52 protein-coding genes, 1 rRNA gene and 1 pseudogene are annotated in these 51,858 nt (G+C 68.9%); 20 read left to right on the plus strand and 34 right to left on the minus strand.

Features of this window, described 5'->3' with window-relative positions; genetic code table 11:
• Nucleotides 1-101 (plus strand): 5S ribosomal RNA (gene rrf / locus G7043_RS46870); the annotation flags it as partial.
• A gap of 140 nt (nucleotides 102-241) precedes the next feature.
• Nucleotides 242-406, plus strand: coding sequence for a hypothetical protein (locus tag G7043_RS46875; protein ID WP_166056174.1), 165 nt, complete (start codon nucleotides 242-244; stop codon nucleotides 404-406).
• On the opposite strand, the gene G7043_RS46880 is transcribed toward G7043_RS46875, so the two are convergent.
• Both G7043_RS46880 and G7043_RS46885 read right to left on the minus strand, forming a co-directional pair.
• Nucleotides 403-570 carry a hypothetical protein gene (locus G7043_RS46880; RefSeq protein ID WP_166056176.1) on the minus strand — a complete coding sequence of 56 codons (168 nt, stop codon included), beginning with the start codon at nucleotides 568-570 and terminating at the stop codon, nucleotides 403-405. The two genes, G7043_RS46875 and G7043_RS46880, sit on opposite strands and share 4 nt — an antisense overlap.
• 29 nt (nucleotides 571-599) lie before the next feature.
• Nucleotides 600-959 carry a nucleotide pyrophosphohydrolase gene (locus G7043_RS46885; RefSeq protein WP_166056178.1) on the minus strand — a complete coding sequence of 120 codons (360 nt, stop codon included), beginning with the start codon at nucleotides 957-959 and terminating at the stop codon, nucleotides 600-602.
• 88 nt (nucleotides 960-1,047) lie between these two features.
• Between G7043_RS46885 and G7043_RS46890 the strand changes: the two genes are divergently transcribed.
• Nucleotides 1,048-1,848 carry an SDR family NAD(P)-dependent oxidoreductase gene (locus G7043_RS46890; RefSeq protein WP_166056180.1) on the plus strand — a complete coding sequence of 267 codons (801 nt, stop codon included), beginning with the start codon at nucleotides 1,048-1,050 and terminating at the stop codon, nucleotides 1,846-1,848.
• Here the strand turns inward: G7043_RS46890 and G7043_RS46895 are convergent.
• From G7043_RS46895 to G7043_RS46905, 3 genes are all read right to left on the minus strand, one after another.
• Nucleotides 1,821-2,741: a hypothetical protein gene (locus tag G7043_RS46895; RefSeq protein ID WP_166056182.1), complete on the minus strand. Its 921-nt coding sequence runs from the start codon at nucleotides 2,739-2,741 to the stop codon at nucleotides 1,821-1,823. The two genes, G7043_RS46890 and G7043_RS46895, sit on opposite strands and share 28 nt — an antisense overlap.
• A 150-nt stretch (nucleotides 2,742-2,891) precedes the next feature.
• Nucleotides 2,892-3,731, minus strand: coding sequence for a helix-turn-helix domain-containing protein (locus tag G7043_RS46900; protein WP_166056184.1), 840 nt, complete (start codon nucleotides 3,729-3,731; stop codon nucleotides 2,892-2,894).
• A gap of 104 nt (nucleotides 3,732-3,835) precedes the next feature.
• Nucleotides 3,836-4,468: a hypothetical protein gene (locus G7043_RS46905; RefSeq protein ID WP_166056186.1), complete on the minus strand. Its 633-nt coding sequence runs from the start codon at nucleotides 4,466-4,468 to the stop codon at nucleotides 3,836-3,838.
• Here G7043_RS46905 and G7043_RS49715 point away from each other — a divergent pair.
• Nucleotides 4,467-4,748, plus strand: a pseudogene (locus tag G7043_RS49715) (hypothetical protein); the annotation flags it as partial. The gene G7043_RS46905 and the pseudogene G7043_RS49715 sit on opposite strands and share 2 nt — an antisense overlap.
• 162 nt (nucleotides 4,749-4,910) lie before the next feature.
• Here the strand turns inward: G7043_RS49715 and G7043_RS49175 are convergent.
• The 6 genes from G7043_RS49175 to G7043_RS46940 form a co-directional block, all read right to left on the minus strand.
• Nucleotides 4,911-7,541 (minus strand): ATP-binding protein, encoded by a 2,631-nt coding sequence (locus tag G7043_RS49175; protein WP_166056188.1) that lies wholly within the window; start codon nucleotides 7,539-7,541, stop codon nucleotides 4,911-4,913.
• Complete coding sequence (locus G7043_RS46920) at nucleotides 7,538-8,377, minus strand: metallophosphoesterase family protein (RefSeq protein ID WP_166056191.1); 840 nt, start codon at nucleotides 8,375-8,377, stop codon at nucleotides 7,538-7,540. Before G7043_RS46920 ends, G7043_RS49175 begins: the two co-directional genes overlap by 4 nt.
• Nucleotides 8,378-8,385: 8 nt before the next feature.
• Complete coding sequence (locus G7043_RS46925) at nucleotides 8,386-8,772, minus strand: hypothetical protein (RefSeq protein WP_166056193.1); 387 nt, start codon at nucleotides 8,770-8,772, stop codon at nucleotides 8,386-8,388.
• Nucleotides 8,769-11,135: an AAA family ATPase gene (locus G7043_RS46930; RefSeq protein ID WP_166056195.1), complete on the minus strand. Its 2,367-nt coding sequence runs from the start codon at nucleotides 11,133-11,135 to the stop codon at nucleotides 8,769-8,771. The genes G7043_RS46925 and G7043_RS46930 overlap by 4 nt, the downstream gene beginning before the upstream one ends.
• Nucleotides 11,136-11,290: 155 nt before the next feature.
• Nucleotides 11,291-11,647, minus strand: coding sequence for a peptidase inhibitor family I36 protein (locus G7043_RS46935; RefSeq protein WP_166056197.1), 357 nt, complete (start codon nucleotides 11,645-11,647; stop codon nucleotides 11,291-11,293).
• Nucleotides 11,648-11,689: 42 nt separating this feature from the next.
• On the minus strand, nucleotides 11,690-12,499 hold the full coding sequence (locus G7043_RS46940; protein ID WP_166056199.1) for a DUF72 domain-containing protein: 810 nt from the start codon (nucleotides 12,497-12,499) through the stop codon (nucleotides 11,690-11,692).
• Nucleotides 12,500-12,516: 17 nt separating this feature from the next.
• Between G7043_RS46940 and G7043_RS46945 the strand changes: the two genes are divergently transcribed.
• The gene (locus tag G7043_RS46945) at nucleotides 12,517-13,263 is read left to right on the plus strand and encodes an arylamine N-acetyltransferase family protein (protein WP_166056201.1); all 747 of its coding nucleotides are present in this window, start codon (nucleotides 12,517-12,519) and stop codon (nucleotides 13,261-13,263) included.
• Here G7043_RS46945 and G7043_RS46950 read toward each other — a convergent pair.
• Complete coding sequence (locus G7043_RS46950) at nucleotides 13,218-14,912, minus strand: glycoside hydrolase family 5 protein (RefSeq protein ID WP_313888441.1); 1,695 nt, start codon at nucleotides 14,910-14,912, stop codon at nucleotides 13,218-13,220. The two genes, G7043_RS46945 and G7043_RS46950, sit on opposite strands and share 46 nt — an antisense overlap.
• A 14-nt stretch (nucleotides 14,913-14,926) precedes the next feature.
• On the minus strand, nucleotides 14,927-15,646 hold the full coding sequence (locus G7043_RS46955) for a DUF72 domain-containing protein (RefSeq protein ID WP_390829856.1): 720 nt from the start codon (nucleotides 15,644-15,646) through the stop codon (nucleotides 14,927-14,929).
• Nucleotides 15,647-15,718: 72 nt separating this feature from the next.
• Between G7043_RS46955 and G7043_RS46960 the strand changes: the two genes are divergently transcribed.
• From G7043_RS46960 to G7043_RS46970, 3 genes are read left to right on the plus strand one after another with little or no spacing between them, the layout of a single operon-like run.
• Nucleotides 15,719-16,006, plus strand: a complete 288-nt coding sequence (locus G7043_RS46960) for a type II toxin-antitoxin system Phd/YefM family antitoxin (RefSeq protein WP_166056203.1) — start codon at nucleotides 15,719-15,721, stop codon at nucleotides 16,004-16,006.
• Entirely contained in the window at nucleotides 15,994-16,404 is a 411-nt protein-coding gene (locus G7043_RS46965) for a type II toxin-antitoxin system VapC family toxin (RefSeq protein ID WP_166056205.1), read from the plus strand. The genes G7043_RS46960 and G7043_RS46965 overlap by 13 nt, the downstream gene beginning before the upstream one ends.
• A 47-nt stretch (nucleotides 16,405-16,451) precedes the next feature.
• Nucleotides 16,452-16,955, plus strand: a complete 504-nt coding sequence (locus G7043_RS46970) for a DUF2199 domain-containing protein (RefSeq protein ID WP_166056207.1) — start codon at nucleotides 16,452-16,454, stop codon at nucleotides 16,953-16,955.
• Between the two features lie 142 nt (nucleotides 16,956-17,097).
• Here G7043_RS46970 and G7043_RS46975 read toward each other — a convergent pair whose 3' ends face one another.
• The gene (locus G7043_RS46975) at nucleotides 17,098-17,616 is read right to left on the minus strand and encodes an HAD domain-containing protein (RefSeq protein WP_166056209.1); all 519 of its coding nucleotides are present in this window, start codon (nucleotides 17,614-17,616) and stop codon (nucleotides 17,098-17,100) included.
• A 59-nt stretch (nucleotides 17,617-17,675) separates the two neighbouring features.
• Between G7043_RS46975 and G7043_RS46980 the strand changes: the two genes are divergently transcribed.
• Nucleotides 17,676-17,996, plus strand: a complete 321-nt coding sequence (locus G7043_RS46980) for a hypothetical protein (RefSeq protein ID WP_166056211.1) — start codon at nucleotides 17,676-17,678, stop codon at nucleotides 17,994-17,996.
• Nucleotide 17,997: 1 nt separating this feature from the next.
• On the opposite strand, the gene G7043_RS46985 is transcribed toward G7043_RS46980, so the two are convergent.
• From G7043_RS46985 to G7043_RS47005, 5 genes are all read right to left on the minus strand, one after another.
• The gene (locus G7043_RS46985; RefSeq protein WP_166056213.1) at nucleotides 17,998-19,158 is read right to left on the minus strand and encodes a cytochrome P450; all 1,161 of its coding nucleotides are present in this window, start codon (nucleotides 19,156-19,158) and stop codon (nucleotides 17,998-18,000) included.
• 99 nt (nucleotides 19,159-19,257) lie between these two features.
• Complete coding sequence (locus tag G7043_RS46990; RefSeq protein WP_166056215.1) at nucleotides 19,258-21,366, minus strand: 3-hydroxyacyl-CoA dehydrogenase NAD-binding domain-containing protein; 2,109 nt, start codon at nucleotides 21,364-21,366, stop codon at nucleotides 19,258-19,260.
• A complete protein-coding gene (locus tag G7043_RS46995; protein ID WP_166056217.1) occupies nucleotides 21,363-22,577 on the minus strand; it encodes a thiolase family protein in 1,215 nt (404 codons plus the stop codon). Before G7043_RS46995 ends, G7043_RS46990 begins: the two co-directional genes overlap by 4 nt.
• A 92-nt stretch (nucleotides 22,578-22,669) precedes the next feature.
• A complete protein-coding gene (locus G7043_RS47000; protein WP_166056219.1) occupies nucleotides 22,670-23,119 on the minus strand; it encodes an ABA4-like family protein in 450 nt (149 codons plus the stop codon).
• Complete coding sequence (locus G7043_RS47005; RefSeq protein ID WP_207312670.1) at nucleotides 23,116-24,024, minus strand: hypothetical protein; 909 nt, start codon at nucleotides 24,022-24,024, stop codon at nucleotides 23,116-23,118. Before G7043_RS47005 ends, G7043_RS47000 begins: the two co-directional genes overlap by 4 nt.
• Nucleotides 24,025-24,086: 62 nt before the next feature.
• Here G7043_RS47005 and G7043_RS47010 point away from each other — a divergent pair, with 62 nt between their 5' ends.
• Complete coding sequence (locus tag G7043_RS47010) at nucleotides 24,087-24,725, plus strand: MerR family transcriptional regulator (protein ID WP_166056222.1); 639 nt, start codon at nucleotides 24,087-24,089, stop codon at nucleotides 24,723-24,725.
• Between the two features lie 49 nt (nucleotides 24,726-24,774).
• Nucleotides 24,775-25,605 carry a phosphotransferase family protein gene (locus tag G7043_RS47015; protein WP_166056224.1) on the plus strand — a complete coding sequence of 277 codons (831 nt, stop codon included), beginning with the start codon at nucleotides 24,775-24,777 and terminating at the stop codon, nucleotides 25,603-25,605.
• A gap of 273 nt (nucleotides 25,606-25,878) precedes the next feature.
• On the opposite strand, the gene G7043_RS47020 is transcribed toward G7043_RS47015, so the two are convergent.
• A complete protein-coding gene (locus tag G7043_RS47020; RefSeq protein WP_166056226.1) occupies nucleotides 25,879-26,358 on the minus strand; it encodes a GNAT family N-acetyltransferase in 480 nt (159 codons plus the stop codon).
• Nucleotides 26,359-26,423: 65 nt separating this feature from the next.
• Complete coding sequence (locus G7043_RS47025; RefSeq protein WP_166056228.1) at nucleotides 26,424-27,110, minus strand: TetR/AcrR family transcriptional regulator; 687 nt, start codon at nucleotides 27,108-27,110, stop codon at nucleotides 26,424-26,426.
• 77 nt (nucleotides 27,111-27,187) lie between these two features.
• Between G7043_RS47025 and G7043_RS47030 the strand changes: the two genes are divergently transcribed.
• Nucleotides 27,188-28,123: an SDR family NAD(P)-dependent oxidoreductase gene (locus tag G7043_RS47030; protein WP_166056230.1), complete on the plus strand. Its 936-nt coding sequence runs from the start codon at nucleotides 27,188-27,190 to the stop codon at nucleotides 28,121-28,123.
• A gap of 49 nt (nucleotides 28,124-28,172) precedes the next feature.
• Here G7043_RS47030 and G7043_RS47035 read toward each other — a convergent pair whose 3' ends face one another.
• Both G7043_RS47035 and G7043_RS47040 read right to left on the minus strand, forming a co-directional pair.
• On the minus strand, nucleotides 28,173-29,429 hold the full coding sequence (locus G7043_RS47035) for a ribonuclease D (RefSeq protein ID WP_166056233.1): 1,257 nt from the start codon (nucleotides 29,427-29,429) through the stop codon (nucleotides 28,173-28,175).
• Nucleotides 29,430-29,499: 70 nt separating this feature from the next.
• A complete protein-coding gene (locus G7043_RS47040) occupies nucleotides 29,500-30,216 on the minus strand; it encodes a response regulator (protein ID WP_015099292.1) in 717 nt (238 codons plus the stop codon).
• Nucleotides 30,217-30,471: 255 nt separating this feature from the next.
• On the opposite strand from G7043_RS47040, the gene G7043_RS47045 reads away from it, so the two are divergent.
• Nucleotides 30,472-31,614: a dipeptidase gene (locus G7043_RS47045; protein ID WP_166056235.1), complete on the plus strand. Its 1,143-nt coding sequence runs from the start codon at nucleotides 30,472-30,474 to the stop codon at nucleotides 31,612-31,614.
• Between the two features lie 6 nt (nucleotides 31,615-31,620).
• Here G7043_RS47045 and G7043_RS47050 read toward each other — a convergent pair whose 3' ends face one another.
• Nucleotides 31,621-32,169, minus strand: coding sequence for a DUF3000 domain-containing protein (locus G7043_RS47050; RefSeq protein ID WP_245847888.1), 549 nt, complete (start codon nucleotides 32,167-32,169; stop codon nucleotides 31,621-31,623).
• A 72-nt stretch (nucleotides 32,170-32,241) separates the two neighbouring features.
• On the opposite strand from G7043_RS47050, the gene hemE reads away from it, so the two are divergent.
• The 3 genes from hemE to hemQ are packed head-to-tail and all read left to right on the plus strand — an operon-like array spanning nucleotide 32,242 to nucleotide 35,431.
• Complete coding sequence (hemE, locus tag G7043_RS47055; RefSeq protein WP_166056237.1) at nucleotides 32,242-33,276, plus strand: uroporphyrinogen decarboxylase; 1,035 nt, start codon at nucleotides 32,242-32,244, stop codon at nucleotides 33,274-33,276.
• Nucleotides 33,276-34,715, plus strand: coding sequence for a protoporphyrinogen oxidase (gene hemG / locus G7043_RS47060; RefSeq protein ID WP_166056239.1), 1,440 nt, complete (start codon nucleotides 33,276-33,278; stop codon nucleotides 34,713-34,715). The genes hemE and hemG overlap by 1 nt, the downstream gene beginning before the upstream one ends.
• A gap of 23 nt (nucleotides 34,716-34,738) precedes the next feature.
• Nucleotides 34,739-35,431: a hydrogen peroxide-dependent heme synthase gene (gene hemQ, locus G7043_RS47065; RefSeq protein ID WP_166056241.1), complete on the plus strand. Its 693-nt coding sequence runs from the start codon at nucleotides 34,739-34,741 to the stop codon at nucleotides 35,429-35,431.
• A gap of 69 nt (nucleotides 35,432-35,500) precedes the next feature.
• Here hemQ and G7043_RS47070 read toward each other — a convergent pair whose 3' ends face one another.
• From G7043_RS47070 to G7043_RS47110, 9 genes are all read right to left on the minus strand, one after another.
• The gene (locus G7043_RS47070; protein WP_166056243.1) at nucleotides 35,501-38,590 is read right to left on the minus strand and encodes a S8 family peptidase; all 3,090 of its coding nucleotides are present in this window, start codon (nucleotides 38,588-38,590) and stop codon (nucleotides 35,501-35,503) included.
• Between the two features lie 175 nt (nucleotides 38,591-38,765).
• Nucleotides 38,766-39,128 (minus strand): hypothetical protein, encoded by a 363-nt coding sequence (locus G7043_RS47075; RefSeq protein WP_166056286.1) that lies wholly within the window; start codon nucleotides 39,126-39,128, stop codon nucleotides 38,766-38,768.
• A gap of 1 nt (nucleotide 39,129) precedes the next feature.
• Nucleotides 39,130-39,948, minus strand: coding sequence for a DUF692 domain-containing protein (locus G7043_RS47080; RefSeq protein ID WP_207312671.1), 819 nt, complete (start codon nucleotides 39,946-39,948; stop codon nucleotides 39,130-39,132).
• Complete coding sequence (locus G7043_RS47085; protein WP_242643474.1) at nucleotides 39,948-40,745, minus strand: TIGR04222 domain-containing membrane protein; 798 nt, start codon at nucleotides 40,743-40,745, stop codon at nucleotides 39,948-39,950. The genes G7043_RS47080 and G7043_RS47085 overlap by 1 nt, the downstream gene beginning before the upstream one ends.
• A gap of 10 nt (nucleotides 40,746-40,755) precedes the next feature.
• On the minus strand, nucleotides 40,756-41,538 hold the full coding sequence (locus G7043_RS49180; RefSeq protein ID WP_166056247.1) for a TIGR04222 domain-containing membrane protein: 783 nt from the start codon (nucleotides 41,536-41,538) through the stop codon (nucleotides 40,756-40,758).
• A gap of 90 nt (nucleotides 41,539-41,628) precedes the next feature.
• On the minus strand, nucleotides 41,629-42,528 hold the full coding sequence (locus tag G7043_RS47095) for a TIGR04222 domain-containing membrane protein (protein ID WP_166056249.1): 900 nt from the start codon (nucleotides 42,526-42,528) through the stop codon (nucleotides 41,629-41,631).
• Between the two features lie 263 nt (nucleotides 42,529-42,791).
• A complete protein-coding gene (gene msrB / locus G7043_RS47100) occupies nucleotides 42,792-43,214 on the minus strand; it encodes a peptide-methionine (R)-S-oxide reductase MsrB (protein WP_166056251.1) in 423 nt (140 codons plus the stop codon).
• Between the two features lie 98 nt (nucleotides 43,215-43,312).
• Complete coding sequence (locus G7043_RS47105; RefSeq protein ID WP_166056254.1) at nucleotides 43,313-43,603, minus strand: hypothetical protein; 291 nt, start codon at nucleotides 43,601-43,603, stop codon at nucleotides 43,313-43,315.
• A 220-nt stretch (nucleotides 43,604-43,823) separates the two neighbouring features.
• On the minus strand, nucleotides 43,824-44,789 hold the full coding sequence (locus G7043_RS47110; RefSeq protein ID WP_166056256.1) for an asparaginase: 966 nt from the start codon (nucleotides 44,787-44,789) through the stop codon (nucleotides 43,824-43,826).
• 102 nt (nucleotides 44,790-44,891) lie between these two features.
• Here G7043_RS47110 and G7043_RS47115 point away from each other — a divergent pair, with 102 nt between their 5' ends.
• The 3 genes from G7043_RS47115 to G7043_RS47125 are packed head-to-tail and all read left to right on the plus strand — an operon-like array spanning nucleotide 44,892 to nucleotide 49,063.
• Complete coding sequence (locus tag G7043_RS47115; RefSeq protein WP_166056258.1) at nucleotides 44,892-45,545, plus strand: GntR family transcriptional regulator; 654 nt, start codon at nucleotides 44,892-44,894, stop codon at nucleotides 45,543-45,545.
• A gap of 11 nt (nucleotides 45,546-45,556) precedes the next feature.
• Entirely contained in the window at nucleotides 45,557-46,696 is a 1,140-nt protein-coding gene (locus G7043_RS47120; protein ID WP_166056260.1) for an XRE family transcriptional regulator, read from the plus strand.
• Nucleotides 46,697-46,729: 33 nt separating this feature from the next.
• Nucleotides 46,730-49,063: an ATP-binding protein gene (locus G7043_RS47125; protein ID WP_166056262.1), complete on the plus strand. Its 2,334-nt coding sequence runs from the start codon at nucleotides 46,730-46,732 to the stop codon at nucleotides 49,061-49,063.
• Here the strand turns inward: G7043_RS47125 and G7043_RS47130 are convergent.
• On the minus strand, nucleotides 49,055-49,435 hold the full coding sequence (locus G7043_RS47130) for an SsgA family sporulation/cell division regulator (protein WP_166056264.1): 381 nt from the start codon (nucleotides 49,433-49,435) through the stop codon (nucleotides 49,055-49,057). The genes G7043_RS47125 and G7043_RS47130 overlap by 9 nt on opposite strands.
• 196 nt (nucleotides 49,436-49,631) lie before the next feature.
• On the opposite strand from G7043_RS47130, the gene G7043_RS49185 reads away from it, so the two are divergent.
• Nucleotides 49,632-51,581 (plus strand): helix-turn-helix transcriptional regulator, encoded by a 1,950-nt coding sequence (locus tag G7043_RS49185; RefSeq protein WP_166056266.1) that lies wholly within the window; start codon nucleotides 49,632-49,634, stop codon nucleotides 51,579-51,581.
• Nucleotides 51,582-51,858: the final 277 nt, after the last annotated feature.

Below are 51,858 nucleotides of genomic sequence, written 5' to 3' on the forward strand. Positions count from 1 at the left end.
TTGGGGAAACACCCGGTCCCATTCCGAACCCGGTAGTTAAGCCCTTCTGCGCCGATGGTACTGCACTGGTTACGGTGTGGGAGAGTAGGTCGCCGCCGAACTTAATTTAGCCCTGCGGGTTGAGCGCTTCATGCGCTCCCCGCAGGGCTTTTTCGTGCTTGAGCGACCGACCGGGTGATGCACACCAGGCGAGCGGGTGACGTGAGCCAGGCTCGGGTTGTTCGTCCCTACCGTGATCGTCATGAACGATCAGCGGGTAGGGGAGGCACCTTTGCGGTGGCGAGCGCGCAGGAGGCGGGGCAGGCACGCCCGCGAGCCCGCGCCGTCCTCGCAGTCACTCCTGCCCGCAGTGCTCGGCGTCGTGCTGCTGGTGTGCCTGATCCTTCTCCTGCTGACGTACCTCTAGCGGGACCGCAGTGCGTCGAGCGCCACGGCCTGCGCGGTCACGAGCCGGCGGTCGACGCCAGGATCCTGGAACGGGACCAGGTAGTGGTCGCGAACCCAGGTCTTCCTGTCGACGCTGAACACGGGAGCGCCGTTCTCCGTGGTGAAGTCGAACTGATACCTCAATGGGGAACGGCGCTTCTCCTACTGCAGACTCACAGCTCACCCTTCTCGACTGGGACGGGCGTCAAGCTTCCGGTCGGGAACCGCCGCTCGTTGCGTTCGATCTTGGCGAACGCAGCCTCGACGAGGTCGACACCCAGCTTGTCCGCCAGCCTGGTGAGGTAGTGCATCACGTCCGCCAGCTCGTCCCGCACGTTCCACGCAAGGTCCGGGTCTTTCATCGCGTTCTGCGCCTCTTCGGGTGTCAGCCACTGGAAGAGGTCGGTGAGCTCGCCAACCTCCGCGGACAACGCCATCACCAGGTTCTTGGGGGTGTGGTAGCTGTCCCAGTCGCGGGCAGCGGCGAAGGCCCGCAACGCATCCCTCAGGTCCACGAGATCACGCTCACTCATGACCCACTAATTATCACGTGGACGAACGAGCAAGGATGGCGGTTGTTCAAGCATGGATCGTCCGAGTCAACATTGATTAGCTCTAGTCATGTCAACATTGAGCGCCCTCAACCCGTCCTCCATCCTCGTGCTCGGCGGCACCGGCAAAACCGGTCGCCGCGTCACCTCACTCCTCGGCCCCGCGGCCCGTCCCGCCTCACGCTCGTCGGCGACGAAGTTCGACTGGGCCACCCCGGAGACCTGGGAGCCCGCTCTCGCCGGCGCCACCGCGGTCTACGTCGTGCCGCCGGACAATCCCGCTGCCCTCGCCCAATTCGTGCCGCTGGCCGTGAAGTCCGGAGTGACTCGGCTCGTGTTGTTGTCCATGCGCGGTGCCCCCGACGACGATCCCTTCGAGGCCACGATCAAGGAGTCCGGCGTCGAGTGGACGGTCCTGCGTCCGACGTGGTTCATGCAGAACTTCGACGAGGACCTGTTCGCCGCGCCCGTGCAGCACGGCGAGCTGGCTGTCCCGGCAGGACAGGGCATCCATCCGTTCATTGATGTGGTGGACATCGCCGAGGTCGCCGTCGTTGCGCTGACCCAGCCGGGCCACGCGGGGCAGACCTACGAGCTGAGCGGGCCCGAGTCGTTGTCGTTCGCCGAGATGCTCGCGCGGATCGTCGCGGTGACCGGCAACCCCGTTCTGTACACCGACGTCGACCAGGAGGAGTTCGCCGCTTCGTTGCGCGGCCTCGGCTACCCGGACGAGATCGCCGACCTCGTCACGATGCTGCTCGTGCGCATCCGCACGGGAGAAGAGGCCCATCTGTCTGACGGCGTGCAACGAGTTCTTGGCCGTGAACCGCGGACGTTCGCTGACTACTTGGGCAGCAGCAACTTCGTCTGAAGGCCACGCGTGCCCTCGTTGGTGATGACCGCTTCGCAGAGCGCGCGCCCCGTGCGGGCGCGCCACTCTTGCGCAACGTCGCAGTAGCGCAGACCCATCGAGTAGGTGAGCTGACCGATGCGTTCGCCTTCGAGGAGTACCTCGAGAGTGTGTTCGCCGATGTGGCTGCCTTCGGCGATGCAGCAGTCGCGGAGCTCGGCGATGACGTGGACGGGCGTGCGGCCGTTGACCACCCGGTGCAGCACGTGCTGATGTGCTTCCTCGCCCGTGATGTTGACCTGGTGTTCGGCGGGCAAGGTCGGTGCGGTGCCAAGGGCTTCGTGGTCGAGCAGCAGCAGCCGCGGGACACCGAGGTGCAGGTGCACGCCGTAGTAGCGCTGGCCACCGCCCATGATGCGGGCGGGACACGAACCGACCTCGCCGCGTTCGGCCAGTTCGAGCAGCAGCGGCTGGTAGTCGGCGGCCTGGTCGCCGCGCAGGTAGCCGGCGGTGATGGCGGATCCGTCGCCGCGCAACAGATCGACCCGCACCGCCTGGTGGTCGTGGCGGTTGGCCTGTTCCGGCACCAGCACGGCGGTCGCGGGGATCGCCTCGTCGAGCGGCAGCGCTGTCGAGTGCCTCGCCACCTCCGCGATGGCGTCCTGGTAGTGCGACTCACCGACGATCGCGACCCGGCCGGCCGTGGACAGCCGACGGATGCGGGACCGGGTCCGCATGGGCGCGGCCTGGTCGGGTGCCGCTCTGTTCTTGCTGCCGATGAACATCAACGCGAACAACGCGAGCCCGATGACGAAGCCCAGCGGGCCGAAAGCAACGGTCAGAACCAACGCGAGCACGGCAACGGAGATCAGGACTGCGGCGGGCGAAGGCTCTGTGCGTTGCTGCATCGTCATGGGGCATCCTCACGACTCGGCTTCCCGTCACTCTCAGTGTCGGGGATGCCGGACGATGCGTTTCACAAATCGCTCGTTTGGCCTAGCATAACCGGCTGTTCGCTTCACTCAGTGACCGAATGACAACGCAATCCGGTCCAACGTGATCAGTCAGTGGACCAAGGTGAGGCGCGCACGTCCTCTGGGGCCTGGTTCTCCGCCACCGGGTAGCGCGGTCAGCACGAGTCCGAACACAAGTCCGTTGAGCTCTTCCAGACCCAGATTCAGCTCTTTGGCGACGTGCAGCGGCGTCGTGCCGTTCTCGCGGAGAACCCTGAACACCTTGGTGAGCAGCTTCGACGTTTCCCGGCGGGCCAGCCAGCGGCGGTAACCCGTGCCGTAGAACTGCTTCTCCGGCATGAGGAACTCGGCGGCGAACTCCACCGGTTCGTCGTGGCCGAGCAGCACGGCGAGTTGCCGGGTGGCGTCGAACCTCGCCTGCTCCGGCGTCGCCGCCGGGTTCAGAAACACGAACGGCGTTCCGTTGTGCCAGCAGGAGAACGCCTCCTGAGCGGCGCAGTCGACGGGCAGCGAGAACACCCGCACACCGCGCGATTCGAGCAGCTGCACCATGTTCGGCGCCGGCCCGTCGTCAAGCCGCCAGGCAGCGCGCGTGCTGCCCGGCGAAGTCCGGGGAGGCGGCAGGTTCGGCTGGGGGAGCACGAACAGGCGCTCCAGCCACCCGTTGAACTCGATGGCCAGCTGAGCCGCCGCGGTCGCCTGCGCGTCGTCCGGCCCGCTCTGCGGTCGTGGCGGTTCCGGCGCGGTCAGGAACGCCGCCGGAAAAGCAAGCGCCCCGGCCAGCGACTCGACGGTGGCGGGCTTGGGCCTGCGCTGTCCGCGCTCGTACTCGCCGATGGCCCGCGCCGACACCCCGGACTTGCGCGCGAGCTCGGCCGCGGTGAGTCCGCGCCGGGTGCGGGCGAGCGTGAGTCGCGACGGGGTGAGCATGATCCGGCCATTGTCGCTGCTGCCGCGCCGCGATGCCACGCGGGTCCAGTTGGACCCGCGTCAGGTCGCTGTCGTGCGTGGTGCTCGGCCTGCCCGCAGATCGTTCACCGCCTCAACGCGATCGGGAAGTCCACCTCCTCCGGACCGTCCACATTGGGCGCCTTGAGCTGCGGGAACTCCATCGGCGGCAACACGATCCGATGCGCCCACCGCTCGATGATCTGGTTCTGCGGCGTCGGCTCCGGCTGCGACACCTCGCGCAACACCACGAGCCGATCCGCCAGCTGCAGCGGATACGTGACCAGGAACCACAACTTGAACCCCTCAGTGCGCACGTTCTCGAACAGCGCGAACTGGTCGTGGTCGTTGTCCCTCATCATCGCCGCGATGGCGGGCCCCTTCGCATAGTCGCTGCGCAGCGGCGCGTCCGTCGACCCCGTCCCCCGGTTGCCTTGCAACGTGCCCAGCAGAATCGGCCGCGACGGGTGCCGCACCAGGCCGGCGTTCCAGTGGTCGAGCCGCTGCCACCCCTCGACGGCCAGCAACTGGCGCAGCGTGCCCACCCGGTGAATCCAGTCGAGCAGCCCCGGCGCGTTCGTCGGCCCGAACGGCGGCGAGGCGGCACGCGCGTCGATGCCGGCGGCGATCGCGCGGTCCAGGACGGCGAGGCGCAGCCCCAGCTCGGCGAGCCGCTCGTCGGGCGTCGGGGCCAGCTTGCGGAAGGCGGCGTTGGTCATGGGATCGACGGTAGCGACGGGGTCTGACAATTCCGGGAAACTGCAGGTCGTGTACCGCTATGTCGATGCAGGACCCGCTCCGGCCGCCACTTCCGAGGCGACCTCGCGGGTGATGCGCAGGACCCGCCGGGTCGGCACCGCGCCCGAGATGGCGGTGCGGCGGGCACTGCACCGCCGTGGGCTGCGCTATCTCGTGGACGTCGCACCGCCTGGGACCAACCGGCGCCGCCGTGTCGACGTGCTGCGAGGGGCAAGGATCGCGTTGTTCGTCGACGGTTGTTTCTGGCACTCGTGTCCGGAACACGGCCAGCTGCCCAAGGCGAACCGCGAATGGTGGCGGGTGAAGCTGCACGGCGTGGTCGTTCGAGACCTCGACACCAACACCCGGCTCACCACCGCCGGCTGGCTCGTCGTTCGCGTGTGGGAGCAGCCGGACGGCAAGTCAGGCGGCCACAGGCGTGAGCTGGTGCAGCACGTCGCGTTCGCCCAGCCGTTCCTGGGCCCACTCGACCACCGCGCTCTCCTGCGCGAACACCACGATCTGCCGGTCCTCCGACAGCCGCAGCAGCAGGTCCAGCACCGCGCGGGTCCGGGTGTCGTCGGCCTGCACGGTGACGTCGTCCAGCAACAACGGGCACGGCTCGGAAGCCAAGTGCTGGGCGAGGGCCACGCGCAGCAGCAGATAGACCTGCTCGGCCGTGCCCAAAGACAAACGCGATGCCTGGTGCCATGTCTCGGAGGCGGTGCACACGCGCACGGTCAGAGATGCGGGGTCCACTGCTGCGTCGACATAACGGCCGTCGGTCACGAGAGGCAGCCACGCGCGGAGGGTGTCCTCCAGGGCCGGGGCGATGGTGCTGTGCACCTTCTCGCGGGCGGCGGTCAGGTAGCGGGAGGCGAGGTCGATGGCCTGCACCTCGGCGGTCACCTCGGCCAGGACCCGCGCGGCGGTCTGCACGGCTTCTTCCGCGTCCGGGACGCTGGGCAGGCCGCGGACCATCTCGGTGACGGTGGCGGCCAGGGTGTCGCACTGCGCGGCGAGAGACGGGTCCACGGGGTCGCAGGCTGCGTAGCGGAGGGCGGTTTCGACCAGGGCGGCGTGGTGGTTCTGGGCGGCGGAGAGGGTGGTCTCGACGTCGTTCAGCGTGCCGGAGGCCAGCAGGGACTGGAGTTCGGCCCAGGCGTTGCGTTCTTCCTCGGCCTCGCGCAGCAGGCGGTCCCAGCCGCGTTGCCACTCGGCGATGGCGCGGAGCAGGTCTTCGGGGCGTTCGCCGCTGCCGCCGATCGCGGTCACGGCGTTGCGCAGCAGGGCCAGTGCGCGGGTGTGGGCGACGGTGGCTTCGGCGACGGTCGCTTCTGCCAGGCGGCGGTCGGCCAGCGCCTGGGCCAGCAGCGGGCGCTGGGCGGCCATCAACGCCTGGCGGGCGCGGACCTTGCAGTCGGTTTCGTAGTCGATCAGCAGGTCTGGCACGGTCATCGCGGCGTCGACCTTGCCGCGCGCGGCAAGTTCCACGCGGACCACCTTCTCGGTGCGCGCGACCTCGCACTCCAGGTCCGCCTGCACGGCTTCCCAGGCGGCGCGGTTCGCCAGGCGCCACAACGTTTCGCGGTCCGCGGGGATGCCCAGGGACGCGCACGAGGCGACGGCTTCGTCGTGGACGCGCACGGCTTCCGAGGCCACCGCGCGCTGGCCCTCGGCCTCGGCCAGTTTGCGGTCCGCGATGAACAGCACGCCCCGCGCATCGGTTGCCATACGCGCGCGTTCGGCGGCGAAAGCGACGGCGGCGTCGCGTTGGGGGCCGTTGCCGCGGGCCAGGGCGCCGCCGACGCCGGCCACCAGGGCGGCGATCAGGACGCCCACGGCGGCGAGTTGCTGGTCGGTCAGGAACAGCAGCAGGCCGACGAGTGTGGTCAGGCAGCTCAGGGCCAGCAAAGCGTTGCGCAGGAACGGGTTCGGCATCGCGATCTCCTGCACGCGCGCTGCCGCCACGTCGGCTTCCACCTGGGTGCGGGCCGCGTTGGCGGCGGCCTCGTCCTGGAACTGGCGGGCGGTGTCCACCTCGATCGACGCGGTGGTCAGCCGGGCGCCGCTGGTCGGGTCCAGGCGGGTGGCGAGGCCGCGCAGCACCGACGGCTCGGCAGTGGTTGGTGGCGAAGGGCGGCGTTCGTTGTGTGCGGCTGCGACGGCAGAAGCGGTCTCATAGGCCGTTGCTACGACACGGAGTTCATCGTCGACCGCGGTCTCACCAACGGGAGGCTCGGGAAGTGCTTCCAGTTCGCCTTCGAGAGTGGACGCCGACGGGCCGGTCAGCACACGCGGCGTCGGTGCCGCACGCCACGCGGCCAGCGCACGGTTGACCACGTGGGTCAGCTCTTCCTGCGCGGCCAGGCCAGACGGCGGTGAGTCGCCGAAGCGCTCCTGAAGCTCACTCAGCCGTGCCGCCCGAGAGGACAGCGTGTCGAGCACAACCGAGTGCTCTTGAACGGCCAGGCGCGCGCGTGCGGCTGCGGCTGATCGGGCGTGAGCAGTCAGCTCCAGGTACCGGGTGTGCTCGCGGCGGGCCACGCTCAGGTCCGTTTCGGCCTCGCGCAAGCGGTTGCGGGCGTCCCGCAACTGGTCGACCGGCGCGCTCAGCCGTTGCAACGCCTGCTCCACCGTGCCGTCGGTGCCCGCCGTGGCCGCCGCGCGCCGCAGGTGGTCCTGCAGCCCGTCCGCCGCGTCCAGCACGGTCAGCAGCTGCGCCTGGTCGACGCAGGCGGTGGCGGCGAACGACGTGCGGTCCAGACCGATCCGGCGCGCGACATCCGGCGAGGAGTCGTCGTTCAGATCGCGGTCCACCGCGACGACTTCGCCGGACGCCATCGACACCATCGCGGCCACCCGCCACGACTCACCGTGCCACGGACGGTGCCGCGACGACGGTTCACCGCACAGGGCGGCGCGGATCGCGGCGTGCCAGGAGGACTTCGCGGACTCGTTCACGCCCGACACCACGGTCAGCCCCGGTGCCAGCGGCAGCGTCCGGTCGTGCAGCGGCCCGAAGGCGTGCGCGGTCACCGACTCGATCTTCATCGATCCTCCAACGCCCGCAGGCCGGTCGCCAGCACGCGGCCGCGCAACGTCGTGTCCAGAGACGGATCCGCCAGCACGTCCCGCACGAACTGGCCGCGCACGGTCCGTTCCGCGGCGACGGAGTCGAAGTCCAGCAAGGGGAACGTCTCCGTGTGCTCGGCCAGCAGCCCGAGCGACCGCGACGCCGACACGTCGAACACCTCGCGCGTCACCGAGCCGTCGTCGTGCACCGTGCACAGCACGGCCCCGCGCTCACCGGTCTCGTCCGCGGTCAGCGGATCCGGGTTGCCGGGGAAGGTGTGGCGAACGGCGTGCTCCGGCGTGTGCACGTGCCCCAGGAACGCGTGGTCCAGCCCGGTGATCGCGACGTCCTCCGGCGCGGAACCGTGACACAGCGCCAGGTTCACCCCGCCGCGGTTCACCGCGAAGCCGTCCAGGAAGTCCCGCGCCGGGCCGGGGCCGACGTGGGCGGCACCCCACAGCGTGACGCCGTCGGCGAGTTCCACGGGCGTCAACGACTCCGAGGAGAACACGTGCACGTTCGGCGTCCAGTCCACCTGCTGGTAGACCGACTGCGGCCCGTACCAGTCGTCGTTGCCCGGCACCAGGAACACCGGAAGCGAGCAGTCGAACGACGACTGCAGGAACGAGGCCGTGGAAGGGGAGCAGCGATCGTGCTCGTACAGGTCGCCGGCGCAGAGCACCGCGTCGGCGTTCGATTCCTGTGCGAGCTCCACGATGCGGCCCAGTGTGTCGCGCAACGCCTGGCGTCGCGCCGGACCCGCGCTGGAAAAGCGCGTGTCCAGGTGCAGGTCCGCGAACAGCAGCAGTTTCACCGGTGCCTTCAGGTGAGGTCTATGTTGCCGGACAGGGTCAGGGTCGGTTGCAGAGCCTCGACGACCGAAGCCGTGTCGTCGTGCCAGCCGCGCAGTTCCACCACGGTCGGGCTGAGCTCGTAGCCGTGGTGCCGGATCGCGCGGCTCAGCGCGTGCCACAGCTGGGAAGCGTCGTGCGCCACGTCCGCGTCCACATGGGACGGAAGATTGATCAGCAGCGCGTGCACTGGCTGGTCGCTGTTGTCGGCGCCGCACGCGCGGGCGACCGAACGTTCCACCGCCGTGCGCAACAGCTCGGCGCAGCACCGGATCCGCACGCCGTCGAGCTGCTCGGGGCGGGCCAGCAGGTTCGCGACGCAGGTCAGGCGGTCCTGCACGTCCGAGGGGAGGTTCATCGCTGCAGCCACCCCGCGAGCAGTTCGGTGTCGCGGATCAGCACGTCCAGGTCGCCGCTGTCGCCGCCGATGCGGCACGCGTGCAGCAGGTCGACCGCCCACGACCCGACGACGTCCTCCAGATGCGGCAACAACTTCGCCGGTTCCGCGAGGTCGTCGAGCACCGCCAGCGCGATCTTCTGCCTGGTCGTCAACGCGCACTCCAGCACGCGTTCGACCTCGGCGTGCGGTACGCCGCGGCCGAGCCGTTCGCGGCGGAACCGGGCGTGCGACGCCACTTCCAGCGCCGTTCGGCAGCACGAAGCCACCAGCTCGGCTCGCAGGGCTTCCGGCAGGTCCTCGTCGGTGCGCATCGCACGGGCGTCGTTCAGGCACCGGCCAACGGGGTCGTCGGACATCCGCACCTGCACGACGGACTCCTCGCCGCGGCAGACCTCCCAGACGGTCGCGCTCAACCGCAACCGCCGCAACGCCTCCACCAGTCGTTCGTCGTGGGTGAAGACCACGACCTGGCGGGTCAGTCCGACGTCGGCGAGCACCTGCGCGAGACCGTCTACTTTGGATGGATCCATCGCCTGTACAGGGTCGTCGATCACCACGAACCGGAACGGGCTCTCGTCGACCATCGCGCGCGGCAGGAACAGCGCGAGCCCCAGCGAGTGCAGCTCGCCCTGGCTCATCACCGCCAGCGCCGAGTTCGAGACGCCGTCGACCGACACGTCCAGCTCGACGTTGCGGGTGTTGCCGAGCCGCACCGCGCCCAGGTCGACGTTGCTCTGCTGGCGCAGCCGCTGCCAGATCCGCTGCGACTCCTTGGCGAACGGCGCGATGCGCTCGGACCGCAGGGTCGCCGCGGTCCTGCGGATCCAGTTCTCCGCCTCGGTCACGTCGGCGAGCACCTCGGCGTCCGCAAGCGCTTGCTGGGCCTGGGAGTGCCACTCGAACAACGCGAGCGCCATCGGCCGCCACACCAGGTCACGCCGGTCGATCTGCTCCCGCGCGACGGATTTCAGCTGGTCCACGGCCTGCATGAGGTCCGCGTACCGGTCGAACAACTCCCGCCGCAGCCGCACGGGATCGTCGATCGAGACGCAGCCCTCCCACGCCTGCCACGCCTGCAGCGCGGTCGTCGTGTCGAGCATGTCCTGGGCGTCTTTCAGCACGTCCGGCACCGGCAGGCAGGAAGCCCGCGTGGCCGCCACCGCCACGTCCAGCCGGTCCGCGGCGTCGTGCAGCTCCGCCGCGGCCTTGGCGAGGTGCTCGGCGCGTTCCCTGGCTTTCGACAGCCACAGCCCGTCCAGCCGGCCGAGGTCGCACACCGGGCACGACTGGTTGCCGCCAGACTCCTGCAGCTGGATGGCGAGCTTCAGGATCTCGCTGCACCTGAGGGAGTCCTGCGCGTTGTCCGTCGCCACCACGGTCACCGCGCCGAGTGCCAGGTCCAGGGTCTCGCGGATCCGGTCGATCTCGTCGTCGGGAGGCAGTGCGATGTCGACGATCTGGTGCAACAGGCTGGTTCCGCTGCCGACGTCCGCGCCGAGCGCGAGGTCCGCGATCGCGTCGAGGTCGGGGGAGTCGCTGCCGAGCAGTTCGGCGGCGCGGCGGGCGCGTTCGTCGGGGGACGCCGCCAGCTCCGCGCGCACGCGTTCTCGTCGGTCGTAGGGGCGGGCGACGACCTCGGCGAGCCGTTTGCGGTGCTCGGCGAGCGACTGCTGGGCCTCGGTGATCGCTTCCAAGCCCAGAAAGCGATGCATCGCCTCGTAGAGGTCCTCAGGCTGTGCGTCGAGGACAGTGCCCAACTCGCTGTAGGGCAGGAACGGTCGGTAGGTCTCCAACGCGTCGTGCCATCTTCGGTCGTCGAACGGCTCGTTGTCCTGCGTCCACTCGCCCTGCGCCAGGTCTTCTTCCGGCGCCCAGCGTCTTCGGATCGTCGTCCGGCCCGGCCGCGCGGCCTGCACGATGTCCAGCTCGACGGCGGTGCCGGCCTGGTGCAGGTTGCGCCAGCCCTGCCGCCACACGTCGTGCCGCGCGCGGGTCCAGCGGGCGTTGTAGCCGGTCAGCGCCAGTTCCGCGGCCTCGGCGAAGCTCGACTTGCCCGAGCCGTTGCGTCCGGTGATGACGGTCAGTCCGGGGCCCGGTGCCAGCGGCAGGCGTGCCTGGGGACCGATGCCCCGGAAGCCGCGCACGCGGATCTCCGACACGAAGATCCCGTGTCCGGGGCCGTCCGTCCGTTCCCTCGGCGTCTCCTCCCGCGCGGGCACCCCGGCGAGCGCGCTGTCCAGCGCTGCTTCACCTCGGCACGCCGCGAGCACCAGTTCCGCCGCACGTGGGGTGAGATCGTCTTTGGCCAGTCGCCCGGCCATCAGTTCGAGTAACCCGGCTTCACCCGCCACGGTCACATTTCCTCCAGCTGCCACCACTCGATAGGGCGGCAACTTAGGCACCAAATGAGACCTACTGGTGAGTACTCACACGATCGGGTGGTGTTACATAGGGTGACTAAAGTAGTCCGGGCTCGTTATGGCCCCCACACTTCCAGTCCCCTGATCACGAAGTAGGCGTCCGGCACGTAGGTGCCGTGCCGGGGGTAGGTGGTGAACTCGGCCTCGGTCGAGCAGTTCTCGCGCTGGTAGACGGTCGCGTCCCTGCTCAGGCGGTTGGCGAAGGACTTGCCGACGACGTTGAGCGGGATGCATTCGCCGGGGTTCGCGGTCTCCAGGTCGAGACGTTGGACGGACCCCGTGTAGTCCGGTCCCGACCAGACGCAGAACTCGCCCTTGTCGCAGCTCTTGTCACTCTGAGCTACGGCGATCCCACTGGAGGCAACCGCTCCCGCGGTGATCATCAAGGCGGCGATGAGGCTCTTCGTCGACATGGGCGCACCTCTCCGTCGTCTTGGAGTGTGCGTCCGTTTGGGTCAATCGGCCAGACGATCTTGTAGTGCTTTGGCGTCACGCGGGGCGTAGGCCTTCGCGTCGTTGTCGAAGTAGACGAACACGTCGCCGTGCTCACGCCACTTCTCGACCTTCCGCGCCCACATGTCGAGGCCCTCGTCGGTGTAGCCGCTGACGTACAGCTCGTCGTGGCCGTGCAGCCGGACGTAGACGAAGTCGCTGGTGACCTCTTCGATGAGCGGGTACTTGCCGGCGGCGTCCGCGACCACCAGTGCGATGTCGTGGCGCTTGAGGAGATCGATGAACTCCGGCGTGCGATAGCTGTCGTGCCGGACCTCGAGGGCGTACCGCATCGGGCGTTCGGCGTCCGTGGTGGTGTGGGCCGGGTCCACGCGGTGGTCGTGCCGTGCGGCGATCTCCGCGGCCTCGGTGGTGGTGCGGGGGAGGCCCTCGAAGAAGCCGGTGAGCAGGCCGGCGTCGAACTGCAGCGTGGGCGGGAGCTGCCAGAGGATCGGGCCGAGTTTCGGGCCCAGGGCGAGCACGCCGGACGCGAGGTAGTTCGCGAGCAGTTCGTTGCCGTCTTTGAGGCGCTTCATGTGCGTGATGAAGCGGCTGCCCTTGACGGCGAACTTGAAGTCCGGTGGTGTTTCCGCGGCCCACTTCTGGTAGCTGGACGGGCGCTGCAGTGAGTAGAAGGAGCCGTTGATCTCCACCGAGTTGAGCTGCTCGCTCAGGTAGGCCAGCTCGCGCTTCTGCGTGACGCCCTTGGGGTAGAAGACGCCGCGCCAGGGTGGGTAGACCCATCCCGAAGTGCCGATCCTGACCTCTCCCATGTGGTTATCGTGGCACGGTGGAGGAATACCTACAGCGCATCGGTGCCGCTCGCTCGTCGTCGTTGGCGGAGCTGCAGGAACGGCATCTGCTGAGCGTCCCGTTCGAGAACCTCGACACCCACATGGACACCAGGATCGTGCTGGAGATCCCGTGGCTGTACGACAAGATCGTGGTGCGGCGGCGCGGAGGGTTCTGCTACGAGCTCAACGGGTTGTTCGCGGAGTTGTTGCGGGACTTGGGGTATCGCGTCGAGATTCTGGCCGCGCGGGTGTTCGGAGCGAACGGCTTGGGTCCGCCGTTCGACCACATGACGCTGCTGGTCGACGACGCGTGGCTGGTCGACGTCGGGTTCGGCTCGTTCACCCTGCGTCCGTTGTCGTGGACGACGCGCGAGGACCAGCAGGACCCGTTCGGGGTGTTCCGGCTGGTGGATCACGGTGACGACGTGGACGTGCTGATGAACGGTTCCGCCGTGTACCGGATCGAACGGCGGCCGCGTGGGCTCGCGGAGTTCGTGCCGACGTGCTGGTGGCACCAGTCCGCGCCGGAGTCGCATTTCCGCAAGGGGCCGATGGCGTCGCTCGCGCTGCCCGACGGGCGGATCACCGTGGCCGGCGACAAGGTCGTGGTGAGCGAAGGCGGCCGCAAGACCTCAACCGACGTCGAGGATCCCGCGGCCGCTTTCCTGGAGCACTTCGCCATCAAATTCGAACACAGTCACTTCCGGCAGAGCAGCGCGTCCGGGGTCCTGCGCCAGTTGTAGGCGACGCCGGCGATGTGCTCGTCCTGCGCGCACTGGCCCTTGTAGTGCCCGTTTGCCCAGTCACCGCCCTGGTCCGGCCGGTTGTCGCCGCGGTCGAACCACAGGACCCGTGTACTGGTTCCGGTGGCGACCGGCGCGCAGATCAGGGTGAAGTTCGCGTAGCCGACGGCCGCGTTTCCGGACGGGCACTGGAGTTTGGTGTAGCCGGCCGCCCAGTCGTGGGTCACGTGTTGCTCGTTGGTGACCCTGGTGGTGCCGCTCCACTGTGGACCGCTGACGCACAGACCGCGGTTGCCCGTGTGGCTGATGCCGACGAGCTTTTCGTTCTGTGGGCACGATTCCTTGAGGAGCATGTTCCACCGGGTTTCGCGCGGGATCTGACCGGCGCGGCTCGGAGCGTTGACGAGCCGGTTCCACGCGCCGGCGCGCCAGTCGTCGCCGTCGTTGACGCTGATGCGGTTTCCGTTGGCGTCCCAGCGCAACAACGCCCAGCTGTTCCCGGTGCGGTTGGTGTGGAAGCCGACCAGCGGCCAGTACGCGAAGTCGGTGTCCTTGGCGATCAGCTGGTCGACGAAGCGCTCGAACCAGGCTCGTGCCTTCTGGTTCGACTCGTCGATGCCGCCGACGCCGAACTCGCTGATCCACAGTGGTGCGGTGAAGTGCTTCTGCGCCTCGGTGATGTAGAACGCCTGGCGCTGCAGGACGTCGGCGTGCTCCTGCGGTGACAGGTCCTGGTAGCGCGGGTCGCTCGTCTCACCGACTCCGGTGGCACCGCTGTGGTTCGGCCCGGTGTAGCCGTAGAAGTGGGCGGAGTAGACCAGCTTGTCGGTGTTGGCGAGCGTGTGGCTCAGGAAGCGGACCGGCTCCAGCGTCGGCCGGCCGTGCGCGAAGCCGTCGACAGGGATGCCCGTCCAGTTGATGCCCTCGACGATGACGAGCAGGTCCGGCGCCGTCTGCTGGATGCGGTCCGCGGCCTGCTGCGAGGCCTTGTGCCAGTCGTGGTCGTTGCCCCAACCCCAGTTCGGGTCGTCCCAGACGTTGCGACGCACCTCGTTGTAGAGGTCGGCGCCCACGACGCGTTTGTTGGCTTTGTACCGGTCGGCCATGAACGCCCAGTCACTGACCCACTGGTCCGTGCTCTGACTTGTGTTCCACCGTTCGTTGCCGTCGACGCCGCAACACCACCTGGACGTCGTGGTGTGGTTGTTGAGGATGACGGCGAGGTTGTTGCGCGTCAGTTCGGCCACTACCGCGTCGTAGATGTCCAGTGGCCGCTTGCCGTTGAGCTGCGCGTCTTTCAGGCCGTTGACCGGGTTCGTGTCTTTGATCATCTGGTTGGAGAACGGCAACCGGACGCTGTTGACGCCGATCTCCTTGAAGCTGTTGATGATCGTGGCCGTGGTGGCGCGGTCGAGGCCCAGCGGGACCTGGTCGGCCTTCTCGCCGGCGTGGTGGTTGGCGGGGTCGTTGATGTCGCCGGAACCGTTCCAGGTGCCGCTCGCACCGTGCCAGTTGCCGGACTTGAGCTTGAAGCGGTCGCCGTGGGCGTCGACGATCCACCGTCCGCGCGTGCTCAACGGACCGGTCCAGGACGCCGGTTCCGCCTGCGCGGGAGCAACGAGACTCGCGGCCAGGAGTAGGGTGGCCAAGACGTGAGTCATCTTCACATATGTGAAGTTATCGGCATGCCGAGGCGTTGCGCCAGCCCCTGGGCGTTGCCCGTCGCCGCACCCTTCATGGTGTTGTCGAAGTAGACGTAGGTGTCGCGGTCCCAGTCGCGGATCTTCTGTGCCCACTCGTCGAGTTGTCGATCGCTGTAGGAACTGATGTACAGCTCGTCGTGGCCGTGCAGGCGGACGTACGCGAAGTCGGCGGTGACGGCCTCGATGCACGGGAACGTCGGTGCGTCCGACACGACGTGGGCGACGTTGTGCGCGCGTAGCAGGTCGAAGTAGGCGTCAGCGCGGAACGACTCGTGTCGCGGTTCGAGGGCGTGCCGACCGGGCGGGAGTGCCGCCAGGAAGTCCTTCAGGGTGGCGGGGTCGAACCGCAGGCTCGGTGGGAGCTGCCAGATGATCGGGCCCTGCTTCGAGCCCAGGGCGAGCGTGTCGAGGAAGGTCTTGAGCGGATCCTCGACGTGCCGCAAGCGTTTGACGTGCGTGATCAGCTTCGGGCCCTTGACGGCGAAGATGAAGTCCGGCGGGGTCTCGGCTGCCCACTTGCGGTAGTACGTCGACGGCTGGAGGCGGTAGAACGAACTGTTGATCTCGATTGTCGAGACGTGCGTGGCGAGGTGGCTGAGCCAGCGCCGTTGCGGGACGTTGCGGTAGAAGCCGTCGCGCCACTCCGGGTAGCGCCAGCCGGACGTGCCGATCCTGATCACGTCGTCCGGATAGCCACGGGAGCCTGTAGCTACTCTGTAGCACTTCTTCACTGTTTGAGCTACAGTGGTGGCATGCAGCAGCTCAAAGCCATTGGGCAGCGTGAGCTCCGCAACGACAACGCGGAGATCATGCGCCGTGTCGAGGCGGGCGAGGGCTTCGTCGTCACCCGCAACAACAAGCCGGTCGCGCAGCTCTTGCCGTACCGGGAAGAGGTCGTGTCGCGGCCGCCGCTCGGCGACATCCAGGTGCTGTTCGGCACCCTGCCGCCGGTCGACGCGGAGCGCTGGGACGCGGACCGGAAGGCGGCCGACGAGGTCTTCGGCGCGGACGACCCGCTGGAAGACCCGTGGCAGACCTGAGTCGCTGCCTGCTCGACACCTGTGTGCTGATCAGGCTCGAGCGGGCGGACCTGGGCGCGTACATGAACGCCCAGCCGTTCCTCAGCGCGGTCACGATCGCGGAGCTGGCGTTCGGGATCGACATCGACGACCCGGTCGAGCGAGCCGCCCGCACGGAGCGCTACTACGCGGCGATGCAGACGTTCGAGGTGCTGCCGTTCGGCCTGGAAGAGGCCAAGGTCTACGGGCAGATGGCCTCGCTGGTGCGGCGTGCCGGTCGCAGTCCGCGGCCGCGCCGGATGGACCTGCAGATCGCTGCCACGGCGTCGGTCGCCGGCATGCCGGTGCTGACGATGAACGTCCGGGATTTCAAGGACCTCGACCGGCTCGTCGAGGTCGTGCCGATCCGTCAGGTCTGAGCGCGAATCCTCCTCGCGGAGCACTGCCGACCCCTAGGGTGCTCGACATGATCTCCGGGGGATTCACCTGCAAGAGCTGCGGCCAGGAACACGACGGCATCCCGTTCGGCTACACGATGGCCGCGCCGGTGTACTGGAATCCGGACCTCGCCGCGAGGCCCGGCAACATGCTCGCCGAAGAGCAGTGCGTGATCGACAACGAGCACTTCTTCGTGCGCGGACGCATCGTGCTGCCGGTGCGCGACGCCGACGACGACTTCGAGTGGGGTGTGTGGGTGTCTCTCTCGAAGGCGAACTTCGTTCGCATGGCCGAGGTCTTCGAGGGCCCGGCCCGCGTGCAGGAGCCGCCGTACTTCGGCTGGTTGTCGGTGATCTTGCCCGGCTACAAGCCCACGACGCTCGACCTCAAGACCAACCTGCACACGCAGGAGCTCGGCGTCCGGCCGTTGGTCGAGTTGGAGCCCACTGACCATCCGCTCGCGGTCGAGCAACGCGAGGGGATCACGGTCGCACGCGTCCAGGAGTTCGCGGAGATCGCGTTGCACCAGTGAGCAACTGATATATCGCACACCGCCGACCCTGCTGACCTGCCCCTTAGCAATGAGACTTTGGACTTCGTCCGCAAAAGACTCATTGCAAGGGGCGGTATGTGGGGCAGTACGTGAGGTGGTGCGACTGATATATCGGTTGGTGTCAGGCTCGCGCGGGTGTGTCGGCGAGGAACGCCTGGACCTGTTGCAGGTGGTCCATGCCGATGCCCTTGCGCGGATCGACTGGCACCAGCAGAGTGCCGGGCCGGGACGCTGCCCACTCCGGGTCGCGCGGCTGGAACTCGTCGTCCAACCACGCGATCGGCCGCGTGCCGGCCCACTCGGTGATCGCGGGGATCTTGCCGTGGTGGCCGTTCAGGTGGTCGGAGCCGCGTCCGCCGAAGTCGATCCACTCCAGCTCGGGCAGGCCGAGGCGTGGCCCGATGAACTCGTTCGCCTCGTGTTCCCACGTCGTCGCCCACACCAGGTCGGCGTTGGTCGCGGCGGCCAGCGAGAGCAGCCACGGGCCGTGTGACGGGTCCAGCCACACACGCAGAGGCCGGGAGAATCCGAAGGGGCGGATCCGGTGCGTGGTGTAACCGGCCGGGCGCCGTGTCGGCTTCGCGAGGTACGGGTTCAGCGGACCGTCGACGTCGAGCAGGATCGCGGGACGGGACAACATGACCTGATCGAAACATCCGAGTGGCTAATGATCCCGTGATTTTTCCCGATACGGGACACATGACTCTCACGGAGATCGCGGCCTGGGGCACGGCAGACCAGGTGCGGGCCGCGCTCGAACGTCAGCTCGAAGGCGCGCTGGTAGAGGTCCCCGAAGACGACGACTCACCGCGCCGGGCGTTCAGCGAGGCGTTGCGCAGGTCGTTGATGCTGCGCCAGAAGCACCCGTTCGATATCGTCGCGATCGGACTGCCGGACCTGCTGCGTTACCGGGACCTGGTGGCCGGGTCCGAGGTGACGTTGCGCGCCACGAACATCGAGGCCTACTTCGTCCGCAAGGACGGCAGCGCGGAGCAGTACCAGCCCGAAACCGAGGACTGACTCACCAGACGACCGGCAGCGCGGTCACGCCACGCACCAGGTAGCCGCGGTTCCAGCCGAGCTCCTGCTCCGGCACGGCGAGGCGCAACCCCGGCATGCGGATCAGCAGGCGTTCCTGCGCGACCTGGAGTTCCAGCCTCGCCAGCTGTGCGCCGAGGCAGTAGTGTGCCCCGTGACCGAACGCCAGGTGCGGGTTGGGATCACGGGCGAAGTCCAGTTCGTCGGCGTTCGCGAACACGCGGGGATCGCGGTTCGTCACCGGCACCTCCACGAGCACCGGTTCGCCCCGCGTGATGACGACGTCTCCCACCGGCACGTCCTCGGTGGCGAAGCGCGCGAACACGGCGGTCGTCGGCAGCGGGATGTAGCGGAGCATCTCCTCCACCGCGCCGGGCAGCCGAGAGAGGTCAGCGTGCAGGTCCGAACGCAGTGACGGCCGCGTCAGCAGCAGGTACACCATGTTGGGCAGCTGGGTTTTCACGGTTTCCAGGCCGCCGACCAGGATGCTGAACGTGACCATGACGAGCTCGTCGATCGTGAGTTCGCCGGCGTTCAGGTAGCGCACCAGCGCGCCGAACAGGTCGTCCGTCGGCGCCGGAGCACGCCGTGAAGCCAGGTCCGCGAGATAGCCGCAGATCGCGGCGTAGTGTTCCGCCGCGACGTCGGTGGGAACCGCGCCGGTGCTGAGGAAGCTGTCCGCCCACACGCCGAACCTCTCGTGGTCCTCCCGCGGCACGCCGAGCAGGGTCGTGATCATCAGCATGGGGAACGGGCGGGCCAGGCCTTCCACCAGATCGGCCGGTGGAGTCAGGTCGTCCAGCAGCGCGTCCACGACCTCGACGGCGCGTGGGCGCAGTGCCTGCACGCGGCGCACGGTGAAGACGTTCGTCACGAGCTTGCGCAGCCGGGTGTGTTGCGGCGCGTCGAGGGCCAGGATGCCGGGCGCGTTGTTGTGCTCGGCCATGCGCGGCTCGTCGAGCGGGTCCGCGGTGGTGCGCACGAACCGGGGATCGCTCAGCACCGCTCGTGCTTCCTGGTGCCCTGTGATGAGCCAGGTTTCCTTGCCGTACGGCATTTTCACGCGCAGCAAAGGTGGTGCGTCGGTCAGGCCGGGGTCGATGTCCAGCCGATCGGGCTCGGCGAAGGGATAACTTCTGGCCATGCACCGAGAGTAGGACGACGATCACGGTCGGTGTACGTCTGAGCAGACGAAAAAGCCCGGCTCCCGTCGAGGTGGGAGCCGGGCTTCGGCGTTCGAACGTCAGGCAGGCACGGACGCCACGCCAGGCGCCAGGAACCGCTTGCCCGTGACCTTCTCCGAGATGCCGGTGCGGTCCAGGTACGGCGTGATGCCGCCCAGCCAGAACGGCCACCCGGCGCCCAGGAGCATGCACAGGTCGATGTCCTGCGCCTCCGCGACCACGCCCTCGTCGAGCATGATCCGGATCTCCTCGGCCAACGCCTCCAGCGCCCGCGTCTTGACCTCTTCACCCGTCAGCGGCGAGGAGCCGAACTCCCACAGCGCCTGGACCTCGGGGTCGACGGTCTGGTTGCCGGACGCGTCCCACTGCCAGACGGCGCCCTTGCCCGCGGCGACGAACTTCTTCATGTTCTCCGACACCGAGAAACGGTCGGGGAACGCGCCGTGCATCGTCTCCGACACGTGCAGCGCGACGGCGGAACCGACCAGCTGCAGCAGGATCATCGGCGACATCGGCAGGCCGAGCGGCTCGGTGGCCTTGTCGGCGACCTCGAAGGAGGTGCCCTCGTCGACCGACTTGATGACCTCGCCCATGAAGCGGGTCAGCAGGCGGTTCACGACGAACGCGGGCGCGTCCTTCACCAGCACCGACGACTTCTTCAGCTGCTTGCCCACCGCGAACGCCGTCGCCAGGGTGGCGTCGTCGGTCTGCTCGGCGCGCACGATCTCCAGCAGCGGCATGACCGCGACCGGGTTGAAGAAGTGGAAGCCCACGACCCGCTCGGGATGCTTGAGCTTCGACGCCATGTCCGTGATGGACAGCGACGAGGTGTTCGTGGCGAGGATGGCCTCGGCGGAGACGTGCTCCTCGACCTCGGCGAACACCTGCTGCTTCACACCGAGGTCCTCGAACACGGCCTCGATCACGAAGTCGGCGTCGGCGAACGCGGCCTTGTCGAGCGAGCCGGACACCAGCGCCTTCAGGCGGTTCGCCTCGTCCGGCGAGATCCGCTTCTTGCCCGCCAGCTTGTCGATCTCGCTGTGGACGTAGCCGACGCCCTTGTCCACGCGCGCCTGGTCGATGTCGGTCAGCACGACCGGCACGTGCAGGCGGCGGATGAACAGCAGCGCCATCTGCGAGGCCATCAGACCGGCGCCGACGACGCCGACCTTGGTGACCTTGCGGGCCAGCGACTTGTCCGGCGCGCCGGCCGGGCGCTTCGCGCGCTTCTGCACCAGGTTGAACGAGTACAGGCCCGCGCGGAGCTCGTCGCTCATCACGAGGTCCGCGAGGCCCTCGGTCTCGGCGGCGTAGCCCTTGTCGAGGTCGTTCTCCCGCGCCAGCTCCAGCAACGCCAGAGCCTTCTGCGCACCCGGCGCCGCGCCCTTGGTCTTGCCGTCCACAATGGCCTTGGCGCGCGCGACGGCGGCGTCCCACGCCTCGCCGCGGTCGATCTCCTTGCGCGGCACCGTGATCTCGCCACGCACGACGCCGGACAGCCACAGCAGCGACTGCTCCAGGTAGTCGGCGGAGTCGAACAGCACGTCCGCGATGCCCAGCGCCAGAGCTTCCTTCGGCTTGAGCATCTTGTTCTGGTTCAACGCGTTCTCGAAGATCACCGTGACGGCGTCGTTGGCGCCGATCAGGTTCGGCAGCAGCTGCGTGCCACCCCAGCCCGGGAACAGGCCCAGGAACACCTCGGGCAACGCGATCGCGGCCGCGTTCGACGCCAGCGTGCGGTAGTGGCACGACAGCGCGAGCTCGAGGCCACCGCCCATGACCGCGCCGTTGACGAAGGCGAAGGTCGGGATGTCCGAGTCGGTGAACTTCTTGAAGACGTCGTGGCCGAGCTTGCCGATCGTGACGCCCTGCGAGCGGTCCGTCGCCTGCTCGACCGCGGACAGGTCCGCGCCGACGGCGAAGATGAACGGCTTGCCGGTCACCGCGATCGCCGCGGGGCCAGCCGCGTACGCCTCGTCGAACGCCGCACCCAGCGAGACGAGCGACTGCGGGCCGAACGTCGACGGACGGGTGTGGTCCAGGCCGTTGTCGATCGTGATGAACGCGACCGGCTTGTCGAGCCCGGGCACGCTGATCAGGCGCGTCTTGGCAACGGTGACGACCTCGTCGGGGAAGATCGCCTTTGCTTCCTCAGCGGTGATGGTCACTTGCCACTCCAGTTCGGGTTCTCCCAGATGACGGTCCCGCCCATGCCGATGCCGATGCACATGGTGGTGAGGCCGTAGCGCACGTCCGGACGCTCGGCGAACTGACGCGACAGCTGCGTCATCAAACGCACGCCGGAAGAAGCCAGCGGGTGGCCAGTGGCGATCGCGCCGCCCCACTGGTTCACGCGCGGGTCGTCGTCGGCGATGCCGAAGTGGTCGAGGAACGCGAGCACCTGGATGGCGAACGCCTCGTTGACCTCGAACAGGCCGATGTCCTCAATGGACAGACCGGCGCGCTCCAAAGCCTTCTCGGTGGCCGGTACCGGGCCGATGCCCATGACCTCGGGCTCGACGCCCAGGAACGAGTAGCCGACCATCCGCATGCCGACGGGCAGACCGAGCTCGCGCGCGGTCTCCTCCTCGGCGAGGATGCAGCCGGTCGCGCCGTCGTTCAGACCGGCCGCGTTGCCCGCGGTGATCCGGCCGTGCGGGCGGAACGGCGTCTTGAGCTTGGCCAGGTCCTCGACCGTGGTGCCCGGACGCGGCGGCTCGTCGGCGGTGGCGAGGCCCCAGCCGTGCTCTGCGGAACGGGTCGCGACCGGCACGAGCTCCGGGCCGATCTTGCCGTTCTTGATCGCGTCGGCGTACTTCGCCTGCGACGCGGCCGCGTAGGCGTCCGTGCGGTCCTTGGTGATGTGCGGGAACCGGTCGTGCAGGTTCTCCGCGGTCTGGCCCATGACGAGCGCGCTGGTGTCGACGATCTTGTCCGACAGGAAGCGCGGGTTCGGGTCGACGCCCTCGCCCATCGGGTGGCGGCCCATGTGCTCGACGCCGCCGGCGATGGCGACGTCGTACGCGCCGAACGCGATGCCGCTCGCGGCGGTGGTCACGGCGGTCATCGCGCCCGCGCACATGCGGTCGATCGAGTAACCGGGGACCGACTTCGGCAGGCCCGCGAGCAGTGCCGCCGTGCGACCGAGCGTGAGGCCCTGGTCGCCGATCTGCGTGGTCGCCGCGATGGCGACCTCGTCGACGCGCTCCGGCGGCAGCTCGGGATGCCTGCGCAGCAGCTCACGGATGACCTTCACGATGAGGTCGTCGGCACGGGTCTCGGCGAAAATGCCCTTGGGACCGGCCTTGCCGAACGGCGTACGGACACCGTCGACGAAGACCACGTTCCGAACGCGTGCCGGCGCTGCTGGTGCGGCCACGGCGTCTCCTCCACTTGTGGTGACAACTCTGTCCACTCCGGCAGGGGGTGCGCGACATCCCTACCGGTCGGTAACGCCAACTCTAACCCTAGTTACTGGTGAGTAACCACAGCGGCACCCCTGTTCGTTGCGTCACACACCTTGCGCACGATCAGGAACAGCGGCAACCCGACGGGAGCCAGCAGGATCGTGATCACCAGAACGGGTGCCATCACCAGCGGGTGGACGTTCAGCCGACGCCCCTCCAGGTACATCCAGCGGCCGACGAAGAGATCCCACGCGATCATGTGCGCCCACACCAGCGCCGCGCCCGTGTCCGTGCTCATGAACTCGGCCAGCGCGCCCAGTTCGGGCCTGGTGACCAGCGGCAACAGCTCCGGTAGCACCGGAATCATCAAGGCGATGTAGATCGCTACCGGCGGCAGCACGATCAGGTACGACTCGGCGATCTTCTTCGTCCACGACCACTTCGGCGCGAAGATCATGAGTGCCCAGAACGGTGCGATCAGCAGGAACGTCAGGTTGAACAGGGTGGCGGTCATGCGGGCACGAGCTCCTTCTCGATGGTCGTCGTCCGGGACTGCCGTGCCCACACCACGCCCAGCGCGGTCGCGACGGCGATGGCGGCGGCGACGGTCAGGGTGAGCGCGTCGGGCTTGATGAGCGGCTGGCCGCGCAGCGCCTGCCAGATCACGAGCAGGGTCGCGCCGAGGTAGCCGCCGCTGATGACCCACGCGAGGCGCGCGTTCGCTCGCCGGCCGGCGAGCGCGATCAGCAGAGGCAGGATCTGCAACGCGTGCATGCCGACGAAGTGCCCGATGCGCAGGTCGCCGTGGACGGTGCTCCACCCGGTGAGCGGCATGTACGAGCCGCCGTCGGGCCCGCCGATGGAGTGCGAGCCGAGCACTCCCTTCTCGGGGGACTGGCCGGCGCGCGGCTGCGTCATCACGAACCCGACGGCCATGCCGACGAGCGCGATCACCAGGCTGAACCGGATCGTCCAGGCCTTGGCGGGGTTGTCGAACCTCTTGCGGAACAACATCACCGCGATGACCAGGTTCGCGGCCCAGAGGATCACCACCATGATGCCCATCGCGCTGAACAGGGCCGTGTCCAGCGGCGTCTCGAAGTTGAAGTGGCTGCGCTTCCCCCTGACGACCTGTCCGACGATGACCGCCATCTCACCGAGGCCGACCAGTGCGGACACGGTCCCGAGCCACCACGCGATCCGGTGGGCCCGGCCTTCCAGCATGCTGATGAACCACGCGAGCGACGCGCTGTAGAGCACGAACGACACCGCGAACTTGAAAGGCTTGAACCAGATCGGCGAGTCGACCAGCAGCCGGTCGTCCAACAGCATGCCGAACGCGGCGATCGGCGTGAGGACGACCATGGACAACGTGAAGAGCATTAACGGCCGGTGCCACTGGTACGCGGTCTTCAACATCTGAGCCCCCTGGGATGAATGGATAGCGGTGCTCTCCGCTATCGGAAAGGTACACTATCCATATGCGTGTTGGCGAGCTTTCGAAGAAGAGCGGCGTCCCCGTGGCGACGATCAAGTACTACCTGCGCGAGGGACTGCTGCCTGCCGGCGTGCTGACCAGCCCGAACCAAGCTCATTACGACGACGAGCACCTCCGTCGCCTGCGGCTGGTGCGCGCGCTGATGGACGTCGGCGGCCTGTCCATCGCGGCCGTTCGCGAGGTCCTCGCCGCCGTCGACACCCGCGAGGGCTCGCTGCACAAGAAGCTCGGTGCCGTGCAGGAGGCCATCAGTCAGCCGGCTGCGGTGGAGCTCGACCCGCTCGCGGTCGAGGACGTGCAGGCGTTCTTCGCGCGGCAGGGCGAGGCCGAGTGCGTCGACGTCACCGAGAGCAACGTGACCCACATGCTCGCTTCCGCGCTGTCCTCGGCGCGCTCGGTCGGCCACGACCACTTCCGCGAGCTCCTCGACCCCTACCTGGAGGGGTTGAAGATCATCGCGCGGGCCGACGTCGAGTACATCGCCCGGTTCGGGTCACGCGACGACATCATCGAGGCGATGGTCGTCGGCACGCTCGTCGGCGACACCGTCCTCAAGGCGGTCCGGCGGCTCGCGCACGCCCAGGTGTCGCGCGAGGTGATCGGCGACGTCCCCGAAAGCTGATATCCAATATATTGGCGGGGTCTAGTGTGAATGTCGGTAGGTTGCGGACGTGCTCGAGACCACCCCGGACTTGCCGGAGATCGCCTCTGCCCTGTTGCCCGGAGTGCGGCTGGACGACGCCTTCGTCGCCGCCGACGGCAACATCCACCACGTGCTGCTGATCCCCGGCGTCGCCGCCGTCCGGGTCAGCAAGCGACCGCTGGGTGCCGCGTCGATGCCGCGGCGTGTGGAGGTGCTGCGCCAACTGGCTTCCGCCGGCCTGCCGTTCCAGGTGCCGGAGCCGCTCACGCCCGTGACCACGTTCGGTGATCGGGCCGCCGTCGCCGTGTCGTGGGTCGACGGCGCCGGCCTGCCCGAGGGAGCCGGCGATCCGGCGCAGGTGGCCGAGGTGTTGGAGGCCGTGCGCTCGGTGCCGCTCGACGATTCGCTGCTCGCGGTCCTGGACGACCGGGCACAGGGTCCGTCGTGGTCGGCGGTCGTCGCCGAGGAGATCATTCCGCGCCTGCCCGCTCGCTGGCAGTCCGAGGGACGGCGGCGCCTGGACGCCGTGCTGGCCCTGGAGCCCGTGCCCGACGCCCTGGTGCACGGCGATCTCAGCGGTGCCAACGTGCACTGGTCGGCGGACGGGAAGCTGCTCGGCATCCTCGACTGGGACATGGCCATGCCCGGCGACCCCGCCATCGACGCCGCCCAGATGGCCTGGCACGGCTGGGACAACGTCCGCCGCGCCGTCCCCGCCGCCACCTATCACCGCGCCCGCACCTGGGACGCCCTGTTCGGCATCGGCCACCTGGTCGCCACCATGAACGGCCGCCCCATGACCAGCCCCGACGGCTTCATCTCCGCGATCGTCCCCTGGCTGGAGGCCAACGCCGGGTGAGCCGCCCCATGGCAATGACTCTTTTGACTTCGTCCGCAAAAGACTTGTTGCAAAGGTGCGGGCTGAGGTCGAGCAGGGCGCCGGTCGAGCCGGCCGTCGGTGATCATCGCTGCCACGTCGGCGGGGGTGGTGCCGGTGAGCGCCGTGGCCAGCGTGAGGCTGACCACGGCGAGGGGGAGATTTCGTTTCAACGGAGGCTTCTCCTCGGGGACGGACTGCTCCTCGGAGGGCATATGTCCGGCAGCAAGCCTCGACATTTCGCTCGGGCAACTGTCAAAGCTGCCGCTGCCAGCGGACCTCGCCGTCGTGCAGTTCGTCGGTGGCGGTCAGTCCGGCGGAGGCGGCGACAGCGGCGGACGCGTGGTGCTCGGGGTGGATGTGCGCCACGACCGTGTGCACCGGCTGGGTGCCGAGCCAGCTGACCAGACCTCGTGCGGCTTCGCCCGCGATGCCGCGACCCTGCCACGGCGTGCCGACGACCCATGAGATCTCGGCGACCTCGTCGGCGATCGTCGCCTGGACGGTTCCGACGAGGCGGTTCTCGCCGCGGAGGTGGATCACCCAGTTCAGCCAGTGCTGGGCCGGGTCGGGGGAACCCGCGGTCAAGCGCTCGTAGCGGGCTCGGAGGGCTTGCGGCTCGAGCGGGGCGCCGCCGATGAAGGCGTGCAGCGCCGGGTCGGACAGGACCTCGGCCATCTCCGCGGCGTGCTCGGGTCGCAGCGGGAGCAGGTCCAGTCTGTTCGTGCTGATCATGTCGCGCTGCCTTTGCAACGAGTCTTTTGTGGACGATGTCAAAAGTGTTGTTGCTAAAGACCAGGTCAGGAAGGGGTTAGAGGCGATATATCAGTTGTGGGGGTGCAGAAAGGGTGCGCGTCGGGCGCGAGTTGAGGTTCGCCAATCTGTGTGGCCATGTCAGCGCAGTGCAGTGCCAGCGACTTGGCGGCGTGCATCGCGGCGAGAGTTGCCTCGGGCGTGTCGCCGCGTTCGAGGCTCGTGACGGCCGCAGAGCTGATCGCGCCCATCAACGCGCCGACGATGGCGGAGGCTGTGACCTCGTCAAGGGGGTAGGCGTCGCGCAGCGCTGTGCTGATGCGTGCCTGTGCGGTGAAGGTCGTGTGCAGCACACGGGCTTGAACAGCCGGTGAGGTCACCACGAGTCGTGCGCGGAGTGCGGCCAGTCCGGTCGGGAGGTCTCCCTCGGCGGTGTTGGTGATCATCTGGTCTGTCGCGTCGGCCAGGGCGTCCCGCAGTGACGTGCCGGGGGTGCGTTCGGTGATGGCGCGTACGGCCAGGACGACGCGGTCGTCGCCGTCGGCCAGCAGCACGTCCTCTTTGGTGGGGAAGTGCAGGAAGAACGTGCGTTTGCTGACGTCGGCGGCCTCGGTGATGTCGGCGATGCTCGTCTCGTCGTAGCCCTGTTCGGTGAAGAGCCGCACCGCCGCGGCCACCAGTGCGCGGCGGGTGACCTGCTTTTTGCGTTCGCGGCGTCCGGGATCGTCTGGCACAGGCGCTAGTCTAGTGCACTCCGTTAATTAATGCACTCGGTATAGTGTTGCATTAGGTGTACTGACAAGGGGGAGTGATGATCGGGCGGACTGTGCTGGTGACCGGTGCGGGGCGGGGAATCGGACGGGCAGAGGCGCTGCACCTCGCCGAGGCCGGGGCGAACGTGGTGGTGAACGACCCCGGCGTCGACATCGACGGGCGCGGTGGTGACGTCCGCGTCGCCGCGGCTGTCGCCGACGAGATCCGTGCCCGAGGAGGCAGGGCGGTGGCCGACACCGGCAGCGTCGCCGACTGGGACGACGCGCGGCGCATGGTCGAGCGGGCCGTCGACGAGTTCGGCGATCTGCACGCCGTGGTCAACAACGCCGCCACGGAGGTCAACAAGGGCCTGGACCGGCTCAGCGAGAGGGAGTTCGACGACGTCGTCGCCGTCAAGCTCAAGGGCACGTTCGCGGTCAGCCACTGGGCCGCCGTGCACTGGCGGGCGCGAGTGGAGGCCGGCGTGCGCGCAGACCGGGCGATCGTGAACACCGCGTCCGGTTCCGGCCTGCTCAACCCGTTGCCGACGCAGTCCAACTACGCGGCGGCGAACGCGGCCGTCGCCGCCATGACCATCGTCCACGCGTTGGAACTGCGGCGGTGGGGCGTCCGGGTCAACTGCGTCAGCCCGTCGATGGTGCGCACCCGGCTGACGGCGGGGGTGCCGGGATCGGACATGACCGCCCCCGACGTCGTCGCGCCGCTCGTCACCTACCTGGTGGGCGACGGCTGTCCGCTGACCGGCCAGGTGCTGTCGGTGCGCGGCGGGTCGATCGCGGTGAACCGGGGCTGGTCGCTCGGGCCGCGGGTCGACAGCGGCGGAAAGCCGTGGACCGTCGACGCGGTGGCGGCTGCACTTGCGACCGTCGAGGTGGAGGACCCGTTCGACGCGTTGACCGCGTCGCTCGGCGGAGCGCTCGGGCTGAGCAGCCGGGAAGAGGTCGAGAAGCTCGTGAACGCCCAGCTCGGCTGATATGCGATGTATTAGCCGAGCTAGGGCGTCCGTGCCGATATATTGGATATCAGTTTGCGGGCGGCGCTGCGGTCGCCGCCAGGGCCTTCGTCAGAGCCTCGAGTGTGAGGTCGATCTGCCACGACCGTGCTCCGCCCTCGCGCAGCACGGCGGCCACGGACTCAGGGGAGAGGTCGGCCGGTGGCTGCCAGCAGGTACGGCGCACGAGGTCGGGCAGCAGCAGGTTCTCCACCGGGAGGGTGTTGGCCTCGGCGATGGTCGTCAGTGCCGCCCGAGCCGCTGTCAGGCGGGCCGCGGCGTCCGGGTCCTTGTCCGCCCAGCGGTTGGGCGGGGGCGGGCCGTCGTGCTGGCCCGCGGGCTCCGGGAGCTCCGACTTGGTGAGGTTCGCTGCCTTGCGCAGGGCGTTCATCCAGACGCCGGACATGCGGCGCTGGGCTCGGCCGCGGAAGACCGGCAGCGAGAGCAGTTCGGTTTCCGAGGCCGGGTTGCGGGCGGCTGCCTCCATCAGGGCGGAGTCCGGGAGGACTCGGCCGGGGGCGATGTCGCGTTCGCGGGCCACTGCGTCGCGAGCTTCCCACAGGGAGCGGACCAGGGCCAGTTGCCGCTGGTTGCGCACGCGGTGAATACCTGAGGTGCGCCGCCAGGGGTCGGTGCGGGGGCGCGGCAACGGCGCCGTCCGCACCGCCTCGAACTCCTCGAGCGCCCAGGCGAGTTTGCCCTGGCGCTCCAGCTCGGCTTCGAGAACGTCGCGCAGCTGCACGAGCAGCTCCACGTCGAGAGCGGCGTACGTCAGCCAATCGGCAGGAAGGGGCCGGCGCGACCAGTCGGCCGCGCCGTGCCCCTTCTCGAGCCTGTAACCGAGTAGCCGTTCCACCAGCGTGCCCAGTGCGACACGTTCGAACCCAGCCAGCCTGCCCGCCAGCTCGGTGTCGAACAGCACGCCGGGTCGCAGCCCGAGTTCGGCGAGGCACGGCAGGTCCTGAGACGCCGCGTGCAACACCCACTCAGTGCCGTCCAACGCCTGCACCAGTGGGTCGAGCCGTCCGCCCAGGGCGATCGGGTCGACCAACCATGTGCCGGCGCCTTCCCGGCGCAGTTGCACCAGATAGGCACGCTGTGAGTAGCGGTAGCCCGAGGCTCGCTCGGTGTCCACCGCGACCGGGCCCTTCGCCCCGGCGAGCGCGTCAGCGGCTCGCCGGAGCGCAGCAGGATCGGCGACCACGGGCGGGACCCCATCAGCAGGTTCCGTCAGCGGTACCGGATCTGGTCCGGTTGGTGCGGTTGGCTCGTCGGCGGGTACATCCACAGCGGATGACCCTACGACGATCGCACCACTCACAGGTGTTCTCGGCCGGTTCAGTGCTTCAAACCGGTATCTAACGGATCACGCCGGCACGCATGGCCAGCGCGACCATCTGAGCGCGATCCCCGGTGCCCAGCTTCCGGCCGATCCGCGACAGGTGAGACTTCACCGTCAACGCGGACAGGCTCAGAGCCTCGCCGATTTCCTTGTTGCTCTGGCCATCGGCGACCAGCTGGAGCACCTCGACCTCACGCGCGGAGAGTTCCCGCGGCGTGTTGTCGGTGCCCGGCACCCGAGTACCCGCTGCGAGTACTGGTGCCACGCTCGGATCTGCGTAAACGCCGCCATCGAGAACCCGGCGCACCCCGTCGGTGACCACCATCGGAGAGGCGGACTTCAGGAGGTACGCCTGGGCGCCCGCCTGGAAGGCCGACCTGACCGCGTAGGGGTCGTCGGAGGATGCGAGGACCACGATGCGGGGCCAGCCCTGGGCACGGAGTTCCGTGACCAGGTCGATGCCGGTGCCATCCGGCAGGCCCAGATCGAGGATCGCGAGGTCGCACGGTCCGGTTGCAAGTGCCCGCGCCCGAGCCTCTGCCACCGATGCGGCCTCATGCACTGTCCCGGCTCCCATTTGGGTGAGCCGAGCTGATATCGCCTCCCTCAGCAGTGGGTGGTCGTCGACCACCAGCACTGAAAAAAGCTCTTCCCGCGGGTGCGGGACCATGTTCGCCGGCAACGAGCCGGCTGGCGTGGTACGAACGGCCTGACCTAAGCCGACGGCAGCCACGTCACTACCTCCCTGGAGTCGGTCGTGCCCCCCGACCGGCACCGGAGACTTTCGTCCAATCAGCCGCGCCACTGATCGACCGAAAGTGGTGTCGTCTGGGGCAGCGTAGCCGCCCATGCGGGTCTACGGGACGATCAATCGGGTATCTATCCCTATTGAGTTGTGACAGATGGCCTCATGTGTCACACGATTGGATGACGACTGGATAGGGGGTGTAACGCGGGCCCCTCTCAGAACGACATCTAGGAGTTGGTTGTGTCGAGCAGTTCTGGTCATGAGCGAGCCCGGGCGTTGCTGCAGCATGTGCCCCTCGTCGACGGCCACAACGACCTTCCGTGGGCGCTGCGCGAGTTCGGCGAGGGAACCGGCGAGGACGTCTACACGACGGCCGCCAAGATCGATCTCACGGAACGTCATCCCAGCCTGCACACCGACATCGTGAAAATGCGCGAGGGCGGCTTGGGGATGCAGTTCTGGTCCGTCTGGATTCCCGGCAGGCTCGCGGGTGATGGAGCCGTCACCGCCGTGCTGGAGCAGGTCGAACTGGTCTACGAGCTGGCGGAGCGGTACTCCGAACACCTGGGCATCGCGACCACCGCCGCCGAGGCTGAAAAAGTTTTCGCCTCCGGGCGTGTCGCGTCCCTCCTCGGCGCCGAGGGCGGACATTCCATCAACTCTTCACTCGGAGTTCTGCGGGCCCTGCGCCGGCTGGGTGTCCGCTACATGACGCTCACCCACAACGACAACACCCCGTGGGCCGACAGCGCCACTGACCAGCCCGAACACGGCGGGCTCACCGAGTTCGGCCGCGACGTCGTGCGCGAGATGAACCGGATCGGCATGCTCGTCGACCTGAGCCACGTCGCGCCCAGCACGATGCACGCGGCGCTCGACACGAGCGTCAAGCCCGTCATCTTCAGCCACTCGTCGTGCCGCCACGTCGCGGACCACCCGCGCAACATCCCGGACGACGTGTTGGTCAAACTGAGGACCAACGGCGGTGTGGCCATGATCACATTCGTGCCGAGCTTCGTGTCGCCCCGGTTCGCTGAATGGGACGCAGCCCTTCGTGACGCCATGACGGCCGCGGGGGAGAAGCACTCCGACCTCGAAGCCCGCAAGGTGTTCGCGGAGAAGTGGATCGTCGACCACCCGGCGCCGGTCGCGACGCTCGACGACGTCGTCCAGCACGTCGAGCACGCGCGTGAGGTCGTCGGCATCGACCACATCGGGCTCGGCGGCGACTACGACGGAGTGAAGGAGCTCCCGCAGGGGCTCGAGGACGTCTCGACCTACCCGAACCTCATCGGCGCGCTGCTCGACCGGGGCTGGTCCGAGGACGACTGCGCGAAGCTCGCCGGCGCGAACGTCCTGCGCGTCCTCAAAGACGCCGACTGACGTCCGTCAGGGCTGGCGCTGCCCGAACATGGTGACGCCGACCGGCGGCAGCCCCACGGCTGTCGCCATCAGCTCGTAGAACGCGGTGCCGTGCTCGGCGAGTTCTCCGTCGAGCGCGGTCCACGACGCCCGCAGCTCCAGGTCGTCCGTGCGCGCGGGCCCCGCGATGTCGCCGAACCGCGCGGAGGACGTCTGCGTCACGGTCCCGCCCAGCGCGGTGAACCCGGCCCCGGACTGCTCCAGCGCCTCGGTCAGCCACGACCACCCGACCTCGGGCAGCAGTGGATCCGACGCGAGCTCGTGGTCCAGTTCGACGCGCACGTACGCCACGACGCGCAGGACACCGCCCCACGCCTCGTCGCCGTCAGGGTCGTGCAGCAGCACGAGTCTCCCGGTCGACAGCTCGTCCGACGGGCCGGTGACCTCAGCCGTCAGCGCGTACGCCCACGGAGCGAGCCGCTGCGGTGGGCGAACTTCGGTGAGTTCGATCTCGGGCCTGTGGCGAACCGACTTGAGCGTCCCCACCGCCCGGCGGAAGATTTCCGGCTCGGTCACACAACTGACTGTATGCCTCGCAATCCGGCCGGGTGATGGCGGCACGCCGAGACGTGGGACCATGAAAGCGATATGACTCCACAAGTTCCTCTCCTCGTGGCCGCAAGTGGCGGCACCCCGTCGCACACCCCTGTCTGGTTCATGAGGCAGGCGGGACGGTCGTTGCCCGAGTACCGGGCGCTTCGCCAGGGCACCGCGATGCTCGACGCCTGCATGGACCCCGAGATGGTCTGCGAGATCACCATGCAGCCGATCCGGCGGCACGGCGTCGACGGCGCGATTCTCTTCTCCGACATCGTGGTGCCGCTCAAGGCCGCCGGTGTCGACCTCGACATCGTCGCGGGCACCGGTCCCGTGGTCGCGAACCCGGTCCGGACGCTCGACGACGTGAAAGCCCTTCCCGAGCTGCACGCCGAGCAGGTCCAGCCGGTCGCGGACGCCATCGGCCTGCTGCTCAAGGAACTGCCCCCCGAGGTCGCCCTGATCGGGTTCGCCGGCGCGCCGTTCACGCTCGCCTCCTACCTCGTCGAGGGCGGGCCGAGCAAGAACCACGAGCGCACCAAGGCGCTCATGCACGGCAACCCCGAGCTGTGGCACGCGCTGCTGGCCAAGATCGCGGACGTCACCGCGGCGTTCCTGCACGCGCAGCTCGACGCGGGTGTGCAGGCGGTCCAGCTGTTCGACTCGTGGGCGGGCGCGCTGTCCGAGCGCGACTACCGCGAGTTCGTGCTGCCGCACTCGAAGCGCGTGCTGGAGACGATCTCCACCGTGCCGCGCATCCACTTCGGCGTCGGCACCGGTGAGCTGCTGCCCGCCCTGCGCGAGGCCGGCGCGGACGTCGTCGGCGTCGACTGGCGGATCCCGCTGGACGTCGCGGTCGAGCGTCTCGAGAAGGCCGCTCCCGAGCTGCCGAAGCCGGTCGTGCAGGGCAATCTCGACCCGGCGCTGTTCTTCGCGGGCTTCGAGGCAGTCGAACGCGAGGTGCGCCGCATCCACGCCGAGGGCAAGGCCGCCGCGGGCCACATCTTCAACCTCGGCCACGGCGTGCTCCCCGACACCGATCCGGAGATCATCACCCGGACCGTCGAACTGATCCACAGCTTGTAATGCACGCGAGAGCGCCGCACGCAGCCCCAAGAGTGGCAATCGTCGGAGGAGGCATCTCCGGCCTGGCCGCCGCGCACCGGCTGCGGATGCTGCTCGGCCCCCAGGCCAGGATCACGGTGATCGAGCAGTCCGACCGCCTCGGCGGCAAGCTCCGCACGACCGAGCTCGGTGGCGTGCGCTTCGACGTGGGCGCGGAGGCGTTCCTGCACCGCAAGCCCGAGGCGCAGGAGCTGATCACCGAGGTCGGGTTGCAGGACCACGTCGTGCACCCGACGGCGGCGAAGGCGAGCGTTCACGCGGCCGGCCGCACGCACCAGCTGCCGGCGCACACGTTCATGGGTGTCCCGGCGAGCGTCGAGACCGTGCGGCACCTGCTGTCGTCCGAGGGCGCGCTGCGGGTCGAGATGGAACCGACACTGCCGCCGATCGAGCTCGACGGCGCCGACGTCGCCGTCGGCGCGCTGATGAAGGACAGGTTCGGCCCGGAGGTCGGGGACCGGCTGGTGAACCCGCTGCTGGGCGGGGTCTACGCGGGCCGGGCGGACGAGCTGGGCCTGCGCGCCACGATGCCGCAGATCGCGACGCTGCTGGACAAGGGCGTCGGCTCGTTGCTCGCGGCCGCCGCGACGATGATGCCCGCGCCGCCGCAGCCCAGGGCCGCGCGCCCGCCGGTGTTCGCGTCGCTGAGCAACGGCGTCCAGACGCTGGTCGACCGGCTCGCCGAGGTGGCCAGGCCGGAGATCCGGCTGGGACTGCCGGTCCGCGTGCTGTCGTGGCAGGGCGACGGCTGGCGGCTGGAGATCGGCTCGGCCGCGACCCCGGAGTACCTGGAGTGCGACGGTGTCGTGCTCGCGGTCCCGGCCCCGTCGGCGCGCAAGCTGCTCTCCGAGATCGCGCCGCAGGTGTCCGCCGCGTACGGCAAGGTCGAGGTCGCCTCGATGGCCGTGGTGGCGCTGGCACTGCCGCCGGGCACCGTGCTGCCGGACCGCTCCGGCATCCTGATCGCGGAGGGGGAGCGGTACAGCGACCGCATCACCCCGTTCACCGCCAAGGCGTTCACGTTCTCCAGCCGCAAGTGGTCCCACTACGGCGAACCCGTCGTGCTGCGCGGCTCGGTCGGCCGGCACGGCGAGACGGCCCTGCTGCAGCGCAGCGACGCCGACCTCGTCAAAGCCGTGCGCAACGACCTGCACGAACTGACCGGCATCACGGCGGCGCCCATCGACTACGTGGTGCAGCGGTGGGGTGGCGGGCTGCCGCAGTACGGCGTCGGGCACCTCGACCTGGTCGACACCATCGAACGGGGCATCGCCGACGTGCCGGGCCTCGCCGTGGCGGGCGCCACGCTGCACGGCGTGGGTGTGCCCGCGTGCATCGCCACCGCGGACTCGGCGGCAGCCCGTGTCGCAGCACACCTGCTGGGCCGCGTTCGGCGTTGAACGGACCGTGCCAAGATGGACGTATGGCGCGCCTGAACTACAACGAGCTCAACGACACCATCCGCTACACGATGTGGTCTGTGTTCCGGGTCGAACCCGGCAAGCTGCCGGAAGACCGCAGCGCCGCCGCCGCGGAGACCCAGAACTACCTGGACGCGTTGGAGGGCAAGGGCGTCGTCGTCCGCGGTGTCTACGACCTGGCCGGTCTGCGGGCCGACGCGGACTTCATGATCTGGTGGCACGCCGAGGAGATCGAGCAGGTGCAGGCCGCCTACACCGGCTTCCGCCGCACCCCGCTCGGCAAGGTCTCCACGCCGGTCTGGTCGCAGGTCGCCCTGCACCGCCCGGCCGAGTTCAACCGCAGCCACATCCCCGCGTTCCTCGCGGGTGAAGAGGCGCGCAAGTACGTGTGCGTCTACCCGTTCGTGCGCTCCTACGAGTGGTACCTGCTGCCGGAGGAGGACCGCCGCAAGATGCTGGCGGACCACGGCAAGGAAGCCCGCGACTTCCCGGACGTGCGCGCGAACACCGTCGCGTCGTTCGCGCTGGGCGACTACGAGTGGCTGCTCGCGTTCGAGGCGGACGAGCTGCACCGGATCGTCGACCTGATGCGTCACCTGCGCGGCACCGAGGCGCGGCTGCACGTGCGCGAGGAGATCCCGTTCTACACGGGCACGCGCATCCCGGCGGCCGAGCTCGTCACCAACCTGCCGTAGCAACCATGGGGGGCACATTCATGGACCTGACGTCCATGAATGTGCCCCCCATGGTTTGCGCTTACCGCATTACGCCACCTTGTAGGCGTGGATCACGGTGATCTCGACCGTGTTGCCCTTGGCGTCCTTCGCCGTGGCCTTCAACGAGGTCCACTTCGCGCCCGCCGGGTGGTAGATCAACGCGCTGTTGCCGATCACACCCGCGTTGCGCCACGACTTGCCGTCGTCGTGTGAGTACTGCACGCCGGTGACGCGCACCTTGCCCGTGTCGCCCTGGGACTGGGTGAGCAAACCGATGCGCTGCAACGTGCCCGCGGGCACCGCGCCGTTGTCGTCGAGCTTCGGCGTGAACCGCACGACGTTCAGCGGAATGGTGTCGACCACGCCCGGCGTGCCCTTGGACCTGAACGTCCACGCCCCGGACACCTTGCTGCTGAACTCGAACTGCGAGCTCCGGTCCAAGGTCGCCTCGACGCGGAAGTCGGCCTCGGGCAGTGGCACGTTCTGGAAGCCGCCGCCGTCGTTCTCCCCGATCAGCGCACCGTTGCGGTAGAGGGAGGCCCGGAAGCTGTCCACAGTGGACCCACCCTGGCCGTTGCTCGCGTCGCTCAGCATCGGAACGCTGACGTACAGCTGCGTGCCGGACCGCTGGCCGTACGGGTACGGGGACTCGGGCAGCGCCGGCGAGAACACCGGCTGGTTCTCCCGCTCCTGGTAGGTCTTGCCCGCCTCGTACGTGCGGTACCCGGAGATGGCCTGCTCCCGGCCGCCGTTCGCGTGGGTGATGCTCACGATCGACTGCCAGCGCAGGTCCTCGGTCGTCACGTAGTCGATCGCCTTGCTGCCCGCCGGCACCGGGTAGAGCGCCGAACCGCCGCTCAGACCGTGCACCGACGTCGGCAACTCGCCCTTGCTCGCCACGCTGTCCGGCTTGAGACCGCCGATGGTGGCCTCGACGCGAGCCAGGTCGCTCTTGGCCGGTGCGCGGGTGAGGCCGTTCGGCAGGCTGCCGCCGACCGGGTAGGACAGCCGGTAGTAGACGTTGGCGTCAGCCGCGGAGTTCGCGTGCAACGTCGCCAGTGACGACAGCTCCTTCGGTGAGAGCGGTCCGCCGATCTGGGCCGCCGAGACACCGTCGAACCCGCCGAACGAGATCAGTCCCGCCTGCACGATCTGCTGGCCGTGCGTGCGCCGGTAGGTGAGCTCGCCGATCACGAAGTTGCCGGTGGCTTCCGGTGCCTTCACCGACAGCGGCTGCGCCAGCCGGGCGTCCTGCTTGATCGTCAGGTCGCCGGTCAGCTTCACGGTCGGCTGGAGCACCATGTCGAGGCCCTGCGGGGAGGTCAGCGTCGACTCGACCGAGTAGTTGCCCTTCGGCAGGCGGATCTTCTGGTCACCGGCGCCGAAGAGGGCCTTGTACCCCCTGGTGTCCAGGCTGTCGACGAACGTCAGGGCGCTCGCGGGGTCCTGTCCGTCCTTGCCGGTCAGGTCGATGCCGAGGGTGTAGCTCTCGACCTCGCGGTCGACGCCGACGAGCGTGCGGACGGTGTGCGTGCCGGACGTGGCGACGACCTCACCGCTGTACGTGGCGTCCTGGGTGCCGACACGGGTGTCGCCGGTGACGTCGACGGACGCGGTGCCCTTGGCGGGGACCGTGACCTTCGTGGCGCCGAGCGAGAACATGCCCTGCGGCGCACCGCTGGTCAGCTTCACGTCGAGGGTGATCGCCGCGTCGGTCGGGTTGGCGTAGGTGATCGCCTTGGTCACCGGCTTGTCGTCACCGTGCGGCCACTCGTGCAGGCCGAGGTTCAGCGCGACGACGTCGGCGGTCAGCACCTGGTTGATCGCCTTCGACACGTCGATGCGGCCGGCGCCCTGGTCGAACGCGCTGACGCCCGCCGTCGGCTTGGCCGTGGTGGCCAGCGCCGACTTGAGCTGCGCCGGCGTCCACTCCGGGTGCTGCGACTTCAGCAGCGCCGCGGCACCCGCCACGTGCGGCGTCGCCATGGACGTGCCGCTCGCCGCGAGGTGCTCGCCGTTCGTGCCCGCCTTGGCCGCGACGATGCCGACGCCCGGTGCAGTCACCTCGGGCTTGAGCCCGCTGTCTCCCACGCGAGGGCCTTTGCTGGAGAACGGGGCGAGCGAGTCGTCGCGGTCGACCGCGCCGACCGACAGCGCGGCCTCGGCGGTGCTGGGCGAGCTGACGGAACCCGTCGATCCCGAGTTGCCCGCCGCGATCACGAACAACATGCCGTACTGGGCGGTCAGGTCGTTGACCGCCTGCTCGAGCGGGTCGACCTCGGGGGTGTCGCCACCGCCGAGGCTCATGTTGACGACCTGGGCGCCCTGCTCGGCGGCCCAGCGCATGCCGTCGAGGATCCAGGACTCCTGGCAGCCGAACTCGACGCAGACCTTGGCGTCGAGCAACTGCGCGCCCGGTGCGACGCCGCCGTACTTCGAGTCGTGGCTCGCGACGGTCGAGCCGACGTGGGTGCCGTGGCCGACGTTGTCGGTGTTGTCGGGGTCGCTCGTGAAGTTCTTCTCCGCGATCTGCTGACCCACGAGGTCGGGGTGCTTCTCGTCGACACCGGTGTCGACGATCGCGACCTTCACGCCCTTGCCGGTGATGCCCTTCTGGTGGGCGGCCGGTGCGCCGATCTGGGCGACCGACTTGTCCAGGCTCGGCTTGCGGATGCCGTCCAGCCAGACCTTGTCACCGGAGTCCGCCTCGGCCTTGAGAGCGCTCCAGTCGTTGGAGGAGCGCGCCGCGAGTCTGGCCCGGCCGTCCACGATCAACGGCATCCGGTCGCGGTAACCGAACTCCAGCAACGTGGTGACGTCGAAGAGCCTGCGATCGAGCCGGCCCGCCGCCAGGGGCCCGAACGCGTCCTTGGGGACGACCGTGGTGTGCCCGTCGGCACTCCGGTGCGTCTTGAACTTCATGCCCTGGCGGCCCTCGCCGGGCTGGATCGCGACGATCTGCTGTCCCTGCCCCAGCAGCACCTTGTCGCCGGTGACGAGCGTGACCTCGTCGATCGTCTTCTGCGGTGCCCTGTCCTGGGGTGTACTGCCCTGTGGTGCGGCGGTGGCGACCGCCGGCATCGCCGTCAGTGCGAGCGCGGTGAACGCCGCGCCCAGCACTTTGGATTTTCCGCGCATTCGAATCCCCTCATGGTTCGAATTTCTGCGCGCTGTGGTCCGCGCAGGCCGGAAGGCCTTCCGCGGCAAAGCGAAGGCAATGCGAAAAGGTCCCCCGACGCTTTCGAACGTATCGATGGTGGCGGGGGTCACACAGGGCTGAATGGGGGATTCTTGGTGGGGAAATGTTCGCCCGTCAGTTCGATTGCCAGAACTTCCAGCGTGCCTTGCGATTCACTGACAGTTCGCCGGAAGCACGGCACCATTCGGCGAACGCGGCGGCGTCCTCGCGCGCACGGGAGCCCGCGCGACGTGGATTTTCCACGGCGTAGGCGTCGAAGAGCGGCCGAAACCGGTCGCCGAGCTCGTCGGCGACCGCGGGCCCCAGCATCCGCGCGATGCCCCGGCGTTTCGACAGCAACGCGCGCCGTTCGACGGCGATGCGTTGTTCGTCGAATCCCGTCGGAACAGGTCCTTTTGCGAGCAAAGCGTTTAGCAGTTCGGCCTGCTGGGCGGCAAGCCTTTTGCGTGCGGCCGAAAGGTCATTTCCCTCGATCATTTCAGCCACGGTGTTTGTCCACGACGGCGCGGATCGCGGCCAGTTCGGACGCGATTTCGGTGTCGGACGGGTAGTTGTCGTCGCGCTCCAGCAGAACGCCGGGTGGCCGCACGCGCGAGCACAGTTCGTCGAGAACGCCGAGCACTTCCGGCAGCACCGCGTGGGCGTGCGTGTCGTGGTAGACGTCGCCGTGCTGTTCGCCGCCGGCCACGTGCACGTAGGCCAGGCGCTCCAACGGGATCTCGTCGAGGAACCGTTCCGGGTCCGTGCCGATGTTGCGGGCGTTCGCGTACAGGTTCGCGACGTCGACGAGCAGCCAGCAGTCCGTGCGCTCGACGAGCTCGGCGAGGAACTGCCCCTCGGACAGCTCGCCGTCCGGCCACTCCAGCAGCGCGGCGACGTTCTCCAGCGCGAGCGGCACGGGCAGGTTCCGCTGGGCCAGCCGGACGTTCGCGACGAGCACGTCGAGCGCGTCCTTGGTGCGCGGCACCGGCATCAGGTGGCCGGAGTCGAGCCCGCCCGCCCGCACGAAGCACACGTGGTCGCTCACCATCGGCGCGCCGACCGCCTCGGCGATCTCACCCAGGTGCTGAACCCGCTTGAGATCGACCTCGTCCGCGCCGCCCAGCGACAGCGACACGGCGTGGGGCAGCACGGGGATGCCGCGTTCCAGCAACAGCGTCACCGACTCCGGCAGGTGTCCGATGTGGAGGTTCTCGGCGACGACCTCGACGAAGTCGACGCCGGGCAGCCGTTCCACGGTCAGGTCGATCTCCGAGCGCCAGCCGATGCCGACACCCAGGTCCGTGATTCCCGCCATCAGTCGCCTCCTCCGCCACCGCCGCAGCCTCCGCCACCACCACAGCTGCTGCCACTCGACGAACAGCTGCTGCTCGACGACGAACAACTGCTGCTACTGCTACCACATCCGCTGCCGCAACTGCTGCAGCTCGACGCCGAACCGCATCCGCCACCGTCCGAAGAGGACTTCCTGGCGCGCTGCCGCTTGAGCGGGATCATCTTGACCACGCTCTGCGAGAGCTCGAAGAGGTCGCCGACCCGGTGCCCGCCGACCTTGCCGCAGAAGCCGTACAGCGCCACCGCGTACACCCGGTCACTCGCGCTCACCGGCCGCAGCACCTCCTTGCCCGCCTTGGTGACCGGGCCCCGGCCGCGTTGCCAGGCGAAGAACAGCAGGGCGATCGGCACACCGACGAAGAACGCCGGCGTCGAGAAACCGAGCACGACCAGCCCTCCCGCGATCGCGAGGGAGAACCACCACGCCTCGTGACGGCGGCGGGGACGTTGCATCAGCCTCCGGTCGAGCAGGTGCCGGTGCAGCTGCGCCATCTCCGTGCTGTTCGCGGTGGACTGCACGATCGTGTCGAACCGGACGGCGGTGCGCGAGTAGCTCAGGATCCGCGCCTCGACCGACGTGGTGGCGCCGTGGTTGTTGCTGTGCACCGCCGTCACGAGGCCGTCGCGCGAGACCCGCACGAGGCCCGCGTCGATCAGCCGGGCCAGCGCGGCCTCGGCGGCCCGGCCAGGACCCGCGGTCAGGTAGCCGACCTGTTCCGCGGACAACTGCGTGGTTTGTGAGGTCATCGGTGTGACCATGGGATCCCCCTTAACTGCTGGAACTGCTGCAGCTGCTGCTGGAACTGCTGCTACTGGAGCAACTACTAGAACTGCTGCAGCTGCTCGAACTGTTGCAGCTGCTGGACGAACAGCTGCTCGTGCTGGAACAGCTCGACGAGCCGCCGCAGTTGTGGTGGCTCCAGTCGTACGAGCTGCTGCAACTGGCACCGCATCCGCCACCGTGTGAAGTGGACCTTTGCGTGTGCTTGCCTCTGCGCAGACCGAACAACGCCACCTGGTTCGCACCGCTGCGCGGGTTCCGCAAGGCGTACCGCAGCACGGTCTTGCCGTTCGACGTGAGCCGGCCCTTGTTCCGCAGCACCACCACGGCGAGGAACAGCAGGATCGCCGTCAGCACGAGCAGCCTCACGTCGAGCACGAGCGCGGCGGGGAAGGACGCGACGGCCAGCAGGAACAACAGGAACCGGAACCCTTTCCTGCTGTTGCCGCTCGGACGGCGCACCATCGAGCAGGCGATCAGGCTGTGGTGCAACGCGGCCATCTCGTTGCTGCGCATCGCCACCTGCACGACCTGGTGGATCGGACGAGAGGTGCCGTGCAACCCGGCGAGGACGTACGCCTCCAGCGCTGTCGTCGCTCCGTGACCGTTCTGATGGACGGCGGTCACGACCCCCTCGCGGGAGACCCGCACGAGACCGCCGTCCATCAGCCGGGCGAGCACGGCTTCCGCCGCCCTGCCCGGTCCCCCTGCCAGGAACCCGATCCCTTCCGCGGACCAGACCGTCTGGTGCGGTGTCGAAGATTTGGACATCAGCACTCCCCTTCACCGGTGCCAGTGCATCTTCGACGTGAGATCTACCCCCAGGTTCCTGGTGTTACCTGAATCGGCCCGAACAACGGATCAGCCGCCCCCGCCCCCGCCGCAGCCGCCGCCCCCGCCGCAACTGCTTCCGCTCGAACACGAAGAAGAACTGCTCGAACACGAACTGTGGCTGCCGCCGCTGTCCGTGTAGCCGGTGTAACCGCTGCCGCTGCCCGAGGAGGCGAGCAGTGAGCTGCGCACCGCCAGATCCGGGTAGACGGCCAAACCGCCGAACAGAACCAGTCCCGCCGCCCCCGCGTACAGGGACTCGTCGGAGGTCACCGCCCCGCGGCTGCTCGTGGTGCGGGCCGCGGCCAGGACGCTGTTGCCCTTGCTGGTGCGCACGTGCTTGCCGCGTCGCGTGAGGACGAAGATCAGCACACCGGTGAGGACGAGCTGCAACGTCAGCCAGCCGATCGGCGCGTCGATCGTGATCCCGTTGAGCCAGCGGGCGGCACCGATCGCGAGCAGCACCCACAGCGCGATGGATCCCTTGCGCAGCGCGCTTTTCGCGACCGCCGGGTTGACGACGAGCCCCATGTCCTCGAGGCGCCGGCCGATCGCCAGCACCACGTCGTCCCTGGACATGGCCGGGATCATCAGGTTGACGGTGCGGTTGGTGTAGCGCTGGGCGTCGGTGATGATGGCACGGTCCACCGCGTTGAGCGACTGTGTGCTGGTCGTGGCCTGCACGGTGCCACGCCGTGAAGTGCGAAGCTCACCCGAGGTGAGCAACCGCGCGATGGCCGTCTCGACCACTCGCCTCGGACCGCCCGCGAGATAGGCGAGCTCGTCCATGTCCAGGGAGCGCACGGGCTGGTTGCTGTGACCAGCCCGCACGCGTACCCGAACGACGATCGCGACCAGCACCGCCAGTGCCAGTCCGATCCAGTAGTACTGAAGGAACTCAGGTCCGGACAATCCCCAAGGTCTCTGCATGCGACCCACCCCCTGACTGCCCCGAAAGTGCTTCGGTGGCGTCCATGGTGTGGTCCGGGCCACATGCTCACAAGGCTTGTTGACGAAGCCTTAGGGTTGTCCGGTTTCTGTCAATGATCCGTGTTGCGAGACACGGCACTAGCTGGACGAGCCGCCGTCGACTCCGCCGGAGCCCTCGCCGTCCGTACCCCGCAGGGCGATCGAGAAGTTCATTGCGCCTCCCAGGTCGGTCCGGTTCATGCGACCGGACTCGGCTCAGTCTCCTATTCGGACGGAACGAGTTTCAAGGAGACGGAGTTGATGCAGTACCGCTGGTCCGTCGGGGTCGGATACCCCTCACCTTCGAAAACATGCCCGAGGTGGCTGTGGCACGTGGCGCAGAGCACCTCGACGCGGGTCATGCCGAGCGCGCGGTCCTCGCGCAGGAGCACCTTGTCACCGGCCAGGGGCGAGAAGAACGACGGCCAGCCGCAGTGCGAGTCGAACTTGTGGTCGCTGCGGAACAGTTCGGCTCCGCACGCGCGGCACTCGTAGACGCCCTCGGTCTTGGTCTCGGTGTACTCGCCGGTCCACGGACGCTCGGTGCCGGCCTGGCGCAGCACCGCGTACTCGGCGGGGTTGAGCTGGGCGCGCCATTCCTCTTCGGAACGCACGACTTTCGGGGTGGCGCCGACAACAGGTTCCATGTCCCTTTATAACGTGGCCACCGTCGCCGGGCTTCCCGGTGGCGGCCCGGCTCACGCGGTCGTAAGGGCTCGTTAAGAACAGCGTTTCTCGTTTGGAGTCAGAAGATGATGGCGAGGATGTCGCCCAGCGCGAACCAGATCGTGAGGAGGACGCCGAGCAGGATCAGGCCGACGACGATGACGGCCACGAGCCGCTGGTGCCCGCTCGTGCGGTTCGCCGAGTCGGCGAAGTCCTGCACGCCCTCCAGGTACCCCTCGACGGTGTAGCCGGGGCGTTGCCGCTTCATCTTGTCGAGATGCGCGGCGAACGCCTTCGTCTCGGGGTCTTGGGGGTCGAGGCCGATCAGTTCCTCCTGGAACTTCTCGCTCTCGTCCTTCGAATCGCCCATGACCACCAGTTTAGTGCCAGGGGAGTGGGATCCAGGCATGCTCGTGTTCACGCCTGTGTGGTGGTCAAGCGGCACCAGCGCCAGTGACGCGAGGTTGACGCGAGGTTGACGCTGACGTGTCGACGTTGATTCGCATGTTGACTGGAATCAACATGTTGACGGGTCGGTACACAGGTGGACCCGTCAACATGCGATCAACGCCTCGTCAACCGCGTGCAGTTCAGCCCGCGAGGGCGAGCGCGGGCCTGACGGCGCCCACCGCGCGTCCGTGACCGAGCACCGGCACCGTGGCGAGGTCCTCGACCTTGCCGACGTCCACGCCGAGCCGCTTGAGCACCGCGATCATGACGACCGCGCGGGCACGGGACGAGCCGTCGGCGATCTTCAGCGCGACCCCCTCGCCGGTGGGCAGGCCGACCGCGTAGACGCCCTCGGCGCCGTCCTTGGCGATGACGCCGGGCAGGGTGTTCATCAGCACGGTGACGTCACGCCCGGTGCCGCCGACCCACTCCGGATAGGCGTTCATCGCGGCGGCGACGCGGTGTTCGAGGGTTCCGGCGGGCGCGGCGGCCAGACGGCCGAACGCGCGCGCCAGGCCCGTGAGGCTGATGGCGAAGATCGGGGCACCACAGCCGTCGACGCCGACCTGGGCGACGGGCTCGCCGGCGACGTCCTCGATGGTCGCGCGGGTCGCGACCTGCAGCGGGTGGGTCGGGTCCAGGTAGTCGTCCGTGGACCAGCCGTTGGCGACGCAGGTGGCGAGCATGGCGGCGTGCTTGCCGGAGCAGTTCATGTACTTCGGGGCGGGGGACAGGCCGCGGGCCAGGTGCTGGGCGCGGGCCTCCTCGCCGAGCGGGAGGTCCGGGGTGCACTGCAGGGCGTCCTCGGACAGGCCCGCACCGGCGAGGATCTCCAGCGCGCTGGCGACGTGGAAGTCCTCGCCCGAGTGAGAGGCGCAGGCCAGGGCGAGCAACTTGCCGTCGAGGTCCAGGCCCTTGGAAACACCACAGCGCAGCATCGCGAGGGCCTGGAGCGGCTTGTTCGACGAGCGCGGGAACGCCACGTCGTCCGGGCGGCCGAGAGACAGCACGGGGGTGCCCGACACGTCCGTGGCGACGACGGTGCCGTGGTGCACCGACTCCAGGAAGTCGCCCCGCCAGACCTCTGCCACGACCTCGTGTCCCATGTCACCCCTCCTGCAGTCAAGGAAACTGCCAACTGTCGACAGTTGACAACTCGGCTAATGTAACCAGGAGACGGCCGGTGCCGTCCAGATCAGGAGACGAAGGTGACACCTCCGACCCCGCTGCACCTCAGCCTGGCCGGGCAGGCCGTGGACGTTCTGCGCGAGCAGGTGCTCACCGGGGAGATCCCTCCGGGCTCCCGGGTCAACGAGGTCGAGGTGGCGCAGAAGCTCGGCATCAGCCGCGGTCCGCTGCGCGAGGCGATCCGGCACCTGGCCTCCGAGGGGCTGCTGACGCTGGTGCCGCACCGGGGCGCGTTCGTGCCGGACGCCGACGCGGACGAGGTCAAGGCCCTGTTCGAACTGCGCACCGCCCTCGAATGCGCCGCCGCGGAACTGGCGGCGTCCCGGCGGACCGACATGGACCTGGTGCGACTGCACGAGGTGTGCGCGGCGAGCCGGCGCGACTACAAGACCGGGCAGCCGTTCCCGTACCGGCTGGATCTCGCGTTCCACCAGACGTTGATCGAGGCGGCACGGAGCCCGCGCATCGCCGAGCAGGTGCGGCTCGTGCAGCAGCGAGTTGTTCTTCTCCGCAGTGCGCTGGCGGACGACCCGCCGCATCAGCACGCGTCGATGGACGACCACGACGAACTCGTCAAAGCGATCGCGGACGGCGACGCGGCCAAAGCGTCGATCGTGATGCGGCGTCACCTCTCTCGCGTGTGCGCACAGATGATGATGAGCATGAGCCACTAGCTTCCGTGGGTATGACGTTCGGCGCGATGCTCCTGCACCACCGCAAGAGCGCGGGGCTCAGCCAGGAAGAGCTCAGCGAGCGGTCCGGCGTCAGCGTCCGCGCCATCAGCGACATGGAACGCGGCCGTGCTCGCTCGCCCCAGCGCCGGACCACCGAGGCACTGCTCGACGCGCTCGGCCTCGACGAGCAGAGCCGCGAGGAGCTGCGCGGGCTTGCCCGGAAGGCGCCGCGGCACCCGGTCTGGTCGTTGCCGCCGTACGTCGCGGACCTCGTCGGCAGAGACGCGGAGCTCACCACCATCACCACCACGCACGATCGGCTCGTGGTCGTGCACGGCGCCGCCGGAACGGGCAAGACGAGCCTCGCGGTGAAAGCCGCCCATTTGCTGGAGAGCCGGTTTCCGGACGGACAGCTGTTCATCGAGGTGGAAAGCGACGCACCGCTCGAACGGTTGCTCAGGGATCTCGGCATTTCCGCTGAGCACGTGCCAGAGGACGCGAACGGCCAGACAAGGCTCTACCGGTCGTTGCTCGCGGGAAAACGGCTTCTGCTCGTGCTCGATGGCGTGAGCACAGAGGAGGAGGTGCGCACGCTTGCGGCTGACGAACCGGGTTGCCTCACGATCGTGACGTCCCGGCGCAGGCTCAACGCGTGCACACGGATCAGGCTCGGCGGTCTCACTGAAGAAGCAGCGGTGGAACTGCTCGCGTCGATCATCGGGCCGCAGCGCGTCGACGCGGACCCGCAGACCGCGCGGGAACTCGTCCGGCTGTGCGGGATGTCGCCGCTCGCGGTGCGGATCGCCGGCAACCGGCTCGCCAGCCGGCCGCGCTGGCCGGTGCGGCACCTGGTGGAGCTGATCGAGGAACGCCGCCTGGCCGCGCTCACCGCGGGCGACCTCGACGTGCGGGGCGCGTTCGAGGTGTCGCTCGCGCACCTGCCGGAGACCGCGCGGCTGGTGTTCCGCCGGCTCGGACGGCTCGCCGGCACCCGCGTCACCCCCGAACTGGCCGCCGAACTCGCGGGCATCGGCGTGATCGAGGCGCAACGGGCGCTGGAGGACCTCGCCGACGTCGGCCTGCTCGACGCCGACGACGCGGGCTACTCACTCCACGGCCTGGTCAGGGCGTTCGCCGACAGTCTCGCGTGAGCGCGTTTCAACATCATCTGCCAGGGTGATCCGGTGCGCGCGACCACGTTCGGCGAGTTCCTGCGCTTCTACCGGCGCCGGGCGACGCTCACCCAGGAGGACCTGGCCGTGCGGACCGGCCTGGGCGTGCGCACGCTGAGCGACCTCGAGCGCGGCCGGGTGCAGACCCCGCAGGCGCAGACCGTCGGCCTGCTGGTGGCAGGGCTCGGGCTGGACGGCACCGAGGCCGCCGAGTTCGTCGCGCTCGCCCGGTCCTCCGAAGCGGTGCAGCCACGTCCCGAACGCATCGACTGCGCGCCACCGCCGGTCGACACTCTCATCGGCCGTGAGCCGGAACAACAGCAGCTCGCCGAACACGTCTGCCGTGCGACCGCGTCGTCGGTCTTGGACGTTGTCGTCGTGCACGGACCTCCGGGCGTGGGCAAGACCTCTCTCGCGGTGGACGCCGCGCACCGGTTCGCCGACCAGTTCACCGACGGCAGCCTTCACCTCGACCTGCGCGGCATGGACGCCACACCGCTGTCGGCGGAACGCGCGATCGCACGGCTGTTGCGCACGTTCGGCGTTCCGGACGCACGGATGCCGTCTGACCCAAGCGACCGCCTGCGTCTCTACCGGTCGATGCTGCGCGAACGGACCGTGCTGCTGGTGCTCGACAACGCGGCGAACGAGGCCCAGATCCGGCCGTTGCTCGCCGCCAGCCCCGGTTCGCTCGTGCTGGTGACCAGCCGCAACGTGCTGGCGGGCCTGGACAGCAAGTACCGCCTCGACCTCGGCCCGTTGCGCCACGACGGCGCCGTCGCGCTGCTCGCCGCGACCGCGGGAGCCGACCGCATCAAGCAGGATCTGCGGGCCGCGGACCTGGTCGCGGGGTTGTGCGGCGGTGTTCCGCTGGCCCTCGCCATCGCCGGCCACCGGCTGACCGGCCGCACCACCTGGTCGCTGGGCCACCTCGCCGACCAGCTCTCCGACGAACGGGAACGCCTCGACGTGCTCGCGACCGGGGACGTCCAGATCCGCACGGCGTTCGAACTGTCGTACCGGCTTCTCGCCCCCGAAACGGCGGTGATCTTCCGCAGGCTCGCGCTGATCCACGGCCCGGACACCTCCGTCGAGCTTGCCGCTGTCGCCGCGGACGTCTCAGTCGACGACGCGGAGATGGTGCTGGAGGAACTCGTCGACGCGAGCCTCCTCCGTCCGGATGTCCCTGGCCGGTACTCGTTCCACGACCTGATCCGCGACTATGCGCGCGAACGCTTGCACAGCGAGGAGTCCGACCTCCACACACACCGCCTGCGTACGCGCGATTGGCTGCTCACCACCGCGATGCGGGCAGCGTCGGCGTTCCTCCCCGACGACAAGGGCGCGTCGGACCTCGCGAGCGCGGATCGCTGGCTGTCCGCCGAGCTCGCGAACTGGCGTGGCGCGTTCCGGGAAGCCGTCGACGACGGCGCCCACGAGCAGGTGCTCTCGCTGGCACGTTCGATGCACTGGTACTCCGACCACCGCGGGCCGGGCGACCTGTGGCGGGAGGTCTACACCGCCGGCGTGAACGCGGCGCGGGAACTGGGGGAGCGCGAGCAGCAGGCCCAGCAGCTCAACTTCGTGTGCTGGGTGTACATGGCTCGCCACACGAACATCCCGCTGGCCATGAGATGGCACGAGGAGGCGTTGCGGGTCGCGGAAGAGTGCGGCTCGCTGATCGAGACGGCGTGGGCGCACTACTACCGGGCAGGCATCGTGACCCGCACCGGCGACCACGAGGAAGGCGTGGCTCACTCCCGGCGCGCCGCGGAGCTGTTCCGCGAGGCCGGCGAGCCCATGTATGAAGTGATCTCGCTGTCGTACAGCGGTGTCCTGCTGCAACGGCTGGGGCGCCTCACCGAGGCCGTGGGGACACATCGGGCGTGCGTCGCCGCGGAACGCACGTTGCGTGACGCTCAACGCGGCGTGGCGCTGGAGAACGCCGCGCAGCTGCTGCTGCGCCTGGCGGACGCGTTGGTCGCCGCAGGTGACCACGACGAGGCGCTCGACGTGGCGGCCGAGGCCGAGGAGCTGGTCGGGCAGGGCGCCGCGAACCTGCGCTCGATGGCCAGGCTCACCCGCGGCCGGACGCTGCTCTCCGCCGACCGGCTCGCTGAGGCGCGCGAACAGCTGACCGGGGCGGTGGAGGCCCTGTCGGACCCGGAGGTCAAGGTGTCCGTGTTGATGGAGCTCGCCGGGCTCTGCGACCGCATGGGCGACCAGGACGCGGCGATCCGGCATCGCGTGCGCGCGCTGGCCGAGTCCGAGCGCTACGAGTCGCCGGGCATGACCAAGCTGCAGCACGACGTCGCCGGCGCACTGGGAATCGATTTGTCAGCGTAGGACCGTGCTGAGGAACGCGTCGGCGTCGAAGTGTTCGGTACCGGGCGGCACGAGCCGATAGGTGGCCTCGAGGAACTTCCGCAGCGTGTTTCTCGTCAGCCGGAACACCGTGATGTGCCGGTCGGAGACGAGTTCGAGCACCAACGCACGGCCGTGCGGGCTCAACCGCACGTCGCCGTCGCCCGCCACTTCGGTCATGCCCTCGGCGAGCAGGTCCCTGCCCATCACCCAGGTGGCCACCGAGCCGCCCGCGTGGAACTTCATCGTCACCGCGAACGGGTCGTCGGCCTGGTAGATCAGTTCCGTCTCCACCGGGGCCGTGGTGCCGCTCGGCCGGACGAAGTCGAAGACGGTGCGTGACGCGACCCGCATCGGAACTCCCTGAAGTGTTCGCCTGTGTACTTCAGTTCACGGATCGGGAGTCGAATTGGTTCAGGGTCAAGTGTTCCCATTACCAATTGATCGGCCGAACAATTTTCAGGTTCAGCTGTGCGAACGGGCAGACCTGCACACTTCTGCCGGTGCTTCTGCATGGTCCTTCCTGGCCGTTGACGATTTGCTGGATGGCATGGTTGCCCCGCTCCGTCCCGGCCTCGTCGGCACCGTCGTGCGCCAGGCGGGTGGCCTTCTCGTCGGTCGTGAGCGGGAGATCGCCGTCTTGACAGACGCGCTCGGTGGTGCGCGGTCGTGCGTGGTCCACGGCGCGACCGGGATGGGCAAGAGCGCGTTGTTGTCGGTCGCGTCGTCGATCGCGGTGCGCAGCGGGTTGCGCCCGGTGCGCGGGTTGCGGGCGTTGGCGGAGGTCGACCGGCACACGGTGCTCGTGGTGGACGACGTCGAGCGGTTGTGCGCTGAGGAGGCCGAGCGGTTGTCGCGGTTTCCCGGTGTCGTGGTGGCCGGGGGTGACCTCGATCCGGACACGTTCGCGCTGGTGGACGCGGTGCGGGTGCCGTTGCGGCCGATCGATGCCGAGGCGGTGGCCGAGTTGGTCCGGCGGCGGTTCGAGGTCGAGGCCTCGCCCGAACTGATCGCGTCGTGCCTGCGGTTCAGCGGGGGTGCGCCCGGTGTGGTGAGCGACGTGCTGGAGCTCGTGCCGGACCTCTCCTCGTGCGACAAGCTGCCCGGGTTGCGGTTGCCGCGGCTGTTGCGGGCCGTGCGGCGGCACTGTCAGGTGCTGGACGCCGACGCGGTGGCCGTCGCCCGTGCGCTCGCGGTTCTGGAGACTGCCCCGCTCGACCTGCTCTGCGAGGTCGCGGGGATGGGGTCGTACCAGACGCTCGCCGCGTTCGAACGGCTCGTTGACGCACGTCTCGCCGTTGCCGATCCGATGCGGATCCAGTCACCGGCGTTGAGTTGCGCGATCCGGCACGAAATGGCGCCGGAGGTACGTGAGCGTTTGCACCGCAAGGCTTCGGACGTCATGCAACGGCGATGTGATCCGCCGACCGCCGTTGCCGAGCACGTGGTGGCGTGCGCCGAACCCGTTGGTGCGCACTGGGTCGCTCCGATGCTGCACAGCGCGGCGCGACTGCATCGGGCAGCTGGACGGCCCGCGCGCGCCGCGAAGTGTCTGCGCGCGGCTCTGCGTGAGCCGATGGACGGGCAGACCGCCGCGCGAGTGGCGATCGGGATGGCCGAGCTCCACCTGCGGTGCGGGATCGCGCCACGGGCGGATGAGCTTGCGCGGCAACGGCTTTCTGTCGAGGGCGACGCGCTGGACTGGCTCGCCGCGGTGGCGGTGGACTGGCAGTGCGACGAGGACGTCCTGGACGGCCTGGGCGCACCGGAGCTGCCGGCGGACCCCGAGCAGGCGCTCCGCGATCTTCCCCAGAGCGGGCCGCGGCTGGTGCCCGCGCTGGTTCTCGCTGGTCTGGGGCTTGTGCACGCCGAATCTGTCGCGGTGCTGGCCTTCGCGCCACGGCTGCGTGCCCGGCTGGTCGGCGCGGAGAACGACTGGCTGGTGGCGCTGGAGATGTGGGCGCACCGGGTTCGCGGCGACCACGTGGAGGTCTCCCGGCTCATGCGCGATCTCGCCCAAACGTCACCGGCGAGAGGCTGTGTGGCGTTGGGTGCGGCGGCGTTCGTCGCGTCCTGTGTGGACGGCGGTCGTGCCGGCGAAGCGCGGGAGATGTTGGTGCGCTTGGGTTACACGGGCGCGTTGCCGCCGGCGTGGGTGTGCACGCCGTTGCTGCGCCACCGGGCGCGCATGCACCTCGCACTCGGTGCGCCACGAGCCGCGCTGGCCGACGCCGAACGGGCCGGGGCGGTGGACCTGCTCGGCGAGGTGAGGGCCGCGCTGGAGGAGCCGTACCAGCCGGTGCGCGGGGCGGCGTGGGGAAAGCTGACGGCGCACGAGGCGCGCATCGTGCGGCTGGTGCTGGTGGGGGAGACGAACCGGGCGATCGCGACGCGGTTCAGCGTCACCCAGCGCGCCGTCGAGCTGCACCTGACCCGCGTGTACCGCAAGGTCGGGATCTGCCGGCGCGTCCAGCTGTCGTCCGTGTTCGGTCCTGCCTAGTGGCGCGTCACGCAACGTTGGCGAGGTAATTCACGCTCAGCAGGACGCCTCACGGCACCGCCCCCACTCCCACAGCCAACCAGGATGAGGAAGTGGGGGCGGCACCGTGATGCGCCCGTCTGAGCGCGAATTCCCCCGGCAACGTTGCGAGCCACGCCACTAGTGTCGTGCGCCGGAAATCCGCCAGGTAAGTCTAGTGTGGGTTGATGGCGCGGATTGGACGTCCTCCTGCTGTGGTGACGTTGACCGAGCAGGAGCGGGAGACGCTGCAGCGGTG

The sequence above is a fragment of the Lentzea alba genome (assembly GCF_011067745.1).
GTDB classification, from domain to species: domain Bacteria; phylum Actinomycetota; class Actinomycetes; order Mycobacteriales; family Pseudonocardiaceae; genus Lentzea; species Lentzea alba.

Bases quoted from the DNA above. Each gene is read 5' to 3' on its own strand.
- G7043_RS46875 (WP_166056174.1), top strand. From the start codon at position 242: ATGAACGATCAGCGGGTAGGGGAGGCACCTTTGCGGTGGCGAGCGCGC.
- G7043_RS46885 (WP_166056178.1), bottom strand. From the start codon at position 959: ATGAGTGAGCGTGATCTCGTGGACCTGAGGGATGCGTTGCGGGCCTTC.
- G7043_RS46890 (WP_166056180.1), top strand. From the start codon at position 1,048: ATGTCAACATTGAGCGCCCTCAACCCGTCCTCCATCCTCGTGCTCGGC.
- G7043_RS46895 (WP_166056182.1), bottom strand. From the start codon at position 2,741: ATGACGATGCAGCAACGCACAGAGCCTTCGCCCGCCGCAGTCCTGATC.
- G7043_RS46900 (WP_166056184.1), bottom strand. From the start codon at position 3,731: ATGCTCACCCCGTCGCGACTCACGCTCGCCCGCACCCGGCGCGGACTC.
- G7043_RS46905 (WP_166056186.1), bottom strand. From the start codon at position 4,468: ATGACCAACGCCGCCTTCCGCAAGCTGGCCCCGACGCCCGACGAGCGG.
- G7043_RS49175 (WP_166056188.1), bottom strand. From the start codon at position 7,541: ATGAAGATCGAGTCGGTGACCGCGCACGCCTTCGGGCCGCTGCACGAC.
- G7043_RS46925 (WP_166056193.1), bottom strand. From the start codon at position 8,772: ATGAACCTCCCCTCGGACGTGCAGGACCGCCTGACCTGCGTCGCGAAC.
- G7043_RS46930 (WP_166056195.1), bottom strand. From the start codon at position 11,135: ATGGCCGGGCGACTGGCCAAAGACGATCTCACCCCACGTGCGGCGGAA.
- G7043_RS46935 (WP_166056197.1), bottom strand. From the start codon at position 11,647: ATGTCGACGAAGAGCCTCATCGCCGCCTTGATGATCACCGCGGGAGCG.
- G7043_RS46940 (WP_166056199.1), bottom strand. From the start codon at position 12,499: ATGGGAGAGGTCAGGATCGGCACTTCGGGATGGGTCTACCCACCCTGG.
- G7043_RS46960 (WP_166056203.1), top strand. From the start codon at position 15,719: ATGCAGCAGCTCAAAGCCATTGGGCAGCGTGAGCTCCGCAACGACAAC.
- G7043_RS46970 (WP_166056207.1), top strand. From the start codon at position 16,452: ATGATCTCCGGGGGATTCACCTGCAAGAGCTGCGGCCAGGAACACGAC.
- G7043_RS46975 (WP_166056209.1), bottom strand. From the start codon at position 17,616: ATGTTGTCCCGTCCCGCGATCCTGCTCGACGTCGACGGTCCGCTGAAC.
- G7043_RS46980 (WP_166056211.1), top strand. From the start codon at position 17,676: ATGACTCTCACGGAGATCGCGGCCTGGGGCACGGCAGACCAGGTGCGG.
- G7043_RS46985 (WP_166056213.1), bottom strand. From the start codon at position 19,158: ATGGCCAGAAGTTATCCCTTCGCCGAGCCCGATCGGCTGGACATCGAC.
- G7043_RS47000 (WP_166056219.1), bottom strand. From the start codon at position 23,119: ATGACCGCCACCCTGTTCAACCTGACGTTCCTGCTGATCGCACCGTTC.
- G7043_RS47005 (WP_207312670.1), bottom strand. From the start codon at position 24,024: ATGTTGAAGACCGCGTACCAGTGGCACCGGCCGTTAATGCTCTTCACG.
- G7043_RS47010 (WP_166056222.1), top strand. From the start codon at position 24,087: ATGCGTGTTGGCGAGCTTTCGAAGAAGAGCGGCGTCCCCGTGGCGACG.
- G7043_RS47020 (WP_166056226.1), bottom strand. From the start codon at position 26,358: ATGATCAGCACGAACAGACTGGACCTGCTCCCGCTGCGACCCGAGCAC.
- G7043_RS47030 (WP_166056230.1), top strand. From the start codon at position 27,188: ATGATCGGGCGGACTGTGCTGGTGACCGGTGCGGGGCGGGGAATCGGA.
- hemE (WP_166056237.1), top strand. From the start codon at position 32,242: ATGACTCCACAAGTTCCTCTCCTCGTGGCCGCAAGTGGCGGCACCCCG.
- hemG (WP_166056239.1), top strand. From the start codon at position 33,276: ATGCACGCGAGAGCGCCGCACGCAGCCCCAAGAGTGGCAATCGTCGGA.
- hemQ (WP_166056241.1), top strand. From the start codon at position 34,739: ATGGCGCGCCTGAACTACAACGAGCTCAACGACACCATCCGCTACACG.
- G7043_RS47070 (WP_166056243.1), bottom strand. From the start codon at position 38,590: ATGCGCGGAAAATCCAAAGTGCTGGGCGCGGCGTTCACCGCGCTCGCA.
- G7043_RS47075 (WP_166056286.1), bottom strand. From the start codon at position 39,128: ATGATCGAGGGAAATGACCTTTCGGCCGCACGCAAAAGGCTTGCCGCC.
- G7043_RS47080 (WP_207312671.1), bottom strand. From the start codon at position 39,948: ATGGCGGGAATCACGGACCTGGGTGTCGGCATCGGCTGGCGCTCGGAG.
- G7043_RS47085 (WP_242643474.1), bottom strand. From the start codon at position 40,745: ATGGTCACACCGATGACCTCACAAACCACGCAGTTGTCCGCGGAACAG.
- G7043_RS49180 (WP_166056247.1), bottom strand. From the start codon at position 41,538: ATGTCCAAATCTTCGACACCGCACCAGACGGTCTGGTCCGCGGAAGGG.
- G7043_RS47095 (WP_166056249.1), bottom strand. From the start codon at position 42,528: ATGCAGAGACCTTGGGGATTGTCCGGACCTGAGTTCCTTCAGTACTAC.
- msrB (WP_166056251.1), bottom strand. From the start codon at position 43,214: ATGGAACCTGTTGTCGGCGCCACCCCGAAAGTCGTGCGTTCCGAAGAG.
- G7043_RS47105 (WP_166056254.1), bottom strand. From the start codon at position 43,603: ATGGGCGATTCGAAGGACGAGAGCGAGAAGTTCCAGGAGGAACTGATC.
- G7043_RS47110 (WP_166056256.1), bottom strand. From the start codon at position 44,789: ATGGGACACGAGGTCGTGGCAGAGGTCTGGCGGGGCGACTTCCTGGAG.
- G7043_RS47120 (WP_166056260.1), top strand. From the start codon at position 45,557: ATGACGTTCGGCGCGATGCTCCTGCACCACCGCAAGAGCGCGGGGCTC.
- G7043_RS47130 (WP_166056264.1), bottom strand. From the start codon at position 49,435: ATGCGGGTCGCGTCACGCACCGTCTTCGACTTCGTCCGGCCGAGCGGC.
- G7043_RS49185 (WP_166056266.1), top strand. From the start codon at position 49,632: ATGGTTGCCCCGCTCCGTCCCGGCCTCGTCGGCACCGTCGTGCGCCAG.